This is a genomic window from Actinomadura rubrobrunea NBRC 15275 (assembly GCF_001552235.1).
Classification (GTDB): Bacteria; Actinomycetota; Actinomycetes; order Streptosporangiales; family Streptosporangiaceae; genus Spirillospora; species Spirillospora viridilutea.
The window spans coordinates 1-50338 of the sequence record NZ_BCQU01000048.1 but is presented as its reverse complement, the minus strand read 5'-3'; the positions used below and the strand labels follow the sequence as shown (position 1 = coordinate 50338).

Genomic DNA, 50338 nt, shown 5'->3' with positions numbered 1-50338 from the left:
CCGGGCGCGGCGGCGGCTTCGGCCGGCGCCGCGGGCACGGGCGCCGCCGCGGAGCCGGGGCCGCCGCGCAGGCCGTTGAGGAACAGCTCGACGTAGTACTCGCTGATCTTCTGCGCGTCCAGCGGCCCGTCCGCGCGGTACCACGTGGCGATCTGGTGGACGGCGCCGAAGAAGAAGTGCACCGACAGGTCGGCCGGCACGTCGGCGCGGAAGACGCCCTCGCGCTGCCCCTCCTCCACCAGGGCGCGGAACTCCTCGTGGTAGCGGCGCCGCTCGGCCCGCACGGCGCGGCGGCGCTCCTTGGGCAGCATGTGCATGGAGCGGAAGAAGACGGTGAACTCGTCCAGGTACTGGAAGCTGGTGGCCAGCACGTCGACCGCGGCCGCGCGCAACCGCTCCTCCACCGTGCCGGGGCCGCCGGCGAACTCGCGCAGGCGCCGCGTCTGCAGCCCGAGGAGCCGGTGGTAGATCTCGTAGAGCAGATCGTCCTTGGCGCCGAAGTAGTGGTACATGGCGCCCTTGGTGACGCCCGCGGCGGCCACGATCTCCTGGACCGAGGTGCTCTCGTAGCCTTTCTCCGCGAACAGGCGCGTCGCCACGGCCAGCAGGCGGTCCGGGATGGACGCGCCGGCCGAGGCGTCTCCCGCCAGCCGCTGCGTCATGACCCTCCCCTGTCCCGAGGCCGGCTCCCGGCGCGGGAGGCGGCCTCCGCTCGTGATCCGCGTTCAGCGTACCGGCGCCCGACGCACGTCCCGGCACCCGGACGCCCGCGTCCCGACGCCGAAACGGCTATTGACGAGGCCTTGCTCTGATCATACTCTGCTGAGACCGACCGGTCGGTATGCATTTTCCGCATTATTTCCGGGCTCGCATTCGCCACTCGGAGTGGGGCCGCCATGTCCGAAGAGTCGCTCGCCACCGACCCCGCCGACCCCGACTTGCTCCGCCTGCGCGACGTGACCGTCCGCTTCGGCGGGCTCGTCGCCCTCGACGCGGTGTCCCTGTCCGTCCCGCCCGGCCGCGTCACCGGCGTGATCGGCCCCAACGGCGCGGGCAAGACGACCCTGTTCAACGTCGTCTGCGGCTTCGTCCGTCCGCAGGCCGGCGAGCTGCGCTGGCGCGGCCGCGTCCTGTCCCGGCACCGCCCGCACGACCTGGCCCGCCTCGGCATCGCCCGCACGCTGCAGGGCGTGGGCCTGTTCCCCGGCCTCACCGTTCTGGAGAACGTGATGGTGGGCGCCGACCGGCACGCCCGCGCCGGTTTCCTCGCCGACCTGCTGGCGCTGCCGCGGGCCGACCGCGACGAGCGCGCGCTGCGCGAGCGCGCCCTGGCGCGGCTGGAGAGCCTCGGCGTCGCCGAGGTCGCCGACCGGCTGCCGGGCGAGCTGTCGTACGGCGTGTGCAAGCGGGTGGCGCTGGCCCGGGCCCTGGTCGGCGACCCGGACCTGCTGCTGCTCGACGAGCCCGCCGCGGGGCTGTCGGCCGGGGAGATCGCCGAGCTGGCCGAGCTGATCCGCGGGCTGCGCGACGACCTGGCCGTGGTCCTGGTCGAGCACCACATGGACCTGGTCATGGACGTGTGCGACCGGGTGCTGGTGCTCGACTTCGGCAAGGTCATCGCGCACGGCACGCCCGCCGAGGTCCGCGACGACCCCGCCGTGGTCGCCGCCTATCTGGGCGAGGAGGTCCGCGACGCGGACGCCGAGGCGGGCGGGACGCGGCAGAGCGCGTCGGAGGTTCCGGGTGCTTGAGGTGAAGGATCTGGTCGTCGCCTACGGGGCCGAGCCGGCGCTGGACGGGGTGAGCCTGTCGGTCCCCGACGGCGCGCTGACGGCGGTGCTCGGCGCGAACGGCGCGGGCAAGACGACCCTGTTGCGCACCATCTCGGGTCTGCTGCGGCCCCGTTCGGGCACGGCCGCGCTGGACGGCCGCGACCTGACCCGGCTGCCGGCGGAGGAGATCGTCCGGCTGGGCGTGGCGCACGTGCCGCAGTCCGGCGGCGTCATCACCGAGCTGACCGTCGAGGAGAACCTGCGGCTGGGCGGGCTGTGGCGGTGGCGGCGCGGCGACCTGGCCCGCCGGATCGCCGCCGTCTACGAGCTGTTCCCGCCGCTGGCCGACCGCCGCGCCCGCGCCGCCGCCGCCCTGTCGGGCGGGGAGCGGCAGATGCTGGCGCTCGGCCGGGCGCTGGTCGCCGAGCCGCGGCTGCTGCTGGTGGACGAGCCGTCGCTGGGCCTGGCCCCGCGGGTGGTCGCGCAGATCATGGCGGTGCTGCGGCGGCTGTGCGACGACACCGGCCTGACCGTGCTGCTCGTGGAGCAGAACGCGCGCAGCGCGCTGTCGGTCGCCGACCGCGCGCTCGTGCTCAGCCTCGGGTCCGTCGCGGTCGCGGGCGAGGCCGCCGCGCTCGCCGCCGACGACCGCCTCCGGCACGCCTATCTGGGCTTCTAGGGGGTCTGCCGCCATGGTCCGCTTCGTCAACCTCACGCTGGCCGGGATCACCTCCGGCATGGTGTTCGCCACGGTCGCGCTGGCGCTGGTGCTGATCTGGCGGTCCACCCGGATCGTCAACTTCGCGCAGGGCGGCATGCTCATGGTCACCACGTTCCTGGCCTGGACGGTCGTCGACGCCGGCGGCTCGTACTGGGTCGCGCTGGCGGCGGCGCTGGCGTCCGGGCTGGTGCTGGGCGCGGTGATCGAACGGGTGGTGATCCGCCCGGTGGAGGACAAGCCGCCGCTCAACGCCGTGATCGTCACTCTCGGGCTGTTCGTGCTGCTGCAGGCGGGCGCCGGGATGGTCTGGGGCGACACGCCGCACTCCTATCCCCCGGCGTTCGGCATCCGCGGCCTGTCGGTCGGCGGCACGCGGCTGCTGCTGTCGCCCAACGACCTGTTCGTCATCGGCGCGGTCGGCGCGGTCATGATCGCGCTGACGGTGCTGTTCGTGCGCACCGACCTGGGGCTGCGGCTGCGGGCGGCGGCGTTCGCGCCGGAGATCGCGCGGCTGCTCGGCGTGCGGGTCGGCCGGATGCTCACCCTCGGCTGGGCGCTGGCCGCGCTGGTCGGCTCGCTGGCCGGCGTGCTGATCGCCCCGTCGGTGTTCGTGGGGCCGACGCAGTTCGACGCGGTGCTGGTGTTCGGCTTCACCGCGGCCGTGATCGGCGGCCTGGACAGCCCGGTCGGCGCGGTCGTCGGCGGCCTGCTGCTGGGCTGCGCGCTCAGCTACGTGTCCGGCTACCTCAGCTCCGACCTGGTCACGCTGGGGGCGCTGGCGGCGCTGATCGCGGTGCTGCTCGTCCGGCCGAACGGGCTGTTCGGCGCGACCACCGGGAGGCGGGTGTGATCGGAACGACCAGGCAGGCCGCCGCTCCGGCGCGGGCCGCGGAGCGGGCGCGGCTCGCGCTCGGCCGGTACCGGCTGGTGCGGCACGCGCTGGGCGCCGCCGCCGCTCTCGTCGCGCTGTACGCGCTGACCAGTGCGGTGAGCCCCTACCGGGACCTGCAGATCGCGCAGGCCGCCTATCTGACGTGCGCCGTCGCGGGGCTGACGGTGCTGACCGGGCTGGGCGGGCAGATCTCGCTCGGGCACGGCGCGTTCATGGCGGTGGGCGCGTACACGACCGCGCTGCTGCTGAACCACCGGTCTTGGCCGCTGGCCGCCGTGCTGGCCGCCGCCGTCGTCGTGACGGCCGCGGCGGGCACCGCCGTCGGCGCGGTCGCGGCGCGGCTGCACGGCCCGTACCTGGCCGGGGCGACGCTGGCGTTCGCGGTCGGCCTGCCGGGGCTGGCCAACTACGAGCCTCTCCTGGACCTGCTCGGCGGGCAGAACGGGCTGTCAGTGACACCGCCCGTGCCTCCGGCGGCGCTCGGCGAGACCTTCCCGGTGGAGCGCTGGCAGGCGTGGATCGCCTGCCTGGGCGCGGTGCTGACGCTGTTCCTGCTGGCCAATCTGGTCCGCGGCCGCTTCGGCCGGACCCTGCGCGCCACCCGCGACGACGAGATCGCCGCGGCCCTGCACGGGGTGCGCGTCGCCCGCGTCCGGATCATCGCCACGGTCGTGTCGGCGGCCTGCGCGGGCCTGGCCGGGGGCCTGCTGGCGGTGGCGACCACGCTGGCCGCGCCGGGCGCGTTCCCGCTCGCCCTGTCGCTGCAGCTCATCGCGGCGATCATCATCGGCGGCCTGGGCAGCCTGGCGGGGGCGGTGTGGGGCGCGCTGGTCCTGGTGTTCGTGCCCGCCTGGGCGTCGGACCTGGCGCAGTCGGCCGACCTGTCGCACAACATCGCCTCCAACCTGCCGCTCGCCCTCTACGGGCTGGTGCTCATCGTGGTCACGCTGGTCTTCCCGCGCGGCATCCAAGGCGGGCTGCGCGCCGCCCGAACGGCTCTGGCTCGCCGCCGTTCTCCCAGGGACGACGCGGCGCACGAGGAGGCGGCACCGCATGACACCGCCGCGCGTGACACCGCCGTGCACGGCGGCGACAGCTGACGCTCATCCATCGGGGGCCCACCCTTACCCTCACCGGGAGGAACGCATGAAGCGACCTCGTCTCGCGCGGGCCACCGCCGCGCTCACCGCACTCGCGCTCGCGGCCTCCGCCACGGCCGCGTGCGGTTCCGGGGACGGCGGCGGAGGCGACCGCGCCTCGGCGCCCGGGGTCACCGCCACCACCGTGACCATCGGCAGCCACCAGCCCCTCACCGGGCCCGCCGCGCCCGGGTACAGCGCCAACTCCGCCGCGTCCAAGGCGTTCTTCGACTACGTCAACGCCAACGGCGGCATCCACGGACGCAAGATCGTCTACAAGTACGTCGACGACGTCTACAACCCCACGCAGACCGTCGGCGTGGTGCAGAAGCTCGTCCTGCAGGACAAGGTCTTCGCGATCTTCAACGGGCTGGGCACGCCGACCCACTCGAAGGTGGTCGGCTACCTCAACGCCCAGCGCGTGCCCGACCTGTTCGTCGCGTCCGGCTGCGGCTGCTGGGACCAGCCGGACAAGCACCCCTACACGTTCGGCTGGCAGGTCGACTACGTGCGCGAAGGCAAGATCCTCGGCGAGCACGTGCGGCGCGCGTTCCCCGGCAAGAAGATCGCCTACTTCTACCAGAACGACGACTTCGGCCAGGACGGCGTGAAGGGCCTGGACAAGTACATCCCGGCGAGCCAGGTCGTCACCCGCCAGTCCTACCAGCCGGGCGGCACCGACGTCAGCGCCCAGGTCCAGGCGATCGCGCAGTCCAAGGCGGACGTGGTGGTGCTGTTCACCATTCCCACCTACACCGCGCTGTTCCGGCTGGCGGCGCTCAAGCTCGGCTACTCCCCCCAACTGGTGGTCAGCAACGTCGGGTCCGACCCCGTCACCCTGACCGGGCTGCTGGAGAGCTACGCCAAGCGCGGCGGGACGAAGGTGAAGGGGAGCCCCCTGATCCAGGGGATCATCACCGACGCGTACCTGTCGGCGCCCGGCAGCGACGACAGCTGGATCCGCCTGTTCCGCAAGATCCACCAGCAGTACATCCCGCAGCTGCCGTTCAACGGCAACATCATCTACGGCATGTCCGTCGCCTACACCTTCGTGCAGGCGCTCCAGGCCGCCGGGCCCAACCCCACCCGCAAGAGCCTGATCGAGGCGCTGGAGAAGTCCCAGTTCCGCGGACCGGGGCTGGTGCCGTTCGCCTACAGCAAGCAATCGCACGCCGGATACATCGGAGCGCAGATCGGCGTCATCAAGGGCGACACGGTCGTGCTGCAAGGGCAGCCGCTGACGACCGACGCCGGTGACGGGCCGATCCGCCCGTACACGGGCGGGCAGCCCGAGGCCCCGGCCAACGGCATCCCGCCGCAGGGCTGAGCGGCGCCTCGCGCCACGGCCGGCAGGGCCGCTCCGGCGGGCCGGAGCCTCGGCGGCCCGCGGCCCGCCGGGCGTGCGGCTTCGTGCGGCGCGGCGGCCGCCGCGGCACGCGCACCGGACGGTTCAGATCCGTTCGATGATCGTGACGTTGGCCTGGCCGCCGCCCTCGCACATGGTCTGCAGCCCGTAGCGGCCGCCGGTGCGCTCCAGCTCGTGCAGCAGCTTGGTCATCAGGACGGCGCCGGTGGCGCCGAGCGGGTGGCCGAGCGCGATGGCGCCGCCGTTGGGGTTGGTGCGGGCCGGGTCGGCGCCGGTCTCCTTGAGCCAGGCCAGCACGACCGACGCGAACGCCTCGTTGATCTCGACGACGTCCATGTCGTCGATCGTCATCCCGGTGCGGCGCAGTGCGTGCGCGGTCGCGGGGATCGGCGCGGACAGCATGCGGATCGGGTCCTCGCCGCGGGCGGAGACGTGGTGGACGCGGGCGCGCGGCGTGAGGCCGTGGTCGCGCACCGCCCGCTCGGACGCCACGAGCAGCGCCGCGGCGCCGTCGGAGATCTGCGCGGCCAGCGCGGCGGTGAGCCGGCCGCCGTCCCGCAGCGGCGGCAGGGCCGCCATCTTCTCCGGGGAGGTGTCGCGGCGCGGGCCCTCGTCGGCCGCGACGCCCTCGTACGGGACGATCTCGCGCTCGAACCGCCCCTCGTCGATCGCGCGGATCGCGCGCCGGTGCGACTCGTAGGCGTAGGCCTCCATCTCCTCGCGGGAGAGGTCCCAGTCACGGGCGATCATCTCCGCGCCGGCGAACTGCGAGACCTCCGCGTCGCCGTACCGGAGGGTCCAGCCCGTCGACCCGGCGAACGGGCCGGAGTCGAAGCCGAGGGGCTCGGCGGCGGACATCGCGTACGCGATGGGGATCTGCGACATGTTCTGCACGCCGCCCGCCACCACCAGGTCGGCGGTGCCCGACAGCACGGCCTGCGCGGCGAAGTGCACCGCCTGCTGGGACGAGCCGCACTGCCGGTCGACGGTCACGCCGGGGACCTCCTCGGGCAGCCCGGCCGCCAGCCAGCAGGTGCGGGCGATGTCGCCGGCCTGCGGGCCGACGGCGTCCACGCACCCGAAGATCACGTCGTCGACCGCGGCGGGGTCGGCGTCCGCCCGGTCCATCAGCGCCGCCAGCACGTGCGCGCCCAGGTCGGCGGGGTGCACCGCGGCCAGTCCGCCGGCGCGCCTGCCGACGGGGGCGCGGACCGCCTCCACGATGAATGCCTCGGCCACCTCGGGCCTCCTCGCTCAGTCCGCCTGGATGCCCTCCAGGACCATGGCCAGGTACTGCTTGGCGATGTCGTCGGCCGCCAGCCGCCCGTCGCGCCGGTACCAGCCCGCCGCCAGCCACACGGTGTCGCGGATGAACCGGTAGACCAGCGGCAGGTCGAGGTCGCCGCGGAACGCCCCCTCCCGCACGCCCCGCTCCAGCAGCGACATCCACATCTCCTTGAAGCGGCGGTGCGAGTCGAGCAGGTAGCCGAAGCGTTCGCTGGCGGCGGCCAGATACCGGGACTCGTTCTGGTAGATGACCACGGCCGCCCGGTGCCGGTCGATCGAGCGGAACGACTCGACGACGATCGCCTCCAGGGTCTCGCGCGCGCCGAGCCCGGCGGCCAGCACGCGGTCGTAGGCGGCCCACATCTCGTTGAGGAACGTCGACAGGATCTCGTCGACCATCGACTCCTTGGAGTCGAAGTGGTAGTAGAGGCTGCCGCCGAGGATGCCGGCCGCGTCGGCGATCTGCCGGACGGTGGTGGCGGCGTAGCCCTGGGAGGCGAACACTTCGGCGGCGGTGGCGAGCAGCTCGGCGCGCCGCTCCGCGCGGGCCGCCGCGGTGCCCTCGGTGTCGCGCCGTCGTGGGCTCATGAAAGGACCACTCCTACGGGTGCTGGCTGGAGACGGAGACCACCTCGCCCGTCATGTAGGACGAGTAGTCGCTGGCCAGGAAGACGATAACGTTGGCCACCTCCCAGGGTTCGGCGGAGCGGCCGAACGCCTCCCTGCGCGTCAGCTCCTCCAGCAGCTCCGGCGTCGTCACCTTCGCCAGGTGGGGGTGGATCGCCAGCGACGGCGACACGGCGTTGACGCGGACGCCGTACTCGGCGGCCTCGAGCGCGGCGCACCGCGTGAGCGCCATGACCCCCGCCTTGGCGGCGGCGTAGTGCGCCTGGCCGCGCTGCGCCCGCCACCCGATCACCGACGCGTTGTTGACGATGACGCCCGACCCGCGCTCCCGCATGATCCGCAGGGCGGCGCGGGTGCAGCGCATGGTGCCGCCCAGCGTGACGTCCACGACCCGGTTCCACTGCTCGTCGGTCATGTCGGCCAGCTCGGCGGTGCCGCCGAGCCCGGCGTTGTTGACGGCGACGTCGACGCGTCCGAACCGTTCGACGGCGGCCGCGTACAGCGCCTGGACCTCGGTCTCGGACGTGACGTCGCAGCGGTGCGCGGCCACGCGGTCGGCGCCGAACTCCTTTTGCAGCGCGGCGTGCGACTCGGCCAGGCGCCGGTCGTGGGCGTCGGAGACGACGACGAAGGCGCCCTCTTCCAGGCAGCGCCGCGCGGTCGCGCCGCCGATGCCCGCCCCGGCCGCCGCCGTGACCACCACGACGCGGTCGCCCAGCAGCCCGTGTCCCGGCACGTACGGCGGGGTCGTCCTCATGCGGTCCCCTTCGGTTCGCGCGGCAGGCCGAGGACGCGCTCGGCGATGATGTTGCGCTGGATCTCGTTGGATCCGGCGTAGATGGTGTCGGCGCGGGAGAACAGGAACAGCCGCTGCCACTCGTTGAGCTCGTAGGGTTCGGCGTCGGCGACCAGCCCCGCGGCGCCGAGGACGTCCATGGCCAGCTCCCCCAGTTCGCGATGCCACGTCGCCCACACCAGCTTGGAGATGGACGACTCCGGGCCGGGGGCGTCGGGCGCCCGGCCGGAGCCGGGCGGTCGGGCGAGGTCCCCGGCGACGCCCGCCATGGTGCGCACCGCGTTCAGCCGCATGATCTCCAGGCCCATCCAGGCGCGGACGAGCCGGTCGCGCAGCAGCGGGTCGTCGACGGCGCCGGTGCGGCGGGCCAGCTCGACGACGCCCTCCAGTTCGCGGCGGAACCCGACCTGCTGGCCGAGCGTGGCGACGCCGCGTTCGAACCCGAGCGTGGCCATCGCGATCCGCCATCCGTCGCCGGGCGCGCCGACGATGTTGGCGGCGTCGGTGCGGGCGCCGTCGAAGAACACCTCGTTGAACTCCGAGGTGCCGGTCATCTGCACGATCGGGCGGACCTCCACGCCGTCCTGGCGCATGGGGACCAGCAGGTACGACAGCCCGGCGTGCCGCGCGGACCCCGGCTCGGTGCGGCAGAGCGCGAAGCACCAGTCCGCCTCGGCGGCCAGCGACGTCCACACCTTCTGCCCGGTGACGCGCCACTCGCCGTCCACCAGCTCGGCGCGGGTCCGCACGCCCGCCAGGTCGGATCCGGCGTTCGGCTCGGAGTACCCCTGGCACCACAGCTCCTCGGCGGCGGCGATCGGCGGCAGGAACCGGGCGCGCTGCGCGTCGGTGCCGAACGCGATGATCGTCGGGCCGAGCAGGTTCTCCCCGATGTGGCCGACGCGGGCGGGCGCGCGGGCCAGCGCGTACTCCTCGTGGAAGATCACCTGCTGGGCGACGGTGGCGCCGCGCCCGCCGTACTCGACGGGCCAGCCCAGGCACGTCCAGCCGGCGGCGGCCATGTGCCGCTCCCAGGCCAGCCGGACGTCGAAGGCCTCGTGCTCGCGGCCGGGGCCGCCCAGGCCCCGGGCGTCGGCGAACTCGCCGGTCAGGTTGGTCTCCAGCCAGTCGCGGACCTCGGCGCGGAAGGCGCGGTCCGCCGCGCTCTCCCGCCCGGACGCCCGGCCCGTCCCGTGCCGACTCAACACACCCTGAACTCTACCAAACAGTTGTTAGAAAGAATGGGTCGCGAACGACGCGTCCACGGTCGGATCGCCCGCCCGCTGCGGCGGCCGCGCCGCGGGCGCTACTCGACGCGGACGATGAAGAGCGTGGTGTCGTCGGCGAACGGGTCGAAGCCCATGCGGGTCAGGACCAGGTCCAGCAGCTGGTCCGGTTCGCAGTCGTGCTTCTCGACGATCCGGGCCAGCCGGTCGATCTGCTCGTCCAGGTCGCTGTCGCGGCGCTCCACCAGGCCGTCGGTGTACAGGACGACCACGTCCCCCGACTGCAGCTCCGTGGTGATCGTGCGGTACGTCAGCCGCGGGAAGGCGCCGAGCAGCGGGTCGGGCGTCTCGTCCAGCGGCCGGGCGCGCCCGTCGCGCACCAGCAGCGGCGGCGGATGGCCGGCGGTGCTCCACTTCATGCGGCGGGTCTCCGGCTCGAAGTGGGCGATCACGGCGGTGCCGGTCGCGGTCGGCTCCAGGTCGGTGGCCAGGTCGTTCAGCCAGCCCATGAGGCGCCCGGCGGGCTCGCCGGTGTAGGCGAGGCTCAGCAGTCCGTGCCGCATGCGCGCCATGTCGGCGGTGGCGGCCAGGCCGTGCCCGCTGCAGTCCCCGACGGCGAACAGCGCGCGCCCGTCCGGCAGCACCCGCGTCACGTGCCAGTCGCCGCCGATGCGCGCGGTGTTCTCGGCCGGGATGCTGCGGACCGCGGCCTTGATCCCCTTCGCGCCGTCCAGCACCAGGTCGGGCGGCAGGATCGCGCGGCGCAGCGCCAGCGCCACCTGCCGTTCCCGGGCCGACTGGCCCTGCAGGCGCAGCAGGTCGCGGCGGGTCTCGGCGAGCGCGCCCTCCAGGGACCGGCGGTGGCTGATGTCCTGGGTCAGCGCCCGAACGCCGGTGAGCAGGCCCGCGGAGTCCAGGACGGGCTCGGCGTACAGCCACAGGTGCCGCCGCTCCCCGTCCGGCGTGCGGATGCGGTGCTCGAACTGGACGGACTCGCGCCGGTCCAGCACGGTGTGCAGGGCGTCCTCGGCGACGGGCAGGTCCTCGGGCACCACGACCTTCGCCATCTCGCCCAGCGTCACCGGGCCGTCCTTCTCGGTGCGCCCGTAGTTGGCCAGCATCTGCGGGGACCAGTCCTGCTCCCCCGTCGCCACGTTCCACTCGGCGAACCCGATGCGCGCCAGCCGTTCGGCCTGCTCCAGGCGCCGGGCCGTGCGCTCCTCCTGGTCGTGGTGGTGCCAGACCATGCACACGCCGGTGGGGACGCGCACGCACCGGATGCTGAGCCGCACGGTGCGCGGCATGCCGTTGTGGCTGGTGGAGTAGCTGAAGGGACCGCGGGCGAACGGCCGTCCCGTCTCCAGGACGTCGACGAACGCGGCGAACAGCCCGCTGAGCACCATGCCGGGGTTGGCGCGCAGCAGCCGGCGGCCCCGCAGCTGCCGGACGCCGCGGCCGAACGCGTCCTTGGCGTGCTCGTTGAGCTCGGCGTGGACGAAGTCGACCACGCGGCCGTCGGCCGAACGGACCGGCACCAGCCAGCTCGCCGACGCGAGCGACACGTCCAGGATCGCCCGCGCCACCGGGTCGTCCGGGGTGCGGGCCAAAAGCTCGGCGTCCGCCTCGGCGTCCTCGGTGATCGGCCGTCCGAGCAGCTCCTCGACGACCGCCAGCGGATCGTCCCCCTGCGGGGTGCCGCGATGGCGCGCGCGCAGGGCGCTCTCGCGGACGACGGCGTAGGGGTCGGCGCTCGCCTCCCAGGCCGCCGAGCGGTCTTCGACCAGCAGCGCGGCCGTCTCCTCCAGGTCCATGTCCAGGTCGCGGGCCAGCCAGATCAGGTGCTGCAGGGCCTCGCCCGGCTGGCAGCCCAACCGGTCGGCCAGCACCACGCGCGCCTCGGCGATCACCGCGCGGCGCCGGGCGGCGTCCCGCACGCCCTGCAGGGGCGGCAGCCGCCGACGCCCGGACGCGCCGCTCTCGCCGCCGGGCCGCTCGCGCGTCCGCTCGGGCGCGGCGCCCTTGTCCTCGCCGGACGGCCCGGCCGGCTCGGCGCCCCGTGCGTGCTCGGCGGGCTTGGCCTTCGCCGCCTCGGCGTCCGTCGGCGTATCGCCGCCGCGCCGCCGCGCGTCGTCGCCCGAAGGCCGCTCTGGGGCGGAGGATGCGGCGTCGGTCTTCTTCGCGGGCTCGCGCGCCGAGGCGGGGCCGTTGCCCGTGGAGGCGCTCACGACGGCGGGCCCGGCGGACCCGCTCGTCCGCCCGGCGGCTGCGTCGACCCGCTCGGCGTCGGTCCCGGCCCGCCCGTCGCCGCCCTTCGGCACCGGCCGGTCATCGGGGACCCGCTTGCGGCCCACCTCCGCGAACTCCACAACACCGGAATATAGGACGAACCACAACAACTGTCGGCATCGTCCATAAACCGTAATCGGGGACGGCGGCGGGTTTCATAAAGCCCGACTCAAGAATCGTCCTCCACTGCCCCAGCGGCAGGTATCGCGGTAGTAGATCGTCGGCTGGAGGGCCACGGACGTCCAAATCTGCGATCAGAAATAGTTTCATCCGCCATCGGCTCCGACACGGCCGACTCGCCCCGGTGCAGGCAGGCGAACAGCCTCTCCCACCGGTCGAGCACGACGTCGGGGCGGTAGCGGGCGACCGACGCGCGGGCCCGCGCCCCCATGGCCCGGCGCAGGGCGTCGTCCTCGATGAGCCGTTCCAGGGCGGCCGCGAGGGCGGCGGTGTCGCCCGGCGGCACCAGCAGGCCGTCCCGTCCGTCGGCGACGAGGGCGCGGACGCCGGGGGCGCAGTCGAAGGCCACGGTCGGCAGGCCGTAGGCCATCGCCTCCAGCACCGACATGGGGAACCCCTCGGCCCGGGACGGCAGCACGAAGATCGACGAGTCGGCCAGCGCGGTCTCGACGTCGGCGACGACGCCGCGGAACTCCACCGACGTGGCGATCTCGGGCAGCGACGCGGCCTGGCGGCGCAGCTCGTCCTCCTGCGGGCCGGCCCCGTACACGCGCAGCAGCCAGCCCGGCTGCCGGGAGGCGACCCGCGCCCACGCCTCGAGCAGCAGGTCCACGCCCTTCTCGGTCGCCAGCCGCCCCACGGAGGCGACGATCGGGGCGTCCAGCGTGGACAGGCGGCGCGGCGCGACGTGCAGCGGATTGGGCATGTGCCCGGCGTTGGTCATGCCGTCGCGGGCCCAGGCGTCGGCGTCCTCGGCGGTGAGCGCCAGCATCCGGTCGCAGTCGGCGTAGAGCTCCTTGACGCGGGCGTAGCGGGACGAGCGGCGCGTCGCCTCGTACGACTCGTGCGTCATCCCGATGACCTTCAGCCCCGTGGTGTCGGCCGCGCGCACCCACTCCATCGCCCACACCTGCGCCGCGATGACCACGCCGCCGGGGCGCGCGCCCGCGAACAGCTCCGACAGGCGCTCGGCCCCCTGCCGCAGGGTCCTCGTCCGCCACAGGTCGCGCCAGTAGGCGGCGATGTCGAACCGCTGGCGCAGCGACCGCGGCCGCCACGGCAGCGCCGGCGGCCGCCACTGCTCGTGCAGGGTGACGACGGCGTATGAGCCGTCCGGCTCGTAGTCGTGCGGCTCGGAGGCCCGGGTGACGCCGACGAGGGTGACGCGGTGTCCGCGCCGCGCCAGCAGGCGCGCGAGGTGGTGCGCCCAGCGTTGCAGGCCCCCCACGCCGTCGGCGTTGTTGCAGACGATGAAGACGTCCCTGGACTCAGCCATCCCGGACCCCCTCCCTGACGGTGGTGAAGAACCGCTCCACGACGGCGCGGGCGGCGGTGCCCCGGTCGTACTCGCCGAACCGGCGGACGAAGTCCCGGCGCCGCCCCGCGTAGTCGGCGTCGACGCGGTCCAGGTCGGCGAGGGCGGCCAGCAATTCGTCCTCGGTCCGCGTGACCGGGCCCGGGGCGTGCTCGGCCAGGTCGAAATAGCCGCCGCCCAGCGCCGCGGCGTCGGGCACGTGCAGGATCAGCGGCCGGTCCAGCAGGGCGTAGTCGAACATGATCGAGGAGTGGTCCGTGATCAACGCGTCGGCCAGCAGCAGCAGCGGTGTGACGTCGGGGACGTGGCCCACGTCGCGGACGCCGTCCCCGGCGACCGCCGGCAGCCGCATCCGGCACAGGTAGTGGGGCCGCAGCAGCAGGACCATCGCGTCACCGAGATCACGGACGAACCGCCCCGGCTCGACCGGCGGATCCATGTACCACACGGGCCTCCCGTCCGGACCTGGACGGAACGTGGGGGCGTACAGCACCACCCGGCGCCCGTCCTCCAGGCCCAGGGACCGGCGCAGCGCCTCCGCCTCCGCGGCCGCGTCGGGATCGCCGTTGACGAGCGGATCGTTGCGCGGGTAGCCGACCGGCAGCAGCTCCGCGCGCACGCCGAGGCCTTTGACCAGCGTGTCCACGTCGTGCCGCGAGCGCACCAGGAAGTAGTCGTAGCGGTCGACCATGCGGCGCAGCCGGGCGCGCTCGGACCGGCCGGCCCACTTGACCCTCGGCTGGTCTTCGCCCATCAGCTTGTAGGCCGAACCATGCCAGGTCTGGAGGTAGACGGTCTGCGGCCGCTTGCGCAGACCGTCGGGAAAGCCCTGGTCGTCGATCCAGAACTGGGCGCGGGCCAGCTCCCAGTAGTACGCCCACGAGCCGCGGCGCACCAGCACGGCGTCCTCGGGAAAGCCCTGGGGAGAGGAGTCGTACGACCACACGGCCCGCACCGGGACCTCGGCCCGGCGCAGCTCGCGATGGATGTACTTGGGGTTGCCGGAGTACCGGCGCCCCAGATGGCTTTCGAAGACGACGGTGCCGGTACGCACGGGCAGTCGGCTCAACACCCGGTTGAACACCGCCGTCTTGGTACTGCGGGACGTCGCCGCGCGCCGAGCCGCCCTGAAAAGCCTGCGCACCGCTGCCCACATGCGCCGGATTCCACGCCGTAGGCGCCGCCCCCACCGGGTGCGAGCCATGGCTGCGGCCATGCGCCACGCCGGTCCGTCCGCGTGCAGCACGAAGGCCAGACTCCCCCTGTAGGTGAGGCAGGGGCGCAGGCTCCTGGCCGTCAGCCGAGAAAAACGCGGGCGCACCGGCAGCAGCACGTGCTCCCAGGGATCGGCGTCACCGAGGCCCAAACCAGACGGACGGGTGACGATCCCCTCGCCGTCAACGCGGAGAACCAACCGCACGTCCCAGACGGGATCGACGATCCCGAGGGGTCGAATCTGCCGCTGAGGGTCGAATTCCGCTTCCCAGACGAGCCCGTTTCCCGCATGTGTCAGAGCCGCGGGAAGGCGGAAAACGCGCCTTGGACGCCGCCTGTCATACACCTCCAAACACGCCGACACATCAGCGTCCGGTGCCACCCTGCCGAGCGGATTGAGGACGCGTCCGGACAAGCGCACGCGGCCGTTCTTCACCACGAGTTCCGTGACCGTGTTGAGAGGACGCAGCTCACTGAGCCGACACCGGTGCAAACCCAGGTGCGTCACATCCAGAATTCGGCGCCCCTCGGCCGATGACGGGCATCGTCGACCCCAATAGACACGCCCGTCGCATCGCGTCAACTCGGTCGAGAGCACCGGGCGTTTGCCCCGATACTCCGCCGCCGCCAGCGCCGCTTCGTGGTCGCCCTCCCTCAGTAGGTACGCGACGATGGCCGCCATGGGCGGAGCCGCGTCGAACACCCGGGGATCGAGGCCCGCCAGATACTCGGCGGCCAGCGCGCAAAAGCCCTGCCGGTAGGCGGCGTCGCGATGCCGCAGCTCGCGCACGTAGAGCAGCAGATCATGCTTGACGAACTTGGCGTCCTTGACCAGCCGCAGCCTTTCGTCGCCGTGCCGCGACAGCAGCGCGTCGATGCGCCGGTGGATCTCCAGCCGGTCGGCGAAATTGGCCAGATCCGAACGCCGGTTGGAGATCGAACGCGCAGAGGGCTCCACCAGCCAGTTGTAGACGCGATGCGGAATGAGCGCCGTGCGCGCCGCCGCCAGATACGCCTCGGCCGTGAACAGCAGGTCCTCGTAGTGCAAGTGCTCCACGAACCGCAGCCCGGACCGTTCCAAGAAGCCGCGCCGGTAGAGCTTGTTGGTGGCCAGGGTGTCGTACAGCAGGTCCGGATTGTCGCGCAGCGAGCCGTAGACGGCCGTCCGCTGGTAAAGCCACGGGTACCAGAAGCTCTCCCGGGCCCGGCCCCGATCCACGCGGACGCGGGCGCACAGCCCCGAGACCAGGTCGGCGCCGGTGTCCTCGGCCGCGGTGAGCAGGTTGAGGCAGGCGTGCCGGTCCAGGACGTCGTCGCTGTCGAGGAACATCACATAGCGGCCGCGCGCCCGCTCCACGCCCGCGTTGCGCGGACGGCCGCACCCTCCCGAGTTGACCGGCAGCCGCACGGCCCGCACCCGTCCCGGAAGCTCGTCGGCCAGCCGCTCCGCCAGCGGCCCGGTCCCGTCGCGGCTGCCGTCGTCCACGACCACGACCTCGACGCCGTCCAGCGACTGCCGCAGCGCCGATCCGACCGCGCGAGGCAGCCGCCGCGCATCGTTGTAGGCGATCACGACGACGGTCACGTCCGGCGCCGGCGCGCCGCCGTCCCCGTGCGGGCCGGACCCGGACGGGACGTGCCCGGCCGGGAGATGCGGCCCTGTCCTCATGGACGCGTCCTCCCCCCGTCCTGGTCACGTGCCGGATTCTTTTCCGGGCACCGCAACGGCGGAGTAGAAGACACCACAAAATAGGTGAATGATTACGGCATTAAGGACGACGAGGGGCGCCCGGCACGAGCCGGACGCCTCGGCGCGTCACTCGGCGTCGTAGTCCGGGTAGCCGTAGCCCACGACGAGCGACTTGGACCGCACCCGCTTCCCCACGGCGTTGTCGATGTTCCCCTCGACCGTCGTGATGGTGCCGTCGCCGTTGTCCTTGACCACCAGGCCGACATGGTCGATGTCGGAGATGCTCCCGCGCGCGCCCTCACCCCAGTCGAAGAAGACCACGGCCCCGGGCTTGGCCTTGTGCCCCCACCGCCCCGTCTTGGCGAACCACCGGGCGTGCTGCACGGTGTAGGCGTCCCAGCCCATGTCCTTGACGCCGAGCTGGGCGCCGAGCCAGGAGATGAACATGTTGCACCACTCGGCGCCGTTGTAATCGTCCACGCTGAACCCGCCGTCACGCTTCGCCGTCAACCTCGCGTTCGGCGTCGAGACGAACCACCTGTGGTACTTGGTCTCCCGGTCGGGCCCTTCCCTCACCCCGACCTGCTCCAGGGCGAGCTGGACCGCCTCGGACGGCTCGACCTTGCGGATCGGCATCGCATACCCCGGAGGCTGCTGCCCGATGGCGGACGGGGCCCGCTCGACCTGCGCCTGGGCGTTCCTCTGCGTGGTCTGCGCCGCCGCGCTCTCGCCGGAAGGGGCCGCCAGGGCGAAGCCGACGGCCCCCGCCAGCACCGTCGCCATGGCGACGCCCACGCCCACATGGGCCTCGGCGGTTTGGGAAGCAAGTCGATCGGGCATGCAGAGAAACTCCTTGTCTCCCATGACGCCTACCGGGTTAGCTGACGGATTCGGGCCTGGAAGAGAGCCCTACGGCGCACTCGTCCGGCGCGCCGATTCACCCCGGGGCCTTATCGGCCCGACTGGGTCCCCGGCTCCGGTCCCCCGCATCGGGGACGGACTCGGCCGCGGCCGTCGCTGCCCACGGCGACCGCTCACTGGTCTGATCTCGCTGGGGGGCGCCATCATCGCGGCGGATCCTGACCGGCCGCGACGGGCCGCGACGCGTGGCGCGCGTCGCAGAGAGTCGGCTAGAAGCTAGCAAACATCCACGCCATGCCCCAAATAAGGTAAAGACGCCCAGAACCTCCAGAACCCCCGAAAGCCCGCCCCCTCACCGACACTCGCGCCCTGCCGTGACCATCCTCACAGCGGGCGGAGCCGCCTGGTCAACTCCGTGACCCTGGCCGCCGCAGTCGGGAACGACGTCCCCGCCGCCTGCAGCGTCAGCACCGCCATCACGTACCTCTCCCCCGGCCCCACCAGCCCCGTCGTGTGCAACACGGGCCGTCCCAGCCCCAGCTCCCCAAACTCCTCGCTGGCCGCGCCACCCTCGAAACCCGACCACCCCTGCTTGACCGCCCACGGCCTCGGCACGGCCCGCGGAATCCCGAAGTACTGGTCGTAGTGATCCGTCCCCCGCCGGGTGGCCCTGCGCAGCTCCCCCACCACCACGTCGCGATGCCCGGGCCGCGCCTCCTCCAGCAGGTACCGGTACATCACCACCACATCAGCGGCGCTGAGCGCCGTGTACCCCCAGAACTCCGGCTTGTCCGCAGGCGGAGGCCGGGTGTCGACGAGCCCCATCCGGCCGGCCATCCGCTCGACGATCTCCCCGCGCCCGCCCCGCCGCCACAGCGCCGAGGCCGCCGCGTCGTCGCTGGACCGCAGCATCGCCCGCAGCCGCGGATCGGGTTCCCCGCCGCGCTCCAGATGATCGAGCGCGATCAGGATCTTCACGACCGACGCCGACCGGAACACCTCACGCGCCCGATGCTCCCGCACCGTCTTGCCGGTCACCCGGTCGAACACCGCGTACCCGGCCCGCACACCCGGCGGCACCACCGGCGCCTCACTCCCCGGATCCGGCGACCGCTCCACCCCGCACACCACCGCGCTGAAGCCGACCAGAGTCCCGCCCCCGGGCAATCTCGGTACGCACGACTCCGCAGACTGCGCTAGAGTAATCACGCCTGCTGCGGCAGGCGCCGGGACGTAGCGCAGTTTGGCAGCGCACTTGACTGGGGGTCAAGGGGTCGTGGGTTCAAATCCCGCCGTCCCGACAGAGGTCAGAGGCCGGTTCCGATCACTCGGAACCGGCCTCTTCACTCTCTGAGCGACTAACTGAGTGACTACGCCCCCCTGATCGTGACCTGGGAAGATCCGATCCATCACCACGGGGACGGATCTGGCGGCTGCAGCCCAGCTGGTCTTGGATTCGCCACCGAAGCGGGCGAGGTCTCACCGTCCAGCGTTGGGGACCAGACGGGGGCCTGCGCAGATGCAGACTCAGCACCTCCCCCACCTCTGTGATCGACCGATGATTTTGGTGCAGATGCCCCTGCGCGACTGTCAGTCGCCCGTGTCTTCTGTAGGACGTGTACAGGAATGCCGCCGTCGGCCAGGTCAACCCCGTGTGCCGTAGGTCATGCCGCCGCCTGCCACTGCGATGGAGGCTGGCAAGGCCGTAACTACTCAGAGTGAGGCAGTGCAGAGACGTGCACTGCCCTGGAGAGCGGCAACCTCCTTCAGCACGTTGTTCGGCACAGAGCAGCCGAAGCAACGCGAGCGCCCCGCTTGTGGCGGCGGTCAGGAACTGGGCGCGAGGGTGATGCCCCCGGAGGCTTGCTAGCTCCAGGGGGGCGATACCTCCGGACGCGCCTGGCGCGCTGTCGGGCAGGTGATCCCTACAGGGTGATGAGCGACCGGCCGTGAGGTCCTGGCCCTCATCCGCCAGCTGCGGTTGCGATCCCTCCAGGGTGATGAGCGACCCGTGGACATGTTGACCCGGCCACCGTTGGCCAGCACGAAGTTGCGATCCCTCCAGGGTGATGAGCGACCCGAGGGTAAAGTCCCAGGTCACGCCACCAGAACGAGCTGCTCTCTCTGTCGATTTTGCAGCGACCCGGCGGTTGTGCAACTGCGCAGGTCAGCGAGGCACACACAGCGCGACGATCCACGTAGGACCAGGCGAGCGCTTGTAGCTTTTCTCTGCGAGCACGATCAGCAAGGGGAGCAATGCCAGACAGCCGCCACTCAGTCAGCGTCGCCGGCGTAGTCGTTGACGACCGCCGCCGGGCCCTGCTCATCCAACGACGCGACAACGGCCACTGGGAGGCACCGGGCGGCGTGCTGGAACGCGACGAAGACATCATCAGCGGCCTAAAGAGGGAGGTTCTCGAGGAGACAGGCCTGCATGTGACTCCCACAGCGCTGACTGGCATCTACAAGAACATGGCACGCGGCATCGTGGCGTTGGTCTTCCGCTGCACGGTCGAAGGCGGCACCCTTACCCCCTCAGACGAGAGCAAAGACTTCCGGTGGGCCAGCGCCGAAGAGGTCAAGCACCTAGCCACGGAAGCATTCGCCATCCGAGTCCTCGACGCCTTGTCCGATCTCCCCACAGTGCCCATCCGCCGGCACGACGGCGTCCACCTCATTCCCTGAAATTGTTAGGGCTCTCCAAATGCTCCATTTTCCGGGGCTCGACCGACCAGTTACTGACCGAGCCTGGTGCGGCACGCATGGCTTTCTCGAAAACGCGACTGCACTCTGCGCCAGTCTCCAAGAGACGAATCCCGACCGCGCTCACAGCAGCACTCCTGCGATGATCTGGGCTGTCACTGCCTGAGTGGGCATCGCGGCAATCGCGGTTGCCGCGGCGTGTTAGGGCAGCATCCGGGGCCGGCGTCACTCACCGACGAACTCACGGATGTGCCTGAGCTTGTCCCGCGCTTCAGACGCGTCGACGTCGCGGAGTGCCTGATCGCCTCTGTCACTTGAGTGAAGCAGGGTGAGCAGTTCCAGGCGCTCGGCGTCCTCCGTGCCAGGCTCCGCGGTGTAGACCATGATGTTGAGGTCGCTGCCCGCCACCTTAAGCACGTCGCAGTCGAGCGTCAGCGTGCCGACATCGGGATGGACGATCGTCTTGCGGGCCGCCTCGTGGTGACCGGCGACACCGGTCTCCCACAGTTCCGCGAATTCGTCGCTGTGCGCGCGCAGATCCGCGACCAGCCGCTTGAGCCGCTGGTCGCCCGGGTAACGCGCGGTAGCCGCACGAAGGTCGGCGACCAGCGCGGCCTGCAGGGCGCGCCGTGACTCCGAGGTGAGCCGCACCCGGTCGCTCAGGCCGAGGAAGGTGCGCCACAGCCCGTTGCGTTCGTGCCCGTTCCAGTCCGCCGGGTCGCCCATCAGGGCGGCGTAGGCCTGGTTGGCCACGAGCAGCGTCCAAGCCGCGTCGAACACCGCGACAGGAGTGCCGGTCAGGCGGTCCAGCATGCGCCGCACACTGGGAGTGAGTTCGGACGGCACGCACTCTGCCTGGGGCGGCTGGAGCCCGCCCAGCCGGAACAGGTGTGCGCGCTCGGCGGCCGACAGGCGAAGGGCGTCGGCCAGCGCTTCGATGACCTGCGCCGACGGATTGGTCGCGCGGCCCTGTTCGAGGCGGGTGATGTAGTCGACCGAGACGCCCGCCAGCTGGGCAAGCTCCTCGCGGCGCAACCCCGGGACGCGTCGTTGACCGACGGAGGGCAGTCCCGCGGCCTCCGGCGAGGTGCGATCGCGCCACCGGTGCAGGGTCCGCCCGAATTCCGTCGTCCCCATGTCCCCCAGTATGTCCGCCCGGTCGCACCGCCTAGTACTGGTGTTCCTAGGAAGCTCAGGGATCTGGCTGGCCGTCCCGGGCCGTCGCAGCCTTGCGGCATGGACACCGATCGCGACCGGCCGCACGTCGGTTTCATCGGCCTGGGCGACCAGGGCCTGCCCATGGCGACGGCCATCGCCGAGGCGGGTCTTCCCCTGCACGCCTGGGCGAGGCGGTCCACCTCTCTGGACGGCCTGCGCGGCGTGCCGCACGTCCGCCACGACGGCATCAGAGAGCTGGCCGCGTCGTGCGACATCGTCGGGTTGTGCGTCAGCACCGACGAAGACGTCCTGCAGTTGGTCACGGACGGACTGCTGGAGGCCCTGCGTCCGGGTACGGTCGTGGTGAACCACGGCACCGGCCTGCCCTCCAACGCGGTGCGGCTGACCGAGATCTGCGCACCGGCCGGGGTCGAGGTCCTGGACGCTCCGGTCAGCGGAGGACGGCCGGCCGCGGAGGAACGACGGCTGACCACCCTGGTCGGCGGACCGCGGACGGCCGTGGAGCGCTGCGAGCCCGTGTTCGCCTCGTTCTCCCGCCATGTCGTCCATCTCGGCGGCGCGGGCGCCGGGCAGACCGCGAAGCTGTTCAACAACGCGCTGCTGGCGATGAACCAGGCCGCCATCGCCGAGATCGTCGATCTGGCCGCCGGGCTGGGCATGGACCCGGCGCGGCTGGTCGGCGCGCTGAAGCTGGGCAGCGCCTCCAGCGCCGCGCTGACCCTGCTGAACACGATGGTCACCCTCGACAACGTCGAGCACCTGTCCCGAGTCGAGGCGCTGGACATGGAGCTGTTCGACACCGCGATGCGCGAGGCCGGCTTGGATCCCAGCGGAGTGACCGAGCGCGGCATGGCGGGCGCACACGGGCTGTCCCGGCTGCTTCACGTGCTGAACTCGAAGAACCCGGCCGCGGTGGCCGGCGACGGAAAGGAACGATGATGAGCGGACTCGCACTCGTCACCGGTGCCACCTCCGGCATCGGCCGGGCGTTCGCCGAACGCCTCGCTGCGGACGGCTACGACCTGGTGCTGGTTGGCCGGCGGAAGGAGCGACTCGACGAGTTCGCCGACGCGCACCCGGAGGTACGCGTACAGGCCGTCACCGCCGACCTGTCCACGAGGGACGGCATCGACGAGGTGGCCCGGATCTGCGCGACCGAGCCGCTGACCATGCTGGTGAACAACGCGGGCGTCGCCCACTACATGCCGCTCGCCGAGCTCCCCGCCGACAAGGCCGCCGAACTCGTCGGCGTCAAGGTCCTCGCGCCCACGCTGCTCACCCGCGCCGCCGTCGCGGGCATGCAGGAGCGCGGCGAGGGCACGATCATCAACGTCTCGGGCATGATCGCCTTTAGTGGTCCCGCGCCGCACTCGCAGATGCCGCGTCGTGCCGTCTACGGCGGAAGCCTGGCCTACCTTGTCGCGCTGTCCCAGATTCTGAGCGCGGAACTCGAGGGCACGGGGGTCCGGGTCCAGGTGGTGTGCCCTGGTGTGGTGGCCACCGAGTTCCACGAGCGCCAGGGCATCGACATGAGCGCGGTGCCTCGTATGACGGCCGACGACGTCGTGACTGCCAGCTTGCGCGGCCTGGAGCTGGGTGAGACCGTCTGCGCCCCGGGCGTCGAGGACGCCGGTCTGATCGACGCGGTTTTCCAGGCCGACCTCGCCGCCTTCGGCGCCCAGAGCCCGGAACTCGCCACGCGCTACCGCTCCGCCTGATCCGCATCGGGGTGGTCGCCTGGACCATGGCCTTGCGGCGGACGTGACGACACTCTGCGACAACGATGGGAAGGTCGGCGCGCAGCAGACCAGATGCCGTCGGGTCCGCGACGCGGCGGTCTGGTTTCTAGCGCCGGACCACCGCCGTGTTGCGTTCCGTCTGGCAGCGGGTTCCGAGCGCGTCGGACAGGAAATCGATCGCCTGGCGGATCGCAGCAGTCGCAGCGTCGGCCCCTCGAGTCGGCAGGCTCGGTCACCTTGGACGCCGAGAGGGTCCTTCGGCCGTCCCCGCCCGAATCCGATCAGCGCGCCCGGGCGGGGACGGCGATCGGCGTCAGACCTCCATGTGACAAGGGGCCGCCGGAGGAGTGGATGCGCCGGGGCACCGTAGACCGCATCCATCGTCCATCCCCAGGTCCAGGACTCTGACCTGCGCCGCGCTACCGCCAACGGCCCGAGGTCCGCCGGGATCCGCTGTTCCTGGGCACTGCGGCCCAGGCGAATGTGTCGAGCTCGACGACACGTCACCGCCGCACGGCTCTGCCCTGCGAACCAGCTCGCTTCACGATTCGAGGACGAGCCGACTCGGTTGAAGCCGGCGAGGTGTCACACCCGCTTTCTGGATGTTCCTGCGAGTCAGCACCGCCGCGACACCAAAGATCATTATCTACGGCACACCGTTCAGGGAAGGTGAAATTGGCACGAAGGTTACAAATCCCTGCCCTATTGGAGCCATTTGACAGCGATCATGTCAGTTCGGACAGTTTTCGTCAGCGGGCGATGGTTCAGTGCGCCTCACGGGCACGGAAACGACGCGCGGATCGGCCGCGCGCTCCTTGCCCAGTGAGGAGATAACGATGGCGCGTTACTACAGGCGCGGCCACTGGGTGAACATGCCGAGCCGACGCAGTTCCAAGGGCACCAGCGGATGGCTGATCGTGGGTGCGGTGGCATTCCTGCTGTACCTGCTCGCCACCGGGGGTGGTAGCGACGGGAACGCTGAACACAAGCCGTCGTCGCCCACCTCGGGCACTCCGACCATCACGCGAACGCCATGACCTACCGTGCGACCGGACGGCTGACGCTGGGGCAGCGCCTGGCCACCGTCGTACTGCGCAAGGTGCGGCGGATCCGGCGTCCCAAGAGCGCCGAAGACTGGGTGGGAGCAGGACTTCTCGCGCTGGTCGCGATTCTGACGGTCATCCAGGTGCTGGGCATGCTGCTGGAGTGGCTGCTACGCACCTGGTGGGCGATTCCCGCACTGGTCGTCGCCACGGCCGGAGCAGTGTGGCTGCGTGTGCAGATGCGGGTGCTGCGGGCCCGCGCTAACGCCCGACGGCTGGCCGATCTGCGCTACAGCCTGCACCAACTGGATGCGATGACGCCAAGCCAGTTCGAGGACGCGGTGCGCAATTTGATGAGCCGCGACGGCATCGACGCGCACCGGGTCGGTGGAGCCGGAGACCTGGCCGCCGACGTCATCGGCGTTCACTTGCCGACGCGGCTGACCATCGTGGTCCAGTGCAAGCACACCACGACTGGCCGATCGGTCGAGTCCCGAGTAATCCATGAGGTGAACGGCACCGCCGGACCTGCCCACCAGGCGGATGTGGCGGTCGTGGTCACCAACGGCGGTTTCACTCGCGAGGCCCGCCGGAGGGCCGAGCAGTTCCGCATAGCGCTGATCGACCGCGAGCGGTTGGCGCAGTGGGCTGACCAAGGCGTCGGCCTACCCGACATGCTGGCGTTGAACGGCAGATGGCGCGGCCGCCGCTACCGGCTGCTCCACCGTCTCGAATGAGCGGTGACCTAGACCCAGGACCGTCATGGAGTTGCAGCCAGCGCGGGCGTAGGTTCGTACTCCCCTCCAGCCCGCCGAATGCTGTGTCGTGCTCACCTGGACGGCGCCGGACGCGCAAGCTCTGCCCGCCGTTGAGCCCTTCCCCTCGCCGCGCCGGCGCCGGTCTTCCTCCTGAGGCGTCGACTGCAAGCCACCTACTGCTGAGGTCGTCCGCGCAGCAGCAGCCCGTCCGCCACCACACGCTACTCAGCTTCTCCCGGCTCTTTTGAGACCATGCGGCGTGATTACAAGGGCGTCATGATGGAATGAAGGAGCAAGCCCGCGATGAGCGCCAAGAATCGGGCACAGAACGCGGTGGAAGAGGAAGAGCTGACTGGCGGCGGCACTACACGAGTCGTGCGCGTCGGAGACACCGTGCGGCGCCCCGTCCGTCCCTGGAGTCCGGCAATCCGCGTTCTGCTACAACGGCTGCGAGCGGCGGGAGTCACTGGCGTCCCGGCTTGGCGCGGCGTGGACGAACAAGGGCGGGACGCCTTCGACTACCTGCCCGGCGAGGTCGGCAACTATCCAGTGCCGCGGCAGGTACGAACTGACACTGCGTTGGTCACTGCGGCCCGCCTGCTGCGCAGTCTCCACGACGCCTCCGTGCCGCTGGCCTACCGAACCGACCTGCCCTGGCAGGAGCCTCCGATGAAGCCGGCCGAGGTTGTCTGCCACGGGGACTTCGCACCCTACAACTGCGTGTTCCGCGACAGCGTGGCCGTCGGCGTCATCGATTTCGACGCCGCGCGCCCCGGACCGCGCCGCTGGGATCTCGCGTATGCCCTGTACCGCTTCGCGCCGCTGACCAGTCCAGACAACAAGGACGGCTTCGGAGACCCTGCCGAACAGGCGAGACGGGCCCGGCTGTTCCTGGATTCCTACGGTTGCACCAGCGAGGAACGCCACGACGCACTGGAGGCTGTCGTCCCTCGTCTGAGGGCGTTGATCGCGTTCATGCGCGACGCCGCCGCCAATGGCGACCCGAACTTCGCTCGCCACATCGAAGAAGGGCACGCCGAGCTCTACCAGAACGACATCGCCTACATCGAGAGTCAGCTGCCCCGGTGGTCTGCGTCCGTGGTGTAGCCCGTTGAAGGCGACAGTCACGCAAGGGGGCTGAGAGGGCACTCGTCACCCCTGCACCCGACCGCCTCAGCCGCCTCGTCTTGCTGTTCGGCACAGGTAGTGTGCCGCCGGCCATTCCAGGCCAAGCACCGCTCCCCCTGCGGGAGGGGCGCCGGCTTCGCCTACGGCTGGTTCACGCCCACCGCGTAGGCCGAGCTGCAACATCTGCAAACGCCTCATCAGGGTGATGGGCCCCACCGCCGCCCACGCCCCTCCGCTCAGCCGTTCGTGATGCTCGAACTCATGCTTGCGTCTGCCACCCTGCGGCACTGTCTCGGCGGTCGGCTCCTCACCAGCTGTGAGCCCTCGGCCCAGCCAGGGCCGAGGGCTCACTTGTGCGGCGCTGTGGTCACGCGGACGATCAGACGCCGTCGATCAGGCGGATGGCGAGTTCAGGGCTGAACTGACCGGCCGGGATCCCGGCACCGATCCCGCAGTCGCCGTCGGAGTCGCCGGGGACCTTGATCCACAGTTCCAGTTCAGCCTCGGTCCCCTCACGGGGCGGGGTGCCGAGCTTGCGTCCGGCCGGGTTGCACCATTCGCCGTTGGAGCCGTTGCCGTTGCGGCTGGTGTCGACCACGAAGGTCTTGCCGCTGGGGAGCCCGGCGTTGACGGCCCTGGCGTAGGCGACGGACTCCTCCGTCGTGTAGTAATTCGACACGTTGACCGCGAAGCCGCGTGCGTCGGCGATCCCAGCGGCCTGCAGACGCTGAGCCATGGTGTCGGCGGGAATCCACCTGGCGTTGCCGGCGTCCAGGTACACCCAGGAGTTCGGCGCCTTCTGCTTCAGCTGCTGCACGGCGTACCTCAGCAGGTCGAGGCGGACCTGCCGCTCGGAGTCGTTCGGCAGGCAGTCGAGCTGGGCGACGGCGTCGGGCTCCACCACGACGATCGCCTGACGTCCGCCGATGGCCGTGGCGAATTGATCGATCCAGGCGCGGTAAGCCTCCGGGCTGCCCGCGCCGCCGCTCGAGTGGCCGCCGCAGTCACGACCGGGGACGTTGTAGGCCACCAGCATCGGCACTGCGCCGGCCTGTTCGGCGCCGCCGACGTAACGGGACACCGACGCGGTGATATCGCTGTCCCAGTTGCCGAACCAGCGAGCGATCGGCTTGTCGGCGATGGCCTCCTTGATGCGAGGCGCCCGCGGGTCGTTGGGGTTGGCGGCGACCCAGCGCGCCGGGTTGGAGTCCGGGTCGACGTACAGGTTGATCGCGTTGATCCTGTCGGCCGCAGGTGCGGCGTAGGAGACGGCGCTGGCCTTGGCGACCGGTTGCTGGCCGATGAAGGAGGCGCCGGTCAGCGCGGCCGCCGACGCGGTGAACGCGGCGACGGAGGTGATGGTCCATCTGCGGAGAGCAGGCAGCACGGAGGCTCCTTCGTTGTCGGGTGTCCTGGCGGGGTTGCCGTCTGCGGACTCTTCAGTCATTTTCCAGCGCAGCATAGGGAATCTAACGTGTTCAATGCGCATTCTCCGGCCGTTTCCGCGAAGCTATCCGCGCCCTTCAATCGCCGTCAAGAGACCTTTCACGCTTCCATTTGCACCCGACTGCAGGGCATCCCGCCACCCACAGCGAACGCGCGAAGTGCCGAAATTGCGCAGGTGGTGCACGCAGGCTCTGATCCGGCTTTCACCGGGAACCCAAGGTCACCCGTTGGTATCAGTTGAGCACCGACCAGGACTGTTCACGTGGATCGAGGCGGTCATGGCGATCCATCGAGCGGTGTCATGCGGTGGCGGCCCCGAGCACCGTCTTCAGGGGGCGTGGGCGGACGCGGTGAACACCGACCGGCCAACGCCCCACAACCACAGACTCGAGCACCTGGCCGCACCTCCCGCGGTCATCCAGGTGCGCCTTGGGACGGACGACCGCCTCGTCTAGCAACGCGGATTGTCCTGGATCAACGTCTCGCGGTCGGAACCTGCGCCGCACAGTGAACGTGGTTGCGACTACCGCAAAGGCCGGTTGTTGGTTCTGCCGGCTGGCCGACAGGTCGCCGACCGCACGTGTCGAGGAAGGCACGGGGTGGGGCGACAGGCTCACCCATGAGCCGAACACCCAAAGGCGCCCGCCCGTGCCGCTGAACGCAGGTGGCTCAGCCGCGCACTTGGCGTGCCCGGCCGATACTCGGCCTCGGAGCCGCCTTGACCATACGTTCTACAGACCTGCGATACTCAACCCCGCTGAAACGCTACTGTGCCCTCTCAGGGAACCGGCGGACGAATGCGGGCTAGATCGCTGCCGAAGCCGACAACCAGATCTCCGCTGTCGGTCACGGTCATGGCCCTCGGCCTGCTGGGCAGCCGACAAGGATTGCACAGGTCACGGCCTGTCACCAGATCAGTCAACGACACCGTGCCGTCCGCTCGGCCGATGTACGCGGTGGGCAAGGTCCTCCCCGCCACCGTGGTGACCTCTGCCTCGCCGCGAATGTCCGGCCCAACTTTACGGCCGGAGATGTTCCACATACGAATGGTATGCAATCCCATGCGTTCGTGCTCGAAGTGTCCGGCGACAATATGCGATCCGACGATGCCGAGGACGACGCCGTTACCCGCCTCAGGGATGGTGATGGGGTTTTCTGTCGAATCCTCCAGGGCGTGCAGCCTCATTGGCTGTCTGTAGGAGGACAGCGCAACGAACGGCCTGCCGTCGACGAGTCCCGCCGCAAATCCAGTGACCTTGGACGATATTCCGGTCGCGATCTCGGCGAGAAGAGCCCCATCAGCGGGGCGCCAAATCTTGAGCATGCCCGGCGGACCGTAAGTGACCAAGACCTCTCGGCCTCGCAGGAGTATCCTAGAAAGGAAATGCACATAGCCGTTGTGTGCCTGTATCGGCGGCCCGAGCGGGGCGCCGACGGTAACGTCCCACCGCCGCAAATAGCCGTCCGAGACATAATGTGAACCGGCGCCTGCGGCAACGTGCACATTGTCGCCCTGGAGCCAGGCCGCAAGCGCGCGCGTACCTTCGATGCCAGTCGGCAGCGGCGTGGCGACCTCTTGTCCCCTCGTGCTGTCGCCATACCGGGTGCCTCGTCACCTGTCATACGAACTCACATCTACCAGTTTGATACAACGGACAGCCCTTCAGCTAGTTCTGTGTGCGCTCCATCCTCCGCAAGTGCCCACTTGGCATCGTTGAGCATCGCTGGAAGCGATCCGTCCTGCCTGACCACGTGATGATACTTGCCTTACCGAGAGCTGCACCTGGTCTGACGCCGACTCCTTTGAAAGCCTCCCCTAAGGCATGTCATCTACGCCCTACCAAAGGAGCTTTCATACGTATGGGCGGCAGTTGTGGATGAGGACGGGACGGCGTCAACGGATAGGTGTGGTCGGCGTCGGTGACGTTGATGTTGTGGACGCATTGATGGCGCGTCGTGGTTTTGACTGCGGTGATCTGGACGTGGGTGCCTGCGCTGGTTCGCAGCCACATGCCGAGCTTGAGCCGGCCGGCGTCCACCCACTGCTTGAGTGTGGGGAATTCAGAAGGGGTGGTTGTCGGTGACCCGAAGGGTGCCGGTTTTGGTACCGCGCTCGCCGTCGGTGTCGACGGTGACGCGAACCACGCTCGTGGCGCCTGGGGCCGCCTAAGGTGGCCAGTACTCGCTACGGCTCGTACCTCGTACTCGGCGATATGCCCTATACGGGCTCACCACAATAGCGTCTCAAACTTGGAGTCACTCGCGAATACGGTGGTCATGCTTCGACGACGACCGAGGTCGAGTACGCAGCTGCGCAGTCCGTTGACAACGCCAGAGAATTAAGACTCAAAGTCTTTTCAGATAATTCTCATAGAATTGCTCTTGATCGCGAACGGTCCCGACCTTGCGTCGAGGAGCCGGATCGGACAAGTCGACAACCTTGTGTCTGACCACGTTCGGCAGCAGCCTGCGCAGAAAACGACGCGAACCGAGCAAATACACGCCCCTCTCCGGGTCATCTTCCTCAACATGACCGAAGGGCGAGCGTCAATCCTGGCACCATTGATTCGGAGCCTAACGCCATACGGCTCCAGCTCTTCCCGAATCTTCTGCAGGCAATCGAACAGATCTTCTCCAGATTCCCGCCACTCTGCCCCATTCTGCGGATCACGCAGAGAGATCCACCCAGGGAGGTTTTTCAGGGACGAGAACATGCCATCTCCCTCTCCCTCTCCCTCTCGGGAGATATGACAGGCTCTCTCGATCATTTTCCCTCGCAATATGGATTTTCCCAGGTTCGCCCAGCCGACGTCCGTTGATTTACCTCCTAGGCCGTTTGATGTGCTTCAGTGGAATCAGATCACGAAAGGCGATCTCGCGCTCCGCGGGATATGGTGCCTTGATGGTCTTATTGACATCTATACCCTCTTCTGGTGTGACAATCTCGTACACCCGCCCACGCCTGCTCGACGGCTTGGCGGTGTAGTCCCGCGCGACGGATTCGCTCTTTGACGTGCTGACGTATCCGAAGGCCGGTTGCGAGCGACATACTCGTAAAGATCCTCCGTCCCGCCGCGCGCACGGAATCCGCCTGCAGCCACGATCCCTTGCGGATCCCGCTGGTCACCCTTCCATACCCGTTGAGGTTTGGCCTTGTCATTGCCCTTGGCGGGTGCGCCGCCCTTGCCGCCGCCGGAGCCCTTGATCTTGCTGGCGATGCGGGGGGCGACGCGTTGGATGACGGGTGCGGCGGCTTTGGCGGCCAGGCCGGCTGCGCCGTGGGTGATGACGCCTACGGCTGCGCCTTTGGCGCCGGCTTTGAGGAAGCCGCCCACCGACCACTGGTCCCTGGGGTGTGCTGCGCGTGGTTGACGACGCCGTAGACGGCACCCGCGGCGGCTGCGCAGGCGACGCCGCCGGCGCCGGTCCAGCCGGTGGCCGCACCGCAGCCGACGCCGACCGCGACGAAGGCGATGGTGGCGCGGTGCTTGCTGACGAAACCGCCGATGTCTCCGGCGAACTTCTTGAACTTGCACGTCCAGCTCTTGCAGGGCGGCGGTGCGGGAGGAGCTGGAGACGGCACGGAACCGGCCGGTGGGCCTCCGCAGCTGGGGGCGCCGCCGTAGATGGACGTACCGCCACCGCCGCCGGACCCTCCGCCTCCGCTAGAGCCGCCACCGCCGCCCCCGACGACGGCCGCTTGGGCGGCCAGCCGCACACGAACCCGTCGCACGGCATGAGGCCGTCGGGGTCGCTCAGGTTGACGGGGTCGTTGTTGGCGTAGTTGTAGGCGTTCCAGGTGCCGGGCTCGTCCGGGCCTCGGGCATGGCTGTGTTCCACCGTCGCACAGTGGCGCTCTTGTCGCTGGTGGTCAGGGTCGCCGTGTCGGGCCTGAAGGCCGGACTGGTCACCTTGCCGGTGCGGCCGGTGAGCGGCGTGCCGAGTGTCGGCGTGCGCGGACGTCCCACAGCACGCTCGTCCCGGTGATGCCGACGGCGAGAGCGCGGTTGTCGGGCCCGAAGACGAAGGACTCGACCGCGCTGGTCAGCCCGGTGATCGATGGGCCGAGCGGTCGGCGGTCGGAGACGTTCCAGAGCCGAGCGGTCCGGCCGATCCGGCGGCCGGGGTCTTGCCGTCGGGTCTGAAGGTCATGGCGGTCACCGCGTACTGCAGAAGAACATCGGCTGCTTGGTGATCAGTGAGTGCTTGTGGAGGTCCCACAACCTCACCCCTGCCCTTCAAGTCGGGGCGGTCGTCTGGGTCTTCCACAGCCTCCACCTGTGGCCAAGAGGCGCCCGTCCGGGCTCGCGGCCATGGCGTTGATGTTGCCGTCGGCGCCGTCGTTCAGGTCGAACCAACGACGGGTCGCGAGGTCCCAGACCGCGAGCTGACCATAGTCATTTCCGATGGCGACCATGCGCCCGCCGTCACTGGCGACGATCGGCGACGGACGGACCGACATCTCCGGGGCAGGGATAGGTATCGAGGTGCCTCCGGTGGTGGCATCCAAGGTGCGGAAACTGGACTCCCCCGCTCGGTCGTCCGCGTACGGGTTGTCGTAGGCGTCCAGTGTCCGCCCGTCCGAGCTGAATGTGTGCGGACGTCGTCAGCGGGCGAGACGATCTGGATGGGCGGCGGTCGGCCTGGTGCACAGCAACGTCCCACAGCCTCATCGTGTTCGTGTCCCCTGTGTGGGGGCGGGGTTTGCCGCTCCCCGTCCTGCTCACGCCGACCTCGGTGACTGCTGCGAGCCGGGGCCTCCCCGCGGCGTTCCTGGGTGCGTCCTGGCGGCGACAACGCCATGCAACTCGGTGACGATCGTGATGCGTGCGCGCGGCATCTGTAGTCGTCTGGCCGGACGCGGCAGCGATGCGTTCTGGCCATGGAAAATCGCTATGATTTTCTGCATATCGATGCATCTTGGGGAGCGGACACGGTGCAACCCCCACAGCCACCGCATGGCGGCCATCCACCCGGTTACGGCCCTCCTTCGGGCCCGCCCGGCCCGCCGATGCCTCCCGGCCCGCCGGGATGGCGGCCGCCCGGCCCTCAGCCGCCGAACACCAACCCGGCCGTCGTCATCATCGCGCTCCTTGGTGCTTTGGTGCTGCTGATCGGGGCAGGGGCCGTCGTGCGGTGGTGGTTCGTGGCCCACAAGTCGAGCAAACAGGCCTCCGTGACGCCCACGATCCCCGACCTCCCGCCTCCGCCGACCTACAGCCCGCCCACCTTCAATCCGCCGACCTTCAACCCCCGGTCCTTCAGTCCGCCCACGGTGCCGTCCATCCCGGTCCCCACGTACTCACCGCCGCCGATGAACTACGGGGCCATCGCGGTAGCCCCCAACGGCGCCGTTGGCAGAGCCTGGGACTACAAGTCCGCGGCCGCGGCAAGGCAGCGGGCGTTGAAGGCGTGCCCTGCGTCCGGCTGCAAGGTCCTCACGACCTTCGTCAACGGCTGCGGCGCGGTCGCATACAACCCGAAGACCAACAGGTACTGGGGCGGCAGCGGCGCCACGCGGGCCGCAGCCCAGAAAGACGCGATATCCAACGCGGGCGGCGGCCGTACGATCACCTGGGTGTGCACCACACGGTATTCACGCTAGTGGTCGCCTACGCCCGCTTTCGTTGGCCGGGCAAGCCTCTGGCCCAGGGGATGTGAAGTCACCGATCCGCTGCTTGGACGACAGGATGTCGCGAGCTGTCCAAGCCTGCTCACTGAGGGCGTCGCTGACGGGTGGAGCGCAGACCGAGTAGGCCTCATGGGACGCGACCTCCGCTTTCCACCGCGCGGGTCGTCGGGCCCAGCATGCTGGCGCTGGACGGGCCCGGCCACGCGACCCGTTCGCTCGTCCGTACCCGCTTCACCGCCTGCGTCGAGGTGGAGGTCGCGCGACTGGTGGACGAACTCGCCCCAGTGTGACGCGCCGAGTTGCGCGGGGACCTGGCGGGGCCGGACGCGGCGAGTGTGGATCGGCACGGGGTCTGCGACGTGGCGAGGAGTCACGGCGGCTGCGCACTGGCGACTTCCGAACGCGCTGTGGCCCCCTCAGAGCTGCGATGTTGCGCCGACTCAGGTCGAGAGGTCCAGGAACTGGCTTCGGTGGACGCTGATCGCCTCCGGGCGTGCGTGTTCGGACGACACAATCATGGGCGGCCGACCTGCCGTATGTGTATGAATGGTTGTCAGCCGCCAGGCAGCAGGTTCATGCCGCGCGCTACGGGAGGATGGAGTCGACGTAGCCGCCGTCGACCCTCAGCGCCCCTCCGGTGGTGGCCGACGCCAACGGCGAGCTGAGGTAGACCACCATGTTGGCGATCTCCTCCGGCTCGATGAGCCGCTGGAGCAGGGACTGCGGCCGGTACTGGCGCATGAACACCCGCTGCGCCTCCTCCCATGGCAGGTCCTTGTCGACCAATTCGTAGACGAACTCTTCGACCCCGGCCGTGTGCGTCGGACCGGCGATCACGGAGTTGACCGTCACGCCGCTCCCGGCCGCCTCCTTCGCGAAACCGCGGGTCACGGCGAGCAGGGCCGTCTTGGTCATGCCGTAGTGGATCATCTCCGCCGGGATCACCACCGCCGAGTCGCTGGCGATGTTCACTACCCGGCCCCATCCCCGACCGATCATCCCCGGCAGGTAGGCACGGATGAGCCGCACCGCCGTCAGTACGTTCACCTCGAAGTAGCGGCGCCACTCCTCGTCCTCGATCTCCAGCGCCGGACGCGAGCCGAAGATGCCGAGGTTGTTGACGAGGATGTCGACGTCGGGCAGCCGGTCCAGAACCTGCGCCGACCCTTCGTCGGTGGCGAGGTCGCCGGGCGCCGCGAGCAGCTGCGCGTCGGGGACCTGCCCGCGCAGCCGCTCCACCGCCTCCTCGGTACGCCGGGCGTCCCGTCCGTTCACCGCGACGCGCGCGCCGGCAGCCGCGAGCCCTTCGGCGATGGCCGCGCCGATGCCCTGGGTGGAACCGGTGACCAGAGCGGTCCTGCCCTCCAAAGCGACCTGCATGGTGATCAGTGCTCCTTTGTGCTCTTGGGTGTGGCGCGCAAGCGCCGCAGGTGACGGCCGGCTGCGTCCGCCGTGCGGCGACGTCTCTGTACCCACGGCGGAAGGCGTGGCCTCGTCGTGCCGAAGCCCAGGCGGCCGGGCAGCAACGACTTGATCGACATGGTTCGCATCCTTGGTTACGAACTGCTTACGAACTGCGACGGACGCGCCTTCCGCGTGGTGTGCGCGGTCCGTCGGTCTGGCGGGTTCGAGGCTAGGCTCCCCACTTGAGACTGTCCAAGACTTACTCGGACACACTTGAGTCCTTCGAGGTCTAAATGCTCGACCTGCGACAACTCCGCTACTTCGTCGTCGTCGCCGAGACGGAGCACGTCGGCCGGGCCGCCGAGCGGCTGCACATCTCCCAGTCGCCGCTCAGCCGGCAGATCGCGCAGCTTGAGAAGAAGCTCGGTCTCACGCTGTTCGAGCGCGGCCAGCAGCGGATCCGGCTGACCGCCGACGGCAGGGTCTTCCTCGCCGAGGCCCGCGCGCTGCTGCGGCACGCGGAGCGGCTGGAGAATCTGGGCCGCCGCCTGGGCCGCGGAGAAGAGGGCGGCCTGTGCATCGGCTATGTCGCCGACGCCATGCACACCGGCATCCTGCCCCGCGCGCTGCGCGCCCTGCGCCGCGACAGCCCCGACGTCCACATCGCCCTGTACAGCCTGTCCCCCGACGAGCAGTTCGAAGGCCTGCGGCAGCGCAGCCTCGACATCGCGTTCGTCCATGAGCCTCCGGTCGAGGACGACCCCGACCTGCTGGCGGCGCCATTGGTCGAGGACCGGCTGCTGCTCGCGCTGCCCGCGGGGCATCCGCTCGCCGACAAGGAGGACGTGACCCCGAGCGACCTCGACGGTCAACCGTGGATCGCCGTCGAGGATCCCCAGGACCCCGCCTGGCGGGACACGTTCATCGCCGCCTGCACGGCGGCCGGCTTCACGCCCGACATCCGCCTCCACGCCGCCGAGCCGCTGACCGCGCTCGGCCTGGTCGCCTCCGGGCTCGGACTGGCGCTCGTGCAGCGGAGCATGGCCCGCGCCACCACGGAGGACGTCGCGGTGCGCGAGCTGCCCTGGCACGACACATGCGTCCGGCTGTGGGCCGCATGGCACCGGGTCGACCTGCGACCCCTGGTGGCGACGTTCCGCGCCACCGTGCTCGACACCGCCGGCACCGCTTGAAACCGGCGTCAGGGGCCTGCGGACGTGATGCCGGGTACGTGTTCCAATGATCAAGCGGCCGATCATCGATGCGGCATCCGGGCCTGCCCAAGAGGCGTCGGCCAAGTTCGGGATCAAACTGTAGGTGGCGGTTGAAGCCTGCTGTTTGTGCTCTCTCAGGGAGGGACGCGGCTTCAGTGTTCGCCTTCTTCTGCATATTGTTCGGCTGAACGTATCGCTGCCTCGCTCAGACCAGGGTCATCAGCTCATCAGTCGCGGCTGTTCCGGTTTCCACGGCAATGGCTGGGGCCGTGGCCATGTTGAGCAATCTGACCGCCGACAACGAAGGTCGTTCGGTGGCCCGGCATCTACGGCCGGGACGACGCTTCCGTGACCTCGCAGTGCCTGAAGCGTCGCCCGGCCGCTGCCGCCGTCCGGCTCGGCCGGAGCGCCCAGGCCACCCGCGCCGCTCAAGACCCCTGGTGGCGGCCATGAACGCTTGCAACGCGAACGACGGAGCCGCCGGCCGTCACGTCCATGACGTCGACGACGGACAGCCGGACGGACGCCTTCCGCCTCCTGCGTCTCGTATTGGGGAGCCCACCTCGCAGGTTCGGCGTATTGGTAAAGACGAGAGCATTTTCCGGCTCGCGCGGGACGACCGACTCAAGATCACTAACATCCCTCTGCATTTCGACCCGTCGTGAGCATTGACCCGCCTGTTCCTCGCACTGTGCAATCGGCCGCTGATCGACGGCGTCTCGGCCTTTACTATCAGGGATGAGTTCACTGGACGCGCGGCATTGGCGGATGCCGGGACCGAATCAGGACACGGCGCGGCTGGTGCGTGCCCACCGCGCGCTTGGGGCTGGAGGAGTTGCATGCTCGACGTCGTCTTCTCGGTGCTGGGCCCGGTCGAGGTGCGGATAGGCGACCGGCCGGTGCAGCTCGGAGGCGGCAGGCAGCGTGCGCTGCTCGTGGCGCTGCTGCTCAGCGCGGACCGCGTGGTGTCGATCGACCGGCTGGTGGACGAGCTGTGGGGTGATCTGCCGCCCGGTTCCGCCCGCACGCAGGTCCATACGCTGGTGCATCGGGTGCGGAAATCGCTGGGCGACGCCGGCGTGTTGATCGAGACCAGTCCGCCCGGCTACGTGCTTCGCACCGACTCCCCGCGGTTTTCCGTGACGGTGGACGTCGCCGAATTCACCGAACGGATCGAACGCGCCCGGAACCGGGCCGATCAGCGGCCGGACGAGGCGGTCGCCGAGTACCGGGAGGCGCTGGGGCTGTGGCGGGGGCAGCCGCTGGACGGCGCCGGCGCGGTGTTCGTCCCCCGCGAGGCGGCCCGGCTGGACGAGCTGCGTCTGACGGCGATCGAGGAGTGCCTCGCCCTCGAATTGGAGCTCGGCAGGCACACGGCCGTCGTCGCGGAGCTGTCGGCGCTGGTGTCCGAGCATCCGCTCCGCGAGCAGCTGCGCGCCCAGTTGATGCTGGCCCTGTACCGCTGCGGGAGGCGCACCGAGGCTTTGGAGGTCTACCGCAGCGGGCGCACGCTGCTGGTGGAGGCGACGGGCCTGGAACCGACGGCCCGGTTGCGCGACCTGACGAGATGATCCTGAGAGACGACTGCGCCTCTCAGCCGCCCGACGCCGTCCCACCCCGCCCTCGAGAACCACGCCCCGCAGCGGCGCCCGGGTCTGATGCAGCCGGTGCGGCCGAGCCTCCCGCAGCCGCGCTCGGTGCTCCCGCGCCTGACGTTCCCAAGCCCGCCGCAGTCGGGTCCGGCGCGGTCGCGTCCGCTTCCGACGGCAGGCGGGTCAGGGCCATCGGGGTGGTGGCGGCGATGGTTCTGTCGGTCTGCGCCGGCGGGGCGGCCGCGGCGGACAGGTTCACCACCGAGGCGTCGCAGCAGCGGTCAGGCGTGCAGTTCGTCCCCGGGCCCGCCTGGGTGGAGAGACCGCCGCGACGGCTGCCGGCGACCTTCTTCGGCACGACCATCGGAACCAAGAGCGGCGCCATGCCGGAGTTCCGCATCGGAGCGGCCCGCTTTTGGGACAGCCGCACCCGCTGGGCGAACATCCACATCGGTCCTGACTCGTTCTACTGGGACAACCTCGACCGGATGGTGGCGGGGGCGGAACGCAGGCGCCTTCCGATCCTGTACACGATGGGCATCACCCCGTCCTGGGCGGCCCCCGACGCCCCCCGAAGCGCGTATGACGACGGTTCGAGGACGGCCCCGCCGCGCAACCTCGCCGATTGGGACAAGTACGTGCGGGCGGTGGTGTCCCGTTACAAGGGGCGTATCGGCGCTTACGAGATCTGGGACTACGCCAACACACCCGAGCACTACACGGGTGACATGGCGACCCTTGTGGAGATGACGCATCGGGCCGCCGCCATCATCAAGAAGGTGGACCCGCGGGCCACCGTCGTGTGCCCCTCTTTCGGGGAGTTGTGGACGTTCCGGGGACGCCAGGACTTGGCGAGGTTCGCGCGGCTGGGCGGCTACCGCTTCTGCGACGCCGCAGCCGTCAAGCTGCATCCGCGCCGCAACACGGGCCGTCCCGAGGAGATGACGGAGCTGGCCGTCCTCATCTACAACACGCTGCACAATGCGGGGGTCCATCTGCCCATGTGGGCGACGGGGCCCGGTCACTCCATCCCCACGGAGCGCCCCTTGCGGGAGGAGGACGCCAACAACTACGCGGTGCGCTTCTACCTGGCGGGCCTGTACGCCCGTTACGCCCGCATGTACTTCTACAGCTGGGGCATCCAAGGCCTGCCCCTCGTGCTTCAAGTGGAGGGAAGCCCGCCGACGCGGGCGGCCCTGTTCATCGATCGCCTTCAGAAGTGGCTGGACGGGGCGTCCGTGCGGTCGTGCGGGCAGGGCCGGGCCAACGGGCTGCCGGACGGGGCGTGGCAGTGCCGGTTCAGACTTCCCGATGCGCGCGGCGGCGAGGAGGTCGCCGTGCGTTGGACGGCGGAGGGCACCGCCGCTATGGCCTTGGAGCCCGGTGCGCGGCGCGTCGACCATCTCGACGGCCGGTCCGTGCCCGTGCGCGCCGGGCAGACCGTGGTGATCAGCGAGCGTCCCGTCCTGATCCGCTTCGGCCGGGCGGCCTGACCAGCGCAGACAGGAGTCGGATAGCGATCGGATAGCCGCGGCGCGCTACCGATTGGTGCGGGTCCGCCTCGGGGGCGCGGACCCGACGCTCCCGGCCGGCTGCGGGGGCGCACCGGCCATCAGCGGAACGAACGGGGGGATGTCGCATGCTCCGGAACGCCGTCCGCGTCGCCGCCGCGATCGCGGCCTTGTCCGCGTTAACGGCGATCACCGTCGCGGAGGCCGGCGCTCCGGTGGGGGGATCCGGCGTCGCCGACGCGTCGGTCCGGTCGAGCGGCTGGACCGCCGATCCGCCGGTCCCCGTCGGCAAGGTCGGCTTCGGCGTCGACATCGTCGGCGTCACCGACGGGAGCATGCCGACCATCGACGTGGGGGCGGTCCGGCTGCGGGACGACGCGACGCGCTGGTCGAAGATCGAACCGAGGCAGGACGAGTACGACTGGTCGACGCTCGACAAGCTCGTCGACGGGGCCCGGTCCAAGGGGCTGCCGGTCCTGTACACGATGGGCCAGACCCCGCTGTGGGCCAACCCGGACGGCGTCCACTGCAGGTACAAGGAGCCCTGCACCATCGAACCGCCGGACGACCTGCGCGACTGGGACGACTACGTCCGCCGCGTGGCCACTCGATACAAGGGTCGTATCGAGGCGTACGAGCTGTGGAACGAGGCCACGCATCCCGGCTTCTACGGCGGCACCGTCGAGCAGATGGTGGAGATGGCGCGCCGGGCCTACCAGATCATCAAGTCGGTCGACCCGTCCGCCCTGGTGATCAGCCCGAGCGCGACCATGCTGCACCGGGCGCAGACGCGGACCTGGATGAGCCGGTTCGCCTCGCTCGGCGGCTACTCCTACGCCGACCGGGTCGCCGTCCACCTCTACGAGGACGGCACCGACGACGTGATCGGCTGGCCGGAGCGGGCCGAGGCCATGGTCGCCACGGCGCGCTCGGTGCTGGCCGCCCACGGCGTCGACAAGCCGATCTGGGACACCGAGACCACGGAGGAACCGGAGCCGGAGCCGCCGTTCCCCGGTACCGCACGCGAGGCCGCCGACTGGGTGACCCGCTACTACCTGATGGGCCTCTACAACCGGCTCGGGCGTTCCTACTACTACGGCTGGGGCGACGCGAACCTCGGACTCAGGCTCCAGGACGCAGGAGAACCGCCGACCCCTGCCGGGCGCGCCGTGACGCAACTCGTCGGATGGCTGAAGGGGGCGTCCATTCGGTTCTGCGGCCACGGGACCGCCGACGGGTTGCCTCCTGAGATGTGGCAGTGCGGCTTCGTCTACGCGTCGGGCGAGTACGCCCTCATCCGGTGGACCGCACAAGGCTCGGTCAGCTACCCCGCCGGCCCGACGGCCTACGAGGCCGAACGCATCGGCGAAGCGCCCCGGCCCGTCCGGCCGGGCCAGTCCCTGCAGATCACCGGCACCCCGGTCATCATCCGCCACCGGTGACCGGAGCATCCCAGAGGAGGACCTGATGAAGCGGCGTGCCGCAGGCGCCGTACTGGCGGCCCTGGCGGTTGTTCTCACCGGCTGCTCGGGAGAGGTTTACGTGGACCCCACGGTGAAAGCCTTCCGGCATCTGGACGAGAAGGTTCTCCCCGGGTTGGAGCGGCCGCACTGGGCGGACGTCGAGGTCGACGTGTTCGCGCACGCCGGAAGCATCCCCCCGTTCAGGATGAACGCGCAGATGCGCGGCACCCAGCGCTCCGCGCCCGACCAGTCCGCCACTGACCTGGACCTGCGGTCGGTCACCACCACCGTGACAAAGCCGTATACGGAGAGGAAGGTCGTCCGCACCGGGTCCGTCCGGGTGATCGTGCTGGGCGGCCGCACCTACGTCCGCAACACGCTGCAATCGTCGCGCTGGCGCATGGTCACCGCGGCGACGACGGTGGTGGGGGACCGCAGGCTCGATCCGGCGGGCACCGTGACGATGCTGAAGACGACCATGCTTGCGGCGATGATCCGAGGCAAGGGCCCCCTGGTCGGCACGCCCACCCCGACCACCGCGTCCGGCCTGCGGCTGCGCCGGTACGGGGTCACCTGCACGGTGGACGAGTGCCTCAAGGAGGAGCCGGACCTCCGCGAGCTCGCCCGCAAGGTCTATCCGGGCGACGCGATCATCAACCTCACTCTCTCCGTGGACGAACAGGACCGCGTCCGGCTGCTGGAAGTCGAAAGCGAATTCCCCGTCGGCAACGAGGACATGACGCAAGGAGCGCTCGTGAAATTCAAAGCGAAGCTCACGCTGCACGACCACGGCAAGCCGCAGCAGATCACGGCTCCCGCACTCTGAGCTCAGGTCGAATCGGATCGGCGTCACCGGCTCGTTCCGCGGGCGCACGAAACGGCGGCCGGCACAGGCAGATGTGATCACCTTGCCCCGGGGCGCTTCAGCGCTCCGGCGCCCGGGTCGCCCGCCCGGCGGTCTCGGCAACGCGGACGCATCCGGTTGCCCGCTCCGCGAGCATCCGCAGGCGCGGTGACGTGGGTTCTCCGTAGGGGGCGCTCATCGTGAATTCAGCGCTGACCGGCGTGGACAGGACTCTGACAGAGCACTGCAAGTCGACATGAATAGCGTGACGCTCAAGAAATCCCCTGGAAGCCGATACAGGTGATGCACATGATTGAGGCCCGCACCTACGCTCTCTTGGGCCTCATCGGCGGCATCGTTCTCCTCGCCGTCGGGTTGATCACGATTGGCTGTGACACCGTTCGATGCGGCGACCACGTGATGTCGCCCCACGACGTCTGCCGCGCGTTTTCCGAGTACAGCTCCACCGAGCGCACATACGAAGAGCAGAAGGCCGCCGACAGGCGCCTGTCCCTTTCTTTGATGATCGGCGGCCCGACTCTGGCGATCACGTCGGGCGGGTGCCTCGCTTGGAGCAGCCGCCGCCGCGCGAAGTCCTCCTAGAACGCAGACGGGCATGCCGCCGCCGGCCGCCACACCGAACCGTCATCGGCATGGACCGACCACGAGACGTTCCGACCAGCACGGTTCTGCCTGCCCTTTCAAGACCGTCACCGGAGACCAGGCGCAGGGGCACGACGGCGGCACGGCAGCCGTCATATCGGCGGTCCCACGCGTGCGCTGGTCAATGTCACGCACGCAGGCGTCATAGTGGCGCGCGACGGACCTGGCCGCCGTACTGGCGCGGCAAGGAAGGCCGGTCGGATGCAAGCCGACCGCATCCGGCGGCGCGGGCCGCATGCCGACGAAACCCTCGCCGCTGGAACACCACGTTTCCGGCGACGGTCTTCTCTGTCGTTTCCGCCGCGTCCCCCGGCTCCGACGCCTTTGGGGAGATCGGCGTTCGTCCCGTCTGACGGGACGACATACGATGGCGCCCATGATCCCGCGCAGGGACGAGGACACGCTGTCCGCTCGGATCGCGGCGCTCCTCGGGGCGTTCCGCGCCGGGGACGACGCCGTCGGCGCGGCGGAGCTCGCCCGCCGCACCGGCCTGCCCAAGTCCACCGTCCACCGGATCACCAGCGACCTGGTGCGGACCGGCCTGCTGGAGCGGCACGGACGCAAGGTCCGTCTCGGTCTGGCCCTGTTCGAGATCGGCCAGCGGGTGCCGCGCCAGCGCGTCCTGCGCGAGGCCGCCGTCCCCTTCATGTCCGACCTGCGCGAGGCGACCCGCCAGACCGTGCACTTGGCCGTGCTCGACGGCCGCGAGGTCGTCTACGTGGAGAAGCTCACCACACCTGGCGGACCGCCGCTCCCATCCTCCGTGGGCGGCCGGGTGCCCGCGGCCGCAACCGGCGTCGGCAAAGCGATCCTCGCCTTCTCCCCTTCCGCGACCGTCGAGCGCATGCTGCGGGGCGACCTGCCCCGCCTCACCGAACGCACCATCACCGCGCCCGGCCTGCTGGCGCGCGAACTGCGCCGCGTCCGCCGCGACGGCGTCGCCTACGACCGTGAGGAGTCCGGTCCCGGCATCACCTGCGTCGCCAGCCCCGTCCTGGGCCCCGACGGCAACGCCATCGCGGCCCTGTCGCTGTCAGGGTGGAGCAGCCGCATGCATCCCGCCCGCTACTCCCCCGCCGTCCGCACCGCCGCCCTCGCCCTGAGCCGCGCCCTCCACACGGGCGGGTGATGCCGAGCGACGGTCCGCCGACCAGTCGTTGTCGATGACACGCGGCCCGGCGGCGACCGCCACCCCGGCTACAGGCCGCTGGAGTAGGCAAGTGAACTGGCACCTTCCGGCAGGCCCTGCCCTCGATACCTTCGGAGTGCCCGCTTCTGCTGGAGGTGACGTCGTCGTGTCCGACACCGTCGTCTCGGCCGTGCCCCGGCACCTGTTCATTCCGGACGTCGCCATGGTGGGCGCGATCGTGGACGACCCGGACTCCTGGATCGACCGGACCACCGACCCCGACCGATGGTGGCAGGCCGTCAACGACGACCGGGCGATCGTCACCCAGCTCAACGACGGCGCAGTCGACCTGGCCGACAAGACCGGCGCCGACCCGGCCGCCCTGCCCACCTGCTCCTGCTCGGCCCCCAGCCTCGTCCGGCGCATGCTGGAACTCCTCGACGTCGAGCGCGGACACAAGGTGCTGGAAATCGGCACCGGCACCGGATGGACCGCCGGGCTACTGACCGCCCTCGGCGCCGACGTCGTCACCGTCGAGATCGACCCCGCCCTCGCCGCCCAGGCGCGCGCCAACCTGACCGCCGCCGGACTGTCGCCGACCGTGGTCGTCGCAGACGGCGCCGACGGCTATGAGCCCGCCGCCCCCTACGACCGGGTGCACGTCACCTGCGGCGTGGCCACGGTGCCGTACGCGTGGGTGGAGCAAACCCGTCCCGGCGGGGTCATCGTCGCGCCGTGGACGCCCGGCTGGACGTCCGGGCACCTGGTCCGGCTCACCGTGACGGCCGACGGGACCGCGTCCGGCCCGATCGGCGACCGGTGCGCCTTCATGCTCATGCGCGACCAGCGCCCGGCAGCGGTGCCGCTCACCGGAGAGCCGCGGGAAACGTGGACCTGCCTTGACCCGCGCGAGCTCGGGGCGGCGGGCGACGGCCTGGCCGTGGCGATCGCCGGACTGCTGCCGGGCGTATCCGGCGGCGGGTTCACCAACGCGGACGGCACCTACCGGCTCGGCGCACGCCAAGGCGACTCCCACGCACTCGTCGTCGCTGCCCCCGGCCGCCCCGGGGCGGAGGTCACCCAGAGCGGCCCGCGCAACCTGTGGGACGAGATCGCAACGGCCTACCACCGGTGGGTGGCGTGGGGCCGCCCGGACAAATCCCGCTTCGGCCTGTCGGTGACCCCGCACGGCACGCACGTCTGGCTCGACCGTCCCGACCGTCCCGTCCAGGAGTTGTAGGTGGGCAAGCACAGCAAGAAGGTGACCTGCTCGATGTGCAACGGCACGGGCAAGCAGACCTTCAACAACGACAACCGGCAAGAGGAACGCCCGTGCCCGGGCTGCAACGGAACCGGCCAGGTTTAACGCCGGCCTGTCCGCACTTCGAGCGCTCGGCGACCGCTCTGCCGGTCCTCCTGCTGCTGGACATCGAACGTGCTGGAATACGCGCCTGAAGGGGGATCTTGTGGCCGGCCACCCCGTTGCGCCCCCGAGCCCGCTCCGCCACACCCGCCGGATCGGCTGGGGCGACCTGCCCCGTCCCTTGCGGGAGGCGTTCACCCACGCGATGGGAGCCGACGTCGCCCGCGAGGACCGCCAAACAGGCGGCTGGTCCCCTGGCATGGCTTCCCGCCTGACCCTGCAAGACGGCCGCCGAATCTTCCTCAAGGCGATCTCCGCCGACCGCGACCCGCACGCACCAGATCTGTACCGGCGCGAGGCCACCACCACCGCCGCGCTGCCCGACGCGGCGCCCGCCCCGCGCTTGCGCTGGACCTACGACGCCGAGGGGTGGGTCGCGCTCGCCCTCGACGACATCGACGGGCGCATGCCCGCCCAACCCTGGCGCCGCGACGACCTCGACCTCGTCGTCCAAGCTCTGGCAGTGATGGCCGACGCCCTCACGCCCGCGCCGGACGGCACCCTCCCGATCGGCGTCGACCTGGCCGACAACTTCTCCTCCTGGCGGCGCCTCGCCGGAGACCGCACCGGCGGCACTCCCCAAGCCGTCGACAGGCTCCCCGCCTGGGCCCGCGACAACCTGGACCAGCTCGCCGCGCTCGAAGCGGACTGGGCCGCCGCGGCGGCCGGGAACACGCTCAGCCACACCGACCTGCGGGCCGACAACATCCTGATCACCGCCGGCGGCGTCAAGGTCGTGGACTGGGCGTACGCGGTGGCCAGTACCCCATGGACCGACCTGCTGCTGATGCTGCCATCCGTGGCCGCCTCCAGTCGCATCGACCCCGAACCGATCTGGCACGCCTTCCCCCGCTCCCGCAACGTGCCCGATGATCAGGCCAACGCGGTGCTCGCCGCCCTCGCCGGCGACTTCCTCACCCAGTCCCTCCGCACCGCCCCGCCCAACATCCCGGGACTGAGGCAGCACCAACGGGCCAAGGGCGAAGCCGCACTCCGCTGGCTCCGCACCAGACTCGCAACCACTCATCTGTGAGGGCGCCGCTCAACAGGGGGCGACCATCGCCACCCGCTGCCCAGGACCGGCCAGCAGCGGCGTCACAGCCGCCTGTTCTGGCCGCGCCCGCCCCGCCCGCCAAGATCGCCGGGACGGGGATCGTAGCGGTGACCGCGGACGCGGGGGCGGAGACCGTGTTTCTCGGCTGCGGCCGTGCGGCACGTTTGCGAGCACGGCGGAGATCGGGTGCGGTCATCGTTCACGACGCTGTAGCGTCGAGCCGTGACGCACGACTCCTCGTCCGAACGAACCAAGTGGAAGATCCACGGCGAGCGTGTGGTCGACGAGAATCGCCACATCCGCCTGTCGATCGCCAGCGTTGAACTGCCCAACGGCGTCCAATTCGACCAGTACGTCGTTCGGCTCCCTCGATGCGTTATGACGATCGCGCTGGACGACGCCGGCGAGAACGTGCTGCTGATATGGCGCCACCGGTTCATCATCGACCAATGGGACTGGGAGATCCCCGGCGGATACGTCAACCCCGGCGAGGACCCGGCCGCGGCCGCCGCACGGGAGATGGAAGAGGAAACGGGTTGGCGCCCCCGCAACCTGGAGTTCTTGTTCTCCTTCCAGCCGATGATCGGGTCCGCCGACGCACCCCAGGATCTGTACTTGGCACGGGGCGCCGAACTGGTCGGCGAACCACACATCGACGAAGCCGAAGCGATCCGGTGGGTGCCGCTACAGGAGGCTCAGGAGCTCATCAAGCGCGGCGAAATCGTCGGTGCCGCCACGATCATGGGCGTTCTTCACGTACTCGCAGATCAGGCAACCGATCCTCGGCGTACTCCATGAGTTCCCGCACATCGGGTTCCGCAGCGTACGGGCTCAGCGCGCGGCAAGCGTCGCCGATGTACCGGTACACGCGGGACGAAGTGAGCGCGACTGCCATGTCGATAGCAGTCCGAACGTGGGCACAGGCTTCGTCGACCTTCCCCTGGAGGGCCAGCGCCGTCCCCAGGACAGCGATGTTGAAGGTCTTTCCCCGCCGGTAAGACGGGTCCATGTCCAGCGACCGCAACGCGTACTGTTCTGTCTCTTCTCCTCGGCCGAGTTCGCGGAAGCAGTGCGCGATCTTCGCGGCGAAGTACGCCTCGTCGAAGTAGTCCAGCCATGCCGGCATCTCAGTGTCGGCGGCGCGCTCGTAGCTCTTTTCGGCCCTGGTCAGCGCCAACGCGCACGCTCGGGCCTCTTGCTGGGCGGCGTACCCGTGGGCCTCCATAACCTGACACTCCGTTAACAACACGGGCATTCCCGCCCGCTGTGCAGCGGACTGGGCGGCACGGGCCAGTTCGACGGCCCGCCGCGACTGCGCCACGTACTGGGCCTGCTGGCTCATCGCGGCCAGAATCTCCCCTGCGAGCCCGTAGTCGTCGGCGACCTTGGCCAAAGCCAAGGCTTGGATCAGGTACCGCTGCGCGAGCCCTTGTTTGTCCATGTCGTGATACAGCCACGCGGCCAGCTTGGTCAGGTCGGCAACGGCGGCGAAGAACTGTGGCCGGACTTCCTCTGTGCAACGCCCGTCGCGCAGCAGGGGCGCGACATGCGTGTTCAGGTACTCCACCACGGGACCGCGGACATGGCCGCCGCCGAGCCGGTTGTCCAGGATGCGGAAGGCGTTGGTAACCTGCCTGATCTCCTCGACATCAGCGGTGCCGATGCGTCGGCCCGCAGCCGGCGTGGGCTGCGAATCCCAGGGACCTACGAGCCAGCCGAGCGCGGCCGAAGCGAAGGCAGTTGGATCGAAGTCAGCGTCGACAAGCAGCCGCTGCTGTTCAGCGTCGGCCCTCCACAGCTGGGACGCGACCTGGACGCACGCGCTCCGGGAAGTTGGCAGTTCCAGCCCAATATCGGGCGGAACGACCGGTGCGGACATGCCGATGTCGGCGGCTGTTATACGACGTCCCAGCTCGATGGTGAAAATTTCGGCGATGATCTGCGGAACGGGACGGCGGGGCTGTTCTCCGCGCAACCACCGCGCCACGGAACTGTGGTTGTACCGCAGGTGAGGGGCACCGCGTACCTTCCCCAGCCTGACAACGCGGCTGGCCAGACCCTTGTTGGAGAACCCGGCCTCTTCCATCAACTTCGCCAGCCGACGGTTGGGCTCGATGTTCCTAGACGCCATCGGTGTGCCTCCTGAGGGCTGCTGGTGGCTGCAGTGTGGCATGAGCCACTGCGCACGTCCGAGGCTTGCAATCACTCGCACGCCCCCCAGTTCACGCACCCACCCTGCGCGCACGCCTTTTGACGACCGCTCCCGGTCGGCTTCTCTTTCGTCCGGGAGGCCACTTCGATGACGACGAAGCACCAGCGCGTTCGCGCGCAGTTCCAGCGGGCTGCTGAAGACGCCCGCAGGATCGCTGCTGCGGCCACCGTCACCGGCAGCGTTATGGACGATTCCGTACAGGCATTTCCCGAATGGGACGTTTCGACCAACGCGGACCGGTCTACGATGCACCGTTCTCTTCAGCCGTGCGCTGAACTCGCTCGTGAAGACCAACCCACGGTCTCAGACACGCACCCGCCCCGCGCGCCTAAGCCCTCCTGCCAGCCCACCAGAGTCACCGGCAACGCCAAGATCCGCCGCACCACCGGCAAGCGCAACCGCTCGGCGACGAAACGGTCGGAATGAACATAGCCGGGCACCCCTAAGCCCACGCCCCCCACACACAAGAAATCGACCCCGGGCCGCTGCGCCAACAGCGGGAATCCCCGGGGCCTTGCCGGACGTCGGAGGTCCGACTCATATGCCCCATTATCACCCACCAACGCCGTTCGCCATCGCCCGATCCCTAACCGATCGCGCCCCTGAGACGGTCGTGACGGACTGGACTCGCGGTGCGGCCCTACTGCCCGCTGGCCGCCGCTGGGATGCTGTCCAAGCCCCCGCACCGCTCGGGCGGGCGCTCCTCTCCCACGGACACACCCTCGGCAAGGGCGTGGAAAGCGGCGCCTGGCCGGTGTTCTGCGGCCCGAGCGACGACGACCAGGTGTTGTTCTTCTTCCTCGTGCCGCCCGGTACCGCCAAGGCTTGGAAGGTCAAGGGCATCGTCTGCCTGTGCCAGGAAGACGTAGCGGTCCCGGCGCCCACGTTGGAGGGCCCCTGCACCGACCTGCACCCTGCCGCCGATGTCGCGCGCTCCACCGTGACGGTCCGGCACTGGATCCAGACCCCACACCTCACCCCCAAGGGGAAAGTGGTCCTCGCCGAGCCCCACTTGCTGGCGCAGGGCCTTGAGACCGCCCTCGAACACGCGGGGGCGGTGCGATGACCGGCCACCTCTCCCACGACGGGCCCCCCGATGTGCGGGACCTGCCCCCGTACGCCCGGCTCTACAGCCCGGAGTTCCACGCCGACCCGGAGGCCGCCTGGCAGCGGCTCCGCGAGCGCGGCCGGGTCGCGTGGGTGGAGATCGAGCCTGGCGTTCCCGCGATCCTCGTACTGGACTACTACCTCATCCTGTCCATCTGCCGGAATGCCACCGGTGCCTGGACCAGAAGGACCAGCACGTCGCGCGCTTGGACCGAGGGCTGGATTCGTGCAGGCTCGGAGACCGCGGCGATGATCCGCGAGTGGCCGAACATGCTGTTCGCGGAAGGCTCCGAACACGAGCGCCTGCGCGCTCCCGTGGTGGCGGCCCTGCGCACTGTCGATGTACGCGAGTTGCAGGCGTACGTCGAGCAGTCCGCTTTGGAGCTGATCGGCCGGCTTCTCCCACAAGGCCGGGCCGAGTTGATCAGCGAGTACGCAGTGGTGCTGCCGCTTATCGCCATGAGCTGGTTGTTCGGCTTGGACGAGATAGAGCGGTGGCGGCTCCCGGAACTTATGAAGCGGATCTGGGACGCCGATGGTGCCGACCAGGCGGCCTACGACCTGGCACGCATCATGGACGTCACGGTGCGGCGTCACCAGCAGGGCCTTGCCCATGGCCCGCTCACCACAGCCCTGACCCGGCAACCGGGCAAGCTTACCCACGAGGAGATCGTGGGCACGCTGGTGCTGATGGTCGGCGCGGGCAGCCAGCCCGCAGCCAACCTCATCGCCAACACAGTCGCGGAAATCCTTACCAACACGCAGCTCCACCTCGAAGTGACGTCGCTGGCCCTACCGGCCGACGACGTGGTGCACCACACGCTGTGGGCACGGCCGCCGATCACCCACTACCCGCCCCTGGTCGCCAAGAACAACGTCAGCATCGACCGGGTGTTCATTCCGCGGGGCACCCTGGCCCTGCTCGGCCTAGGCCCCGCCGGCCACCAGATCCACCAAGCCCACCGCAGCCCCTACAACCGCGATTACGCTGCGCTCCACAACAACCGCGGCTACGTCGCGTTCGGTGTCGGCCCGCACCAGTGCCCAGCCAGACTGCACGCACTGGTCATCGCACAGACCGCGGTGACCACCCTGCTGGCCGAGCTGCGGGACCTGCACCTAGCCGACCAACTCCGCTGGCGACCGTCCCCCTTCGCCAGGGCACTCGACCGGCTCGACGTCGAGTTCACCCCCCGCCCGTTCCCCACCCTGCGTCCGGAAGGCACCCACCCCTCATGGCACCCCAGAACCGTTGGACTCTCCCCGTCCAATCCGACCTCGACGGCAGCATCACGGGCGAACTCCTCACGCGGGGGGAGGTGGTTCCGGTTGCCCTTCCGGGGGACGTCCCGGCACGGGCGGTAACCAGCTACCGCGCTATCAAGGCGGTGCTGACTGACGTCACCGTCAGCAAGAACCCGGACAACTGGCGCCTGTGGGTAGGCGGGCACATCCCCGACGACTGGCCGCTGATCTCCTGGGTGGCCCCTCGGAACATGTTCACCGCCGACGCCGGCGATCACTGGCGGCTACGCCGCCCGGTCCAGGACGCGTTCCACCCGAAGCGGGTCGATGCGATGCGGCCCCGCATCACCCGCATCGTCAACGAACTGCTCGACCAGCTCGCCCTCGCCGCCGACGGTGGCGGCCCGGTCGACCTCAAGCGGCACTTCGCACTGGAGGTGCCGCTGCGGGTGATCTGCGACCTGTTCGGGGTGCCC

At 70.1% G+C, this 50338-nt stretch carries 42 protein-coding genes, 1 tRNA gene, 1 pseudogene and 1 riboswitch; of the genes and pseudogenes, 28 read left to right on the top strand and 16 right to left on the bottom strand.

Annotated features, from left to right (window positions below):
• Positions 1 to 662: TetR/AcrR family transcriptional regulator (locus AR3_RS16510; protein WP_157406690.1), on the bottom strand; the 662-nt coding region annotated here is incomplete at its 3' end.
• 234 nt (positions 663 to 896) lie between these two features.
• Here AR3_RS16510 and AR3_RS16505 point away from each other — a divergent pair.
• The 5 genes from AR3_RS16505 to AR3_RS16485 are packed head-to-tail and all read left to right on the top strand — an operon-like array spanning position 897 to position 5851.
• Positions 897 to 1751 (top strand): ABC transporter ATP-binding protein, encoded by an 855-nt coding sequence (locus AR3_RS16505; RefSeq protein ID WP_067915101.1) that lies wholly within the window; start codon positions 897 to 899, stop codon positions 1749 to 1751.
• Positions 1744 to 2451: an ABC transporter ATP-binding protein gene (locus tag AR3_RS16500; protein ID WP_067915100.1), complete on the top strand. Its 708-nt coding sequence runs from the start codon at positions 1744 to 1746 to the stop codon at positions 2449 to 2451. Before AR3_RS16505 ends, AR3_RS16500 begins: the two co-directional genes overlap by 8 nt.
• Positions 2452 to 2464: 13 nt before the next feature.
• Positions 2465 to 3343, top strand: a complete 879-nt coding sequence (locus tag AR3_RS16495; protein WP_067915099.1) for a branched-chain amino acid ABC transporter permease — start codon at positions 2465 to 2467, stop codon at positions 3341 to 3343.
• On the top strand, positions 3340 to 4485 hold the full coding sequence (locus tag AR3_RS16490) for a branched-chain amino acid ABC transporter permease (RefSeq protein ID WP_217998585.1): 1146 nt from the start codon (positions 3340 to 3342) through the stop codon (positions 4483 to 4485). The genes AR3_RS16495 and AR3_RS16490 overlap by 4 nt, the downstream gene beginning before the upstream one ends.
• 46 nt (positions 4486 to 4531) lie before the next feature.
• Entirely contained in the window at positions 4532 to 5851 is a 1320-nt protein-coding gene (locus tag AR3_RS16485; RefSeq protein WP_067915098.1) for an ABC transporter substrate-binding protein, read from the top strand.
• 123 nt (positions 5852 to 5974) lie between these two features.
• Here the strand turns inward: AR3_RS16485 and AR3_RS16480 are convergent, their stop codons facing one another.
• The 9 genes from AR3_RS16480 to AR3_RS16440 all read right to left on the bottom strand — a co-directional run bounded on the left by AR3_RS16480 (position 5975) and on the right by AR3_RS16440 (position 18456).
• Positions 5975 to 7129, bottom strand: coding sequence for an acetyl-CoA C-acetyltransferase (locus tag AR3_RS16480; RefSeq protein WP_067915097.1), 1155 nt, complete (start codon positions 7127 to 7129; stop codon positions 5975 to 5977).
• Between the two features lie 15 nt (positions 7130 to 7144).
• Entirely contained in the window at positions 7145 to 7765 is a 621-nt protein-coding gene (locus AR3_RS16475; protein ID WP_067915096.1) for a TetR/AcrR family transcriptional regulator, read from the bottom strand.
• Positions 7766 to 7778: 13 nt separating this feature from the next.
• A complete protein-coding gene (locus AR3_RS16470; RefSeq protein ID WP_067915095.1) occupies positions 7779 to 8561 on the bottom strand; it encodes an SDR family oxidoreductase in 783 nt (260 codons plus the stop codon).
• Positions 8558 to 9805: an acyl-CoA dehydrogenase family protein gene (locus tag AR3_RS16465; protein WP_067915094.1), complete on the bottom strand. Its 1248-nt coding sequence runs from the start codon at positions 9803 to 9805 to the stop codon at positions 8558 to 8560. The genes AR3_RS16470 and AR3_RS16465 overlap by 4 nt, the downstream gene beginning before the upstream one ends.
• Positions 9806 to 9906: 101 nt before the next feature.
• Complete coding sequence (locus AR3_RS16460) at positions 9907 to 12192, bottom strand: SpoIIE family protein phosphatase (RefSeq protein ID WP_227023316.1); 2286 nt, start codon at positions 12190 to 12192, stop codon at positions 9907 to 9909.
• Between the two features lie 89 nt (positions 12193 to 12281).
• Complete coding sequence (locus tag AR3_RS16455) at positions 12282 to 13568, bottom strand: glycosyltransferase (protein ID WP_083951590.1); 1287 nt, start codon at positions 13566 to 13568, stop codon at positions 12282 to 12284.
• A complete protein-coding gene (locus AR3_RS16450; protein WP_083951589.1) occupies positions 13561 to 16491 on the bottom strand; it encodes a bifunctional glycosyltransferase/CDP-glycerol:glycerophosphate glycerophosphotransferase in 2931 nt (976 codons plus the stop codon). The genes AR3_RS16455 and AR3_RS16450 overlap by 8 nt, the downstream gene beginning before the upstream one ends.
• Positions 16492 to 16638: 147 nt before the next feature.
• Complete coding sequence (locus AR3_RS16445; protein ID WP_083951588.1) at positions 16639 to 17352, bottom strand: CHAP domain-containing protein; 714 nt, start codon at positions 17350 to 17352, stop codon at positions 16639 to 16641.
• Between the two features lie 12 nt (positions 17353 to 17364).
• A riboswitch (cyclic di-AMP (ydaO/yuaA leader) is annotated at positions 17365 to 17517 on the bottom strand.
• Positions 17518 to 17757: 240 nt separating this feature from the next.
• Positions 17758 to 18456, bottom strand: coding sequence for a serine hydrolase (locus AR3_RS16440; protein WP_217998584.1), 699 nt, complete (start codon positions 18454 to 18456; stop codon positions 17758 to 17760).
• A 144-nt stretch (positions 18457 to 18600) separates the two neighbouring features.
• On the opposite strand from AR3_RS16440, the gene AR3_RS16435 reads away from it, so the two are divergent.
• Positions 18601 to 18674 (top strand) — tRNA-Pro (locus AR3_RS16435).
• A gap of 955 nt (positions 18675 to 19629) precedes the next feature.
• Positions 19630 to 20058, top strand: coding sequence for an NUDIX hydrolase (locus tag AR3_RS16430; RefSeq protein WP_067915092.1), 429 nt, complete (start codon positions 19630 to 19632; stop codon positions 20056 to 20058).
• 243 nt (positions 20059 to 20301) lie between these two features.
• On the opposite strand, the gene AR3_RS16425 is transcribed toward AR3_RS16430, so the two are convergent.
• Positions 20302 to 21213 carry a helix-turn-helix transcriptional regulator gene (locus tag AR3_RS16425; protein WP_067915091.1) on the bottom strand — a complete coding sequence of 304 codons (912 nt, stop codon included), beginning with the start codon at positions 21211 to 21213 and terminating at the stop codon, positions 20302 to 20304.
• A gap of 99 nt (positions 21214 to 21312) precedes the next feature.
• On the opposite strand from AR3_RS16425, the gene AR3_RS16420 reads away from it, so the two are divergent.
• The 5 genes from AR3_RS16420 to AR3_RS16405 all read left to right on the top strand — a co-directional run bounded on the left by AR3_RS16420 (position 21313) and on the right by AR3_RS16405 (position 25902).
• Positions 21313 to 22194: an NAD(P)-dependent oxidoreductase gene (locus AR3_RS16420; RefSeq protein WP_067915090.1), complete on the top strand. Its 882-nt coding sequence runs from the start codon at positions 21313 to 21315 to the stop codon at positions 22192 to 22194.
• Entirely contained in the window at positions 22194 to 22973 is a 780-nt protein-coding gene (locus tag AR3_RS16415) for an SDR family NAD(P)-dependent oxidoreductase (protein ID WP_067915103.1), read from the top strand. Before AR3_RS16420 ends, AR3_RS16415 begins: the two co-directional genes overlap by 1 nt.
• 857 nt (positions 22974 to 23830) lie before the next feature.
• Positions 23831 to 24031 (top strand): hypothetical protein, encoded by a 201-nt coding sequence (locus AR3_RS30665; RefSeq protein ID WP_146150353.1) that lies wholly within the window; start codon positions 23831 to 23833, stop codon positions 24029 to 24031.
• On the top strand, positions 24028 to 24774 hold the full coding sequence (locus AR3_RS16410; protein ID WP_067915089.1) for a restriction endonuclease: 747 nt from the start codon (positions 24028 to 24030) through the stop codon (positions 24772 to 24774). The genes AR3_RS30665 and AR3_RS16410 overlap by 4 nt, the downstream gene beginning before the upstream one ends.
• Positions 24775 to 25098: 324 nt before the next feature.
• A complete protein-coding gene (locus AR3_RS16405; RefSeq protein WP_067915088.1) occupies positions 25099 to 25902 on the top strand; it encodes a phosphotransferase in 804 nt (267 codons plus the stop codon).
• A 400-nt stretch (positions 25903 to 26302) separates the two neighbouring features.
• Here the strand turns inward: AR3_RS16405 and AR3_RS16400 are convergent, their stop codons facing one another.
• From AR3_RS16400 to AR3_RS32955, 3 genes are all read right to left on the bottom strand, one after another.
• Positions 26303 to 27310, bottom strand: coding sequence for a glycoside hydrolase family 6 protein (locus AR3_RS16400; RefSeq protein ID WP_227023315.1), 1008 nt, complete (start codon positions 27308 to 27310; stop codon positions 26303 to 26305).
• A gap of 837 nt (positions 27311 to 28147) precedes the next feature.
• Positions 28148 to 28693: a WD40 repeat domain-containing protein gene (locus AR3_RS16395; RefSeq protein ID WP_067915087.1), complete on the bottom strand. Its 546-nt coding sequence runs from the start codon at positions 28691 to 28693 to the stop codon at positions 28148 to 28150.
• Positions 28694 to 30189: 1496 nt separating this feature from the next.
• The gene (locus tag AR3_RS32955) at positions 30190 to 30456 is read right to left on the bottom strand and encodes a scabin-related ADP-ribosyltransferase (protein ID WP_390098970.1); all 267 of its coding nucleotides are present in this window, start codon (positions 30454 to 30456) and stop codon (positions 30190 to 30192) included.
• 2017 nt (positions 30457 to 32473) lie between these two features.
• On the opposite strand from AR3_RS32955, the gene AR3_RS29735 reads away from it, so the two are divergent.
• A complete protein-coding gene (locus AR3_RS29735) occupies positions 32474 to 32974 on the top strand; it encodes a DUF4189 domain-containing protein (protein WP_227023325.1) in 501 nt (166 codons plus the stop codon).
• 612 nt (positions 32975 to 33586) lie between these two features.
• Here the strand turns inward: AR3_RS29735 and AR3_RS16385 are convergent.
• Positions 33587 to 34381, bottom strand: a complete 795-nt coding sequence (locus AR3_RS16385; protein WP_067915085.1) for an SDR family NAD(P)-dependent oxidoreductase — start codon at positions 34379 to 34381, stop codon at positions 33587 to 33589.
• Positions 34382 to 34698: 317 nt separating this feature from the next.
• Between AR3_RS16385 and AR3_RS16380 the strand changes: the two genes are divergently transcribed.
• The 11 genes from AR3_RS16380 (at position 34699) to AR3_RS16335 (ending at position 46096) form a co-directional block, all read left to right on the top strand.
• Complete coding sequence (locus tag AR3_RS16380) at positions 34699 to 35598, top strand: LysR substrate-binding domain-containing protein (protein WP_067915084.1); 900 nt, start codon at positions 34699 to 34701, stop codon at positions 35596 to 35598.
• 860 nt (positions 35599 to 36458) lie between these two features.
• Positions 36459 to 37190, top strand: a complete 732-nt coding sequence (locus AR3_RS16375) for an AfsR/SARP family transcriptional regulator (protein ID WP_067915083.1) — start codon at positions 36459 to 36461, stop codon at positions 37188 to 37190.
• 230 nt (positions 37191 to 37420) lie between these two features.
• A complete protein-coding gene (locus AR3_RS16370) occupies positions 37421 to 38704 on the top strand; it encodes a hypothetical protein (RefSeq protein ID WP_146150351.1) in 1284 nt (427 codons plus the stop codon).
• 146 nt (positions 38705 to 38850) lie between these two features.
• Entirely contained in the window at positions 38851 to 40164 is a 1314-nt protein-coding gene (locus AR3_RS16365) for an endo-1,4-beta-xylanase (protein ID WP_067915081.1), read from the top strand.
• A gap of 25 nt (positions 40165 to 40189) precedes the next feature.
• Entirely contained in the window at positions 40190 to 41011 is an 822-nt protein-coding gene (locus AR3_RS16360) for a hypothetical protein (protein WP_146150350.1), read from the top strand.
• Positions 41012 to 41338: 327 nt separating this feature from the next.
• Positions 41339 to 41632 carry a hypothetical protein gene (locus AR3_RS16355; RefSeq protein WP_146150349.1) on the top strand — a complete coding sequence of 98 codons (294 nt, stop codon included), beginning with the start codon at positions 41339 to 41341 and terminating at the stop codon, positions 41630 to 41632.
• A 436-nt stretch (positions 41633 to 42068) separates the two neighbouring features.
• Entirely contained in the window at positions 42069 to 42821 is a 753-nt protein-coding gene (locus AR3_RS16350; RefSeq protein ID WP_106259099.1) for an IclR family transcriptional regulator, read from the top strand.
• A 166-nt stretch (positions 42822 to 42987) separates the two neighbouring features.
• On the top strand, positions 42988 to 44061 hold the full coding sequence (locus tag AR3_RS16345) for a methyltransferase domain-containing protein (RefSeq protein ID WP_067915077.1): 1074 nt from the start codon (positions 42988 to 42990) through the stop codon (positions 44059 to 44061).
• Entirely contained in the window at positions 44062 to 44187 is a 126-nt protein-coding gene (locus AR3_RS32620) for a hypothetical protein (protein ID WP_281179276.1), read from the top strand.
• 256 nt (positions 44188 to 44443) lie between these two features.
• Positions 44444 to 45277, top strand: a complete 834-nt coding sequence (locus AR3_RS16340) for a phosphotransferase family protein (protein ID WP_067915076.1) — start codon at positions 44444 to 44446, stop codon at positions 45275 to 45277.
• Between the two features lie 243 nt (positions 45278 to 45520).
• Positions 45521 to 46096, top strand: coding sequence for an NUDIX domain-containing protein (locus tag AR3_RS16335; protein WP_067915075.1), 576 nt, complete (start codon positions 45521 to 45523; stop codon positions 46094 to 46096).
• Here the strand turns inward: AR3_RS16335 and AR3_RS16330 are convergent.
• Positions 46038 to 47429 (bottom strand): NsdA family TPR-like regulatory protein, encoded by a 1392-nt coding sequence (locus tag AR3_RS16330; protein ID WP_067915074.1) that lies wholly within the window; start codon positions 47427 to 47429, stop codon positions 46038 to 46040. The two genes, AR3_RS16335 and AR3_RS16330, sit on opposite strands and share 59 nt — an antisense overlap.
• 168 nt (positions 47430 to 47597) lie before the next feature.
• On the opposite strand from AR3_RS16330, the gene AR3_RS30650 reads away from it, so the two are divergent.
• From AR3_RS30650 to AR3_RS16315, 4 genes and pseudogenes are all read left to right on the top strand, one after another.
• A complete protein-coding gene (locus AR3_RS30650) occupies positions 47598 to 47936 on the top strand; it encodes a hypothetical protein (RefSeq protein ID WP_146150416.1) in 339 nt (112 codons plus the stop codon).
• 307 nt (positions 47937 to 48243) lie between these two features.
• On the top strand, positions 48244 to 48576 hold the full coding sequence (locus AR3_RS16325) for a hypothetical protein (RefSeq protein ID WP_106259377.1): 333 nt from the start codon (positions 48244 to 48246) through the stop codon (positions 48574 to 48576).
• Complete coding sequence (locus tag AR3_RS16320) at positions 48573 to 49982, top strand: cytochrome P450 family protein (RefSeq protein ID WP_067915072.1); 1410 nt, start codon at positions 48573 to 48575, stop codon at positions 49980 to 49982. The genes AR3_RS16325 and AR3_RS16320 overlap by 4 nt, the downstream gene beginning before the upstream one ends.
• 23 nt (positions 49983 to 50005) lie before the next feature.
• Positions 50006 to 50338 (top strand): annotated as a pseudogene (locus AR3_RS16315) (cytochrome P450); the annotation flags it as partial.

Bases quoted from the DNA above. Each gene is read 5' to 3' on its own strand.
- AR3_RS16380 (WP_067915084.1), top strand. From the start codon at position 34,699: ATGCTCGACCTGCGACAACTCCGCTACTTCGTCGTCGTCGCCGAGACG.
- AR3_RS16385 (WP_067915085.1), bottom strand. From the start codon at position 34,381: ATGCAGGTCGCTTTGGAGGGCAGGACCGCTCTGGTCACCGGTTCCACC.
- AR3_RS16450 (WP_083951589.1), bottom strand. From the start codon at position 16,491: ATGAGGACAGGGCCGCATCTCCCGGCCGGGCACGTCCCGTCCGGGTCC.
- AR3_RS16405 (WP_067915088.1), top strand. From the start codon at position 25,099: ATGAGCGCCAAGAATCGGGCACAGAACGCGGTGGAAGAGGAAGAGCTG.
- AR3_RS16505 (WP_067915101.1), top strand. From the start codon at position 897: ATGTCCGAAGAGTCGCTCGCCACCGACCCCGCCGACCCCGACTTGCTC.
- AR3_RS16445 (WP_083951588.1), bottom strand. From the start codon at position 17,352: ATGCCCGATCGACTTGCTTCCCAAACCGCCGAGGCCCATGTGGGCGTG.
- AR3_RS16370 (WP_146150351.1), top strand. From the start codon at position 37,421: ATGGTTCTGTCGGTCTGCGCCGGCGGGGCGGCCGCGGCGGACAGGTTC.
- AR3_RS16375 (WP_067915083.1), top strand. From the start codon at position 36,459: ATGCTCGACGTCGTCTTCTCGGTGCTGGGCCCGGTCGAGGTGCGGATA.
- AR3_RS16455 (WP_083951590.1), bottom strand. From the start codon at position 13,568: ATGGCTGAGTCCAGGGACGTCTTCATCGTCTGCAACAACGCCGACGGC.
- AR3_RS16475 (WP_067915096.1), bottom strand. From the start codon at position 7,765: ATGAGCCCACGACGGCGCGACACCGAGGGCACCGCGGCGGCCCGCGCG.
- AR3_RS16410 (WP_067915089.1), top strand. From the start codon at position 24,028: ATGACCTACCGTGCGACCGGACGGCTGACGCTGGGGCAGCGCCTGGCC.
- AR3_RS16495 (WP_067915099.1), top strand. From the start codon at position 2,465: ATGGTCCGCTTCGTCAACCTCACGCTGGCCGGGATCACCTCCGGCATG.
- AR3_RS16420 (WP_067915090.1), top strand. From the start codon at position 21,313: ATGGACACCGATCGCGACCGGCCGCACGTCGGTTTCATCGGCCTGGGC.
- AR3_RS30665 (WP_146150353.1), top strand. From the start codon at position 23,831: ATGGCGCGTTACTACAGGCGCGGCCACTGGGTGAACATGCCGAGCCGA.
- AR3_RS16425 (WP_067915091.1), bottom strand. From the start codon at position 21,213: ATGGGGACGACGGAATTCGGGCGGACCCTGCACCGGTGGCGCGATCGC.
- AR3_RS16355 (WP_146150349.1), top strand. From the start codon at position 41,339: ATGATTGAGGCCCGCACCTACGCTCTCTTGGGCCTCATCGGCGGCATC.
- AR3_RS16430 (WP_067915092.1), top strand. From the start codon at position 19,630: ATGCCAGACAGCCGCCACTCAGTCAGCGTCGCCGGCGTAGTCGTTGAC.
- AR3_RS16360 (WP_146150350.1), top strand. From the start codon at position 40,190: ATGAAGCGGCGTGCCGCAGGCGCCGTACTGGCGGCCCTGGCGGTTGTT.
- AR3_RS16470 (WP_067915095.1), bottom strand. From the start codon at position 8,561: ATGAGGACGACCCCGCCGTACGTGCCGGGACACGGGCTGCTGGGCGAC.
- AR3_RS16330 (WP_067915074.1), bottom strand. From the start codon at position 47,429: ATGGCGTCTAGGAACATCGAGCCCAACCGTCGGCTGGCGAAGTTGATG.
- AR3_RS16395 (WP_067915087.1), bottom strand. From the start codon at position 28,693: ATGCTCAAGATTTGGCGCCCCGCTGATGGGGCTCTTCTCGCCGAGATC.
- AR3_RS16365 (WP_067915081.1), top strand. From the start codon at position 38,851: ATGCTCCGGAACGCCGTCCGCGTCGCCGCCGCGATCGCGGCCTTGTCC.
- AR3_RS16415 (WP_067915103.1), top strand. From the start codon at position 22,194: ATGAGCGGACTCGCACTCGTCACCGGTGCCACCTCCGGCATCGGCCGG.
- AR3_RS16320 (WP_067915072.1), top strand. From the start codon at position 48,573: ATGACCGGCCACCTCTCCCACGACGGGCCCCCCGATGTGCGGGACCTG.
- AR3_RS30650 (WP_146150416.1), top strand. From the start codon at position 47,598: ATGACGACGAAGCACCAGCGCGTTCGCGCGCAGTTCCAGCGGGCTGCT.
- AR3_RS16350 (WP_106259099.1), top strand. From the start codon at position 42,069: ATGATCCCGCGCAGGGACGAGGACACGCTGTCCGCTCGGATCGCGGCG.
- AR3_RS16485 (WP_067915098.1), top strand. From the start codon at position 4,532: ATGAAGCGACCTCGTCTCGCGCGGGCCACCGCCGCGCTCACCGCACTC.
- AR3_RS16340 (WP_067915076.1), top strand. From the start codon at position 44,444: ATGGCTTCCCGCCTGACCCTGCAAGACGGCCGCCGAATCTTCCTCAAG.